The 45,057-nt window shown below is 42.9% G+C and carries 28 protein-coding genes and 1 CRISPR repeat array; of the genes, 21 read left to right on the plus strand and 7 right to left on the minus strand.

Features of this window, described 5'->3' with window-relative positions; translation table 11 throughout:
• Positions 1–7 precede the first annotated feature (7 nt).
• The 6 genes from cas5c (at position 8) to cas2 (ending at position 6,212) form a co-directional block, all read left to right on the plus strand.
• Entirely contained in the window at positions 8–748 is a 741-nt protein-coding gene (cas5c, locus tag CXF61_RS04870; protein ID WP_165597396.1) for a type I-C CRISPR-associated protein Cas5c, read from the plus strand.
• Complete coding sequence (gene cas8c / locus CXF61_RS04875) at positions 745–2,895, plus strand: type I-C CRISPR-associated protein Cas8c/Csd1 (RefSeq protein WP_165597373.1); 2,151 nt, start codon at positions 745–747, stop codon at positions 2,893–2,895. The genes cas5c and cas8c overlap by 4 nt, the downstream gene beginning before the upstream one ends.
• 48 nt (positions 2,896–2,943) lie before the next feature.
• Positions 2,944–3,840 carry a type I-C CRISPR-associated protein Cas7/Csd2 gene (gene cas7c / locus CXF61_RS04880; RefSeq protein ID WP_165597374.1) on the plus strand — a complete coding sequence of 299 codons (897 nt, stop codon included), beginning with the start codon at positions 2,944–2,946 and terminating at the stop codon, positions 3,838–3,840.
• Positions 3,841–3,923: 83 nt separating this feature from the next.
• Complete coding sequence (gene cas4 / locus CXF61_RS04885) at positions 3,924–4,559, plus strand: CRISPR-associated protein Cas4 (protein ID WP_165597375.1); 636 nt, start codon at positions 3,924–3,926, stop codon at positions 4,557–4,559.
• Between the two features lie 295 nt (positions 4,560–4,854).
• On the plus strand, positions 4,855–5,886 hold the full coding sequence (cas1c, locus tag CXF61_RS04890) for a type I-C CRISPR-associated endonuclease Cas1c (protein ID WP_165597376.1): 1,032 nt from the start codon (positions 4,855–4,857) through the stop codon (positions 5,884–5,886).
• A gap of 35 nt (positions 5,887–5,921) precedes the next feature.
• A complete protein-coding gene (gene cas2 / locus CXF61_RS04895; RefSeq protein ID WP_165597377.1) occupies positions 5,922–6,212 on the plus strand; it encodes a CRISPR-associated endonuclease Cas2 in 291 nt (96 codons plus the stop codon).
• A gap of 247 nt (positions 6,213–6,459) precedes the next feature.
• A CRISPR array of direct repeats spans positions 6,460–11,852; the repeat unit is 32 nt; unit sequence TTCGCGTCCATCACGGGCGCGTGGATTGAAAC.
• Between the two features lie 87 nt (positions 11,853–11,939).
• On the opposite strand, the gene CXF61_RS04900 is transcribed toward cas2, so the two are convergent.
• A complete protein-coding gene (locus CXF61_RS04900; protein ID WP_165597378.1) occupies positions 11,940–12,848 on the minus strand; it encodes a competence protein CoiA family protein in 909 nt (302 codons plus the stop codon).
• A 188-nt stretch (positions 12,849–13,036) separates the two neighbouring features.
• On the opposite strand from CXF61_RS04900, the gene CXF61_RS04905 reads away from it, so the two are divergent.
• The 6 genes from CXF61_RS04905 (at position 13,037) to CXF61_RS04930 (ending at position 22,136) form a co-directional block, all read left to right on the plus strand.
• Complete coding sequence (locus CXF61_RS04905; protein WP_165597379.1) at positions 13,037–13,645, plus strand: hypothetical protein; 609 nt, start codon at positions 13,037–13,039, stop codon at positions 13,643–13,645.
• A 32-nt stretch (positions 13,646–13,677) separates the two neighbouring features.
• Positions 13,678–14,892, plus strand: coding sequence for an IS256 family transposase (locus CXF61_RS04910; protein ID WP_165597380.1), 1,215 nt, complete (start codon positions 13,678–13,680; stop codon positions 14,890–14,892).
• The gene (locus CXF61_RS04915) at positions 14,893–15,390 is read left to right on the plus strand and encodes a hypothetical protein (RefSeq protein ID WP_165597381.1); all 498 of its coding nucleotides are present in this window, start codon (positions 14,893–14,895) and stop codon (positions 15,388–15,390) included.
• Between the two features lie 374 nt (positions 15,391–15,764).
• On the plus strand, positions 15,765–16,283 hold the full coding sequence (locus CXF61_RS04920) for a hypothetical protein (protein ID WP_165597382.1): 519 nt from the start codon (positions 15,765–15,767) through the stop codon (positions 16,281–16,283).
• Positions 16,280–18,802 carry a site-specific integrase gene (locus tag CXF61_RS04925; RefSeq protein WP_165597383.1) on the plus strand — a complete coding sequence of 841 codons (2,523 nt, stop codon included), beginning with the start codon at positions 16,280–16,282 and terminating at the stop codon, positions 18,800–18,802. The genes CXF61_RS04920 and CXF61_RS04925 overlap by 4 nt, the downstream gene beginning before the upstream one ends.
• On the plus strand, positions 18,789–22,136 hold the full coding sequence (locus tag CXF61_RS04930) for a tyrosine-type recombinase/integrase (protein ID WP_165597384.1): 3,348 nt from the start codon (positions 18,789–18,791) through the stop codon (positions 22,134–22,136). Before CXF61_RS04925 ends, CXF61_RS04930 begins: the two co-directional genes overlap by 14 nt.
• A gap of 35 nt (positions 22,137–22,171) precedes the next feature.
• Here the strand turns inward: CXF61_RS04930 and CXF61_RS04935 are convergent, their stop codons facing one another.
• A complete protein-coding gene (locus tag CXF61_RS04935) occupies positions 22,172–22,822 on the minus strand; it encodes an XRE family transcriptional regulator (RefSeq protein WP_165597385.1) in 651 nt (216 codons plus the stop codon).
• A 144-nt stretch (positions 22,823–22,966) separates the two neighbouring features.
• Between CXF61_RS04935 and CXF61_RS04940 the strand changes: the two genes are divergently transcribed.
• The 6 genes from CXF61_RS04940 (at position 22,967) to CXF61_RS04965 (ending at position 28,693) form a co-directional block, all read left to right on the plus strand.
• A complete protein-coding gene (locus tag CXF61_RS04940) occupies positions 22,967–23,314 on the plus strand; it encodes a hypothetical protein (protein ID WP_165597386.1) in 348 nt (115 codons plus the stop codon).
• Positions 23,307–24,200, plus strand: coding sequence for a DUF1376 domain-containing protein (locus CXF61_RS04945; protein ID WP_165597387.1), 894 nt, complete (start codon positions 23,307–23,309; stop codon positions 24,198–24,200). Before CXF61_RS04940 ends, CXF61_RS04945 begins: the two co-directional genes overlap by 8 nt.
• Positions 24,175–24,756, plus strand: coding sequence for a hypothetical protein (locus CXF61_RS04950; RefSeq protein WP_165597388.1), 582 nt, complete (start codon positions 24,175–24,177; stop codon positions 24,754–24,756). Before CXF61_RS04945 ends, CXF61_RS04950 begins: the two co-directional genes overlap by 26 nt.
• Before the next feature lie 559 nt (positions 24,757–25,315).
• On the plus strand, positions 25,316–25,840 hold the full coding sequence (locus CXF61_RS04955; RefSeq protein ID WP_227526602.1) for a spore coat protein U domain-containing protein: 525 nt from the start codon (positions 25,316–25,318) through the stop codon (positions 25,838–25,840).
• A gap of 5 nt (positions 25,841–25,845) precedes the next feature.
• A complete protein-coding gene (locus tag CXF61_RS04960; RefSeq protein WP_193834183.1) occupies positions 25,846–26,616 on the plus strand; it encodes a fimbrial biogenesis chaperone in 771 nt (256 codons plus the stop codon).
• A 7-nt stretch (positions 26,617–26,623) separates the two neighbouring features.
• Positions 26,624–28,693, plus strand: a complete 2,070-nt coding sequence (locus tag CXF61_RS04965; protein ID WP_227526603.1) for a fimbria/pilus outer membrane usher protein — start codon at positions 26,624–26,626, stop codon at positions 28,691–28,693.
• A gap of 26 nt (positions 28,694–28,719) precedes the next feature.
• Here CXF61_RS04965 and CXF61_RS04970 read toward each other — a convergent pair whose 3' ends face one another.
• Positions 28,720–29,601 (minus strand): IS982 family transposase, encoded by an 882-nt coding sequence (locus tag CXF61_RS04970; protein WP_165597390.1) that lies wholly within the window; start codon positions 29,599–29,601, stop codon positions 28,720–28,722.
• A 131-nt stretch (positions 29,602–29,732) separates the two neighbouring features.
• Between CXF61_RS04970 and CXF61_RS04975 the strand changes: the two genes are divergently transcribed.
• Positions 29,733–30,095: a FimD/PapC C-terminal domain-containing protein gene (locus tag CXF61_RS04975; RefSeq protein ID WP_165597391.1), complete on the plus strand. Its 363-nt coding sequence runs from the start codon at positions 29,733–29,735 to the stop codon at positions 30,093–30,095.
• 119 nt (positions 30,096–30,214) lie between these two features.
• A complete protein-coding gene (locus CXF61_RS04980; RefSeq protein WP_193834184.1) occupies positions 30,215–31,132 on the plus strand; it encodes a Csu type fimbrial protein in 918 nt (305 codons plus the stop codon).
• A 346-nt stretch (positions 31,133–31,478) separates the two neighbouring features.
• Here the strand turns inward: CXF61_RS04980 and CXF61_RS04985 are convergent, their stop codons facing one another.
• The 3 genes from CXF61_RS04985 to CXF61_RS04995 form a co-directional block, all read right to left on the minus strand.
• Positions 31,479–32,648: a beta-barrel domain-containing protein gene (locus CXF61_RS04985; RefSeq protein WP_165597393.1), complete on the minus strand. Its 1,170-nt coding sequence runs from the start codon at positions 32,646–32,648 to the stop codon at positions 31,479–31,481.
• A gap of 31 nt (positions 32,649–32,679) precedes the next feature.
• Complete coding sequence (locus CXF61_RS04990) at positions 32,680–34,968, minus strand: type I secretion system permease/ATPase (RefSeq protein WP_165597394.1); 2,289 nt, start codon at positions 34,966–34,968, stop codon at positions 32,680–32,682.
• 65 nt (positions 34,969–35,033) lie between these two features.
• The gene (locus CXF61_RS04995) at positions 35,034–36,551 is read right to left on the minus strand and encodes a TolC family protein (RefSeq protein ID WP_227526604.1); all 1,518 of its coding nucleotides are present in this window, start codon (positions 36,549–36,551) and stop codon (positions 35,034–35,036) included.
• Positions 36,552–36,853: 302 nt separating this feature from the next.
• Between CXF61_RS04995 and CXF61_RS05000 the strand changes: the two genes are divergently transcribed.
• The gene (locus CXF61_RS05000) at positions 36,854–37,564 is read left to right on the plus strand and encodes a hypothetical protein (protein ID WP_165597395.1); all 711 of its coding nucleotides are present in this window, start codon (positions 36,854–36,856) and stop codon (positions 37,562–37,564) included.
• A gap of 75 nt (positions 37,565–37,639) precedes the next feature.
• Here the strand turns inward: CXF61_RS05000 and CXF61_RS05005 are convergent, their stop codons facing one another.
• Positions 37,640–45,043, minus strand: a complete 7,404-nt coding sequence (locus CXF61_RS05005) for an Ig-like domain-containing protein (protein ID WP_413775326.1) — start codon at positions 45,041–45,043, stop codon at positions 37,640–37,642.
• Positions 45,044–45,057: the final 14 nt, after the last annotated feature.

Here is a 45,057-nt window from a genome sequence, read left to right on the forward strand (position 1 = left end):
GTATATTATGGATAAACCAAAAAACTCAATCGAATTTTTACTCACCGGACGGCACGCCTTATTCACCGATCCTATCACTCGCATTGGTGGTGAAAAGACCAGCTACCACTTGCCTACTTATGAAGCCTTAAAAGGCGTCTGTAAAAGCATTTACTGGAAGCCTAGTATCATTTGGTATATCGATAAAGTACGGGTGATAAACCCGATTCGTACACAAACCAAAGGTATGAAGCCGATTAGATATCATAAAGACGGCAATGATTTGGCTTATTACACTTATCTTCATGACGTAGCTTATCAAGTACAAGCACATTTTGAATGGAATATGTACCGTCCAGAGCTTGAAGCGGATCGCATAGATGGCAAGCATTATAGTATTGCCAAGCGTATGGTCGATAAAGGCGGTCGGCAAGATATATTTTTAGGCGCGAGAGAATGTCAAGGCTATGTCGAACCTTGCGTGTTTGGTAGTGGTACAGGCGCTTATGATGATACTGATGAGCTGGGATACGGGCTGATGTTTCATAGTTTTGCTTATCCTGATGAGACTGGCATAGATGAATTGCACAGTCGCTTTTGGCACGCTGTGATGCGTTTTGGGGTTATAGAGTTCCCTAAGCCCACTGATGACTTGCAAGCTGACAGTAATAACAGTATGCCCAATCGATTTGTCCGCGCTATGAGCGCTAAGACCTTTACGCTTGATGAGAATATTGAGTCTGTCACCAGTACGGAGGAGTCGCTATGAGCTGGTTGCAACGACTATATCAAACCTATGAGCTGGCTAGCCAGAACGAAGAGATTCAAGCGCAAGAAAGCAGCTTAATGCCTTATTATCATGTCAATCAAAACGTGCAAATTATTGTTACTATCAACGATAAAGGCGACTTCGTTAATGTTGAGGTATGCCGAGACGGCAACGGTAAGGTTAAATCAAGCTACTTAGTTATTCCAGCGACCAATGATTCTGCTAACCGTACTTCGGGTGCTGTAGCGCACCCACTATCCGATAAGTTGCAATATGTTGGTAAAGACTTTCATGAGTATAGCGATGGCAGTAAAAAGGATTTATATCCTTTGTACGAGCAAGAGCTATCTACTTGGTGTCAGTCAGAATACGCTCATCCAAAAGCACAAGCTGTTCTCAATTATGTACAAAAGGGCACGCTAGTCCAAGATTTATTAGAGGCGAATGTTTTGATTGCTGACCCTGATGATACCAGCAAACTTGCCTACCCTGAACAAGCTAGCGATTATCCTGATAGCCTTTTGTCATCGTTGAATAAAAACAAAGGAGTCTTCGACCAAGGCGCAGCGTTTATTGCTTGGCGCGTCACTGCTACAGAACTGGGCAAACAAGCTGAACACGGTGTGCCTGAAACATGGCGAGATGAGAGCTTGTTTGAGTCATGGCAGCAGTTTTATGCCACCCTTGATAGCACTGATGGCTTTTGTTATATCACTGGTAAAGACAGTCCGCTGGCAAGCAAACATCCCAATCGCATCCTGCGTAGTGCCACCAATGCCAAGCTTATCTCTGCCAATGATTTAGACAGTTTTACCTTTTTGGGTCGCTTTACTGATAATAAAAAGTCTATTGAAGCGCATGGGCTACAAGGGGCGAATATCAGTGCCGTAGTCACTGAAAAAGCTCATGCTGCGCTATCATGGCTATTGTCTCGCCAAGGGCGCGAAGATGCCGGTCAAGCGGTCGTTGCTTGGGCAATCTCGGGTAAAGAAACCCCGCAGCCCACTCAAGAGATTGATGAAGATGAGCCTTTCAATGTTGAAGAAGTCGTTGAGTCAGCGGACTTAGAGGAAGAGGAAACCAATTCTTTTGCGATGTCTGAAGATGAAGAGTTTGATGAAATAGACGATGAATCGGAATATAGCGAAATAGATGAAACCACAGTAAATGAAAAGCCATCTAATAACCTTACTCATAGTAATAATCTAGGTCAGACCTTTGCTACGCACCTTAATAATACTATGCAAGGCTATCGTCAACAGCTCGATGCTCATGACCAAATCTCAATTATAACTTTAGATGCCGCTACCCCTGGGCGTATGGCGGTTACCTATTATCATGAAACCATGCCAAACGATTATATTGATGCCTTAGCGTGCTGGTATCAGCAGTTTTCTTGGTATGCCACTTATAAAGATAGCGATACCAATGAGCGTAAGCTGACTATCAAAGCGCCAATACCTAAGCTGATAGCACAAGTGGCTTATGGCTCTCGCCTATCAGATGCGCTTAAAAAGCAAGTCGTCTCGCAAGTATTACCTTGTATCGTGGAGGGAGAAGCAAGGCGATTCCCTTGGCAACTGGTAGATTTATGTATTAAACGTGCCTGTAATCCATTGGCATTAGAACATTGGGAATGGGAGCAAGCATTAGGTGTCGCCTGTGCTTTATACCGTGGATATCATTTGCGTCAATCAGACCATAAAAAAAGGAGCTATACCGTGGCATTACAAACAGACTATAACAGCCGAGATTATTTATATGGTCGCCTGTTAGCGGTTGCCGAAGATATTGAGAGCTTGGCGTTATATATCGCTGGCGAAAAGCGCAATACAACAGCACAGCGTTATATGCAGCAGTTTGCCAATCGACCCTTTACCACATGGCGCAATATTGAGCTGGCTCTCAAACCTTATGAGAACCGTCTAAAATCAAATCGTGCAGGTTATCTAGCCAATATGCAGGACTTACTCGACCAAATTATGAATCGCTTTGACGTTGAAGACTTCAATAACGATTCCGCCTTGTCAGGTGAGTTTTTGCTTGGTTATCACAGTCAAAAAATGCAAATAAAACTTGATAAACAGCAAGCAAAAAAGGCTCGTGAAGACAAGAAGCATTTAGAAGAGATTAACAAAACTGCTTAATTCAAACTTTTGAATATCTGCATTTAAAATTTAATAAAAGGATAAATCATGACCGCCTCTATTCAAACCCCGATCAGTACAAAAATTGACTTCGCCCTAATCATTGGGGTGCATAATGCCAATCCAAATGGTGATCCGCTAAATGGTAACCGTCCTCGCACTGACTTTGCAGGTAACGGTGAAATCACTGATGTTTGCTTAAAGCGTAAAATTCGTGACCGTCTGCAAGAGTCTGATGAGAATATCTTTGTACAGTCAGATGAGAAAAAAACTGATGGTATGACCAGTCTAAAAAACCGCGCTTATGATGAAGAAGTAGGCTTAGGTAAGAATGCGTTTGAAGCCAATAAAAAAGAAAATATCGAAGCCAAGCGCGATGAAACCGCGCAAAAAGCCTGTGATAAATGGTTCGATGTACGTGCTTTTGGTCAAGTATTCGCCTTTAAAGCAGATACTAAAGGCGCGGATGGCGTGTCTATTCCTATCCGAGGACCTGTCACTATCCAGTCAGCCTTTAGCTTGCAACCTGTGGACATTACTAGTACTCAAATTACTAAGAGTGTCAGCGGTGAGGGTGACGGCACGAAAAAAGGTAGTGATACTATGGGTATGAAGCACCGCGTTGATGAAGGTATTTATGTCACTTATGGTGCGATTACCCCGCAGTTAGCTGAGCGTACTGGCTTTAGTGATGAAGACGCTGAAAAGATAAAACAAATTTTACCCAAACTGTTTGAAGGCGACGCGTCATCAGCTCGTCCTGAAGGCAGTATGCAAGTCAAAAAGGTGATTTGGTGGCAGCATAACAGTAAGTCAGGTCAATATTCGTCTGCTAAAGTTCATCGTAGTTTAAAAGAGTTACTTGATGATAAAGGTGAGTTTGATGAAGACGTATTAAAGTCAGCGTTAGAAGGATTGGAGCCCGAAACTATTGAAGGATTTTAAGTTATTCTTAACTTTTGACACTTGGGCAAACTTTAATAAATAAGGTTTGCTTAAAATTTATACTTAATTCAGAGCCAGAAATCATGCAAATCCTCTACCTATCACGCTTGCAACACTATCTATTCTGCCCACGTCAGTTTGCGCTGATAGAGCTTGAGTGCGCGTGGGAAGAGAATATCTTTACCGCTGAAGGTCAGGTCATGCATGAAAAGGTTAACTCTGGTGGTCACGATACGCGCGGTAATATAAAGACCGTGCGTACCTTGCGATTAGGGCATGAGGCATTGGGACTAGAAGGTGTTGCTGATGTCGTCGAATATCATACCGATGATGATGGTCAGAAAACGCCCTTCCCGATTGAATACAAACGCGGTAAGCCCAAATCACACCGTGCTGATGAGGTGCAGCTATGCGCCCAAGCGTTGTGCTTGGAGGACATGCACGACTGTACTGTTCCTAAAGGCGCATTATTTTATGGTAAAACCCGTCGACGTCATGCGGTGACTTTCGATGATGAGCTACGGCAAATTACCTTAGACGCTATCAATGACTGTCGGCAAATTGTAGATAGTGGGCAAACGCCTAAACCAACCTATAGCACCAGTAAGTGTCGCAACTGTTCGCTTAAAGATATATGTCATCCAAAGATTTTTAATAAAAACGCTAAGGCTTGGTTAAGCAAAAGAATAGCGACCAGTTTAGAGGAAACGAATCACTGATTTATTGACGTATTATTATTGGCATACAGATATTAATCCTCTTTTTGAGGCTGCGCATCATTCTTAGGCTGTTGCGGACTTAATTGCTTGCCTTTATTACCTTGCGCTTGATCATAAGCTTTGTTAGTACCATCAGTGCCTTTATTAGGGTTTTACATATCAGCTTCGTTGTTGGAGGTGCTCATATTTTTTCCTTGATAATAGTTGAGGATTAGCTGATTTAACGTAGCACAATATAGAATCACATTCAAAATAAAACAGAATCAAATGCTTAAAACAATGATTAGGAAAACCTATGCGCCCTTTAAAGAACACCTTATTCGTCCAAACCCAAGGCGCATGGCTCAATAAGCAGGGCGAGAACGTGGTTATGAATATCGACTACGAGGTCAAGGGTCGCGTACCTATTCATAAACTGGACGCAATTGTCTGCTTTGGGCAGGTGTCGATATCACCAGCATTAATGGCTCATTGTACCGATAACGCTATTACTATTACCCATCTCAATCGTTATGGTAAGTTTCAAGCGCGTATTGAAGGCGCAGTCAGTGGCAATGTGCTGTTGCGCCGGGAGCAGTATCGTATCAGTGATGACCCTGAGCGAGTGCAGCCCATCTGTCACAGCGTCATCTTAGGTAAAGTGCATAATCAGCGCCAAGTTATTCGTCGCTACTTGCGAGATTATAAAAATCAGCTAGATGAGGCAACTATTAGTAAATTAGAATCAGCTCAAAAGCGTTTAGAGCATGGTCTAAATAAAATTCTAGCAACTCAAAATCTGCCTGATCTATTAGGTCGGGAAGGTGAGATGGCGAGCACTTATTTTAGTGTGTTTCCACATTTTATTCGCAACCCTGACTTTAGCTTTCCTAAACGCACTCGCAATCCGCCCACTGACGCGGTCAATGCCCTACTCTCTTTTACTTATACCTTGATGACTCATGATTGCCGTAGTGCGCTTGAGACCGTAGGACTCGATCCTGCTTGCGGGGTATTTCATCAGTTGCGCCCCGGACGCCCTTCTCTTGCACTAGATTTAGTTGAGGAGTTTCGTCCTATGGCTGACAGATTTGTATTGTCTTTAATTAATAAAAAGCAGTTAAGTAAGTCTGACTTTAAACAAGAAGCAAGTGGCGCTGTTTGGCTTAAGGATGATGCACGGCAAACCTTTTTTAAGGCATGGCATGACCGTAAACAGCAGACTATATATCATGAGTGGTTTGAAGAGACCGTACCGTTTGGTTTGCTCCCCCATTTACAGGCAACAATTATGGCGCGTCATATTCGAGGTGATATTGATGCTTATATTCCGTTCCTATGGAAGTAAGTCGCTTAAATAAGCAATAAAAAAAGGGTTCTATTATGATGGTATTGGTCACTTATGATATCAGTTCAGAGGGCACATCAAGTGCCAAACGTCTACGCCATATTGCCAAGCATTGTTTGAACTATGGGCAACGGGTACAATATTCAGTATTTGAAATCGAGGTCAATCCAGCTGAGTGGACGCGGCTTCGAGCCAAGCTTGAAGATATTATCGATCATAGCGTTGATAGTTTGCGCTATTATTATCTTGGTAAAAACTGGCAAAATAAAGTGGAACATATTGGGGCAAAACCTGTGCTAGACTTAAACGATGTATTGCTGTTTTAGTCGGCATAATAAGCGGCAAATTTAGTATTTGACTGTAAAAAGGTCAGTGCGAACCTATAGCATACATAAAATCTCTAGGAGACTCGCAATAGTCTCGCCATACTATTTAACAGATTGATTTTAATGACTTTATTTTATCACGATAAAACTTTGGTAAGCGAGATGCTTGCCAAATTCGCCTACAGTTTAGACGTTCGCAAATTCCGAGGTTTTTTCTTAACCTTATTAGCGACTTAGACTAGGGGCTTTCGCGTCCATCACGGGCGCGTGGATTGAAACTGTGGTCTAAATTCAACGGTAAAGCGGTTCTTAGTTCGCGTCCATCACGGGCGCGTGGATTGAAACTTTTATTTGATCTAGGTCGTTTGCGTACAACTGTTCGCGTCCATCACGGGCGCGTGGATTGAAACCAGTCACCACGTATCAGGCGCACATTACCTGCTTCGCGTCCATCACGGGCGCGTGGATTGAAACACTAATAGCACAAACAGCCGTTTTTTTATCAATTCGCGTCCATCACGGGCGCGTGGATTGAAACACTATTAATACGGTTTTTGCGCCCATGATAATTAGTTCGCGTCCATCACGGGCGCGTGGATTGAAACATCGAAGCTGTAGAGATGGCGCAAGACGCACTGTTCGCGTCCATCACGGGCGCGTGGATTGAAACATGTCATCAAACATCAATGACCATGTGGACGCTTCGCGTCCATCACGGGCGCGTGGATTGAAACTGCAATAGCGCGTTCTCAGCCTGTTGGTACTGTGTTCGCGTCCATCACGGGCGCGTGGATTGAAACAGACAGAATTGAACGACCCGACACAGGTAAATCCTTCGCGTCCATCACGGGCGCGTGGATTGAAACTTTTGTGCAATGGTTAAAGAGGACATGGCATGATTCGCGTCCATCACGGGCGCGTGGATTGAAACTTGAGGCTAAAGAACAAGATATGCACCAACACTTTCGCGTCCATCACGGGCGCGTGGATTGAAACGTCCAGTAATGCACAGTTAGGGCATCAATCAATTCGCGTCCATCACGGGCGCGTGGATTGAAACTGGACGCTGTTTTTTAATATAAGGCATTGGTTTTTCGCGTCCATCACGGGCGCGTGGATTGAAACCCAATCCATACTATCGGCAGTCTCTTTGGCAATTCGCGTCCATCACGGGCGCGTGGATTGAAACCATCCAGAGCGCAGTATTTTAATCAGCTCTATTTTCGCGTCCATCACGGGCGCGTGGATTGAAACATCGACACATACGCCACTATTAGCAGCGCATGTAGCTTCGCGTCCATCACGGGCGCGTGGATTGAAACGCTAGGTATATCGCAAACCCTGCCGCATCCCATGATTCGCGTCCATCACGGGCGCGTGGATTGAAACCAACCTCACTTTTTAATACCAGGTCATACGACTTTCGCGTCCATCACGGGCGCGTGGATTGAAACATAGGGTCTGCAAACGATGCTGCTGACCAGTTGCTTCGCGTCCATCACGGGCGCGTGGATTGAAACATTCACGGCGGTATCTAAAACAGGATGCAATAGATTCGCGTCCATCACGGGCGCGTGGATTGAAACAGGATCAGCTTTACCGCTATTGATAGTCTTAGTATTCGCGTCCATCACGGGCGCGTGGATTGAAACCCAATCCTCATAAGTGTCACCTTCGCCATCGTCATTCGCGTCCATCACGGGCGCGTGGATTGAAACGATAAATTGTCAGGACGTGATACCTTGCCAATAGCTTCGCGTCCATCACGGGCGCGTGGATTGAAACAATAACAATGGTAAGCCGTTGATTGTACCAACCTTCGCGTCCATCACGGGCGCGTGGATTGAAACAGATAATACACCCTATTAGGTGTGGCAATCGGGGTTCGCGTCCATCACGGGCGCGTGGATTGAAACCATCTAATCCTGACTACCCTATTATAGATAGTCGTTCGCGTCCATCACGGGCGCGTGGATTGAAACAAACTCAGACTTTTTATACGGATAAGGGGAACTTCGCGTCCATCACGGGCGCGTGGATTGAAACTACTTTTAAAGTAAAGCTACCCCAGTGGGAAATTCGCGTCCATCACGGGCGCGTGGATTGAAACACGATAGCTGTACCGACGACAGCAGACGTTGAGGTTTCGCGTCCATCACGGGCGCGTGGATTGAAACACTCAAAAGAGAGTCAGTTTGAGTCAGTGGTTATTCGCGTCCATCACGGGCGCGTGGATTGAAACCTATCTAGCACTTGGGATGGTGTGGCGCGTCATTCGCGTCCATCACGGGCGCGTGGATTGAAACTCGTCTGTAGTTTTGGACGCACTCAATACCACTTCGCGTCCATCACGGGCGCGTGGATTGAAACACCCCTGCTGACACGCTATTTAGCCCTGCTGTGATTCGCGTCCATCACGGGCGCGTGGATTGAAACAGTATATATATATCCCAGCTATGAAACTAACACCTTCGCGTCCATCACGGGCGCGTGGATTGAAACCAATTTGCAGGTAGTGTGGCAAGTCCGACGAATGATTCGCGTCCATCACGGGCGCGTGGATTGAAACCATTGGCGAGATGACCCACGCAAAGATGATAAGTTCGCGTCCATCACGGGCGCGTGGATTGAAACCCTTTAAAGCGTGACAGTGCGATTGAGCTGCTTTCGCGTCCATCACGGGCGCGTGGATTGAAACTTGCAACATATGAATGGCCAAGATAGATGGATTCTTCGCGTCCATCACGGGCGCGTGGATTGAAACTAAATAGAGGGTATTAATATGCAACATGAAACATTCGCGTCCATCACGGGCGCGTGGATTGAAACACCATGTTAGATTTAAACTCAGCATAAGCGGCTGTTTTCGCGTCCATCACGGGCGCGTGGATTGAAACTATAGCAATTTAGCGAAAAATCCTTATTGCAGCTTTCGCGTCCATCACGGGCGCGTGGATTGAAACATACTAACCCCTGAGCCTGCCAGCTCAGGGGTTATTCGCGTCCATCACGGGCGCGTGGATTGAAACCGCAAGCAAGAAGGCATGGACGGCATACAGTCTTCGCGTCCATCACGGGCGCGTGGATTGAAACCTGCTCGTCGGTAAATTGCTCGTCGTCACCCTCGTTCGCGTCCATCACGGGCGCGTGGATTGAAACATCAATCATCAAAGCAAGCTCTGGCACCGGTTGTTCGCGTCCATCACGGGCGCGTGGATTGAAACATCTAATGCTGAGCTAGTCTATCGCCTTGAAAATTCGCGTCCATCACGGGCGCGTGGATTGAAACATCATTGGTTGCTGGATAATCGACAAACAAGCCATTCGCGTCCATCACGGGCGCGTGGATTGAAACATCTAATGCTGAGCTAGTCTATCGCCTTGAAAATTCGCGTCCATCACGGGCGCGTGGATTGAAACAAGTTTGTGTAATCTCGGTCAAACTCTCCTTTAAGTTCGCGTCCATCACGGGCGCGTGGATTGAAACGCTATCGCTCAGTCAAACAAAATACAAGGCCGCTTCGCGTCCATCACGGGCGCGTGGATTGAAACTGTTGGGTCGTCATACGTCGTCACTACTTTATTTCGCGTCCATCACGGGCGCGTGGATTGAAACCTAAAGGTTGTAACAATAACGCGCTACGCGATGTTCGCGTCCATCACGGGCGCGTGGATTGAAACGGTTATCTGTAGAAACTGTCCTTGCCAAATCCAATTCGCGTCCATCACGGGCGCGTGGATTGAAACATATCATGAGCGCGCCAAGACTTGATGATTGATTTCGCGTCCATCACGGGCGCGTGGATTGAAACACTGCCGTCAATCGCAAACAACCCACTCAATGCTTCGCGTCCATCACGGGCGCGTGGATTGAAACATAGTGTGCAACATTACTTCCACACGTTGTGTATTCGCGTCCATCACGGGCGCGTGGATTGAAACCCTAGTGATAAGCGCATTGTTGTTATGAATGCTATTCGCGTCCATCACGGGCGCGTGGATTGAAACAAATCCATTTCACCGTTCGGCTGCTCTTTGAGCTTCGCGTCCATCACGGGCGCGTGGATTGAAACTGAATCTGCCTTGCACATAAAAACCGCAATTTATTCGCGTCCATCACGGGCGCGTGGATTGAAACTGTTACGTCAGTTTGAACGCTTGCCGCTAATATTCGCGTCCATCACGGGCGCGTGGATTGAAACGATTGTGATAGCGTTGTCACTGTTTAGATCAAAGTTCGCGTCCATCACGGGCGCGTGGATTGAAACCTCAAGCTCTATTATTGCATCATCAACCGTCCAATTCGCGTCCATCACGGGCGCGTGGATTGAAACCTGTCTGCTGTGCTGTCTTTGCACTGTAACCCGCTTTCGCGTCCATCACGGGCGCGTGGATTGAAACATTATTGGCGAGATAAGCTCGGCTATAAAGCGTGTTCGCGTCCATCACGGGCGCGTGGATTGAAACCAAGTCCAGTAAAGCGCGTATCCCATACAAAGTTCGCGTCCATCACGGGCGCGTGGATTGAAACTTACTTGGACCTGATGTCTTTTCTGCCGCTGCCAATTCGCGTCCATCACGGGCGCGTGGATTGAAACACCAACGCCTCACGAGTCGAGCGCATTTCATCTTCGCGTCCATCACGGGCGCGTGGATTGAAACTTGATATATGGCACCAAGGAAGTTTGGGATGATTCGCGTCCATCACGGGCGCGTGGATTGAAACCAATAAATAGCACTGAGAATAAAATGACTAAAGTTCGCGTCCATCACGGGCGCGTGGATTGAAACACTAACGTATGATTCGGACAGCACAATAAGACTTTCGCGTCCATCACGGGCGCGTGGATTGAAACTGATGTATCATTTATCCAAGTGCCCCATGTTCTTCGCGTCCATCACGGGCGCGTGGATTGAAACAAAAAAGCAAAGCCTGAGCCGACTATTGAGGATTTCGCGTCCATCACGGGCGCGTGGATTGAAACTAACTGCGATGGTGGCACACAAGAGCTACTTGATATTCGCGTCCATCACGGGCGCGTGGATTGAAACTTAGAACTGATGAAAGGTATAACGCAGTTAATACTTCGCGTCCATCACGGGCGCGTGGATTGAAACAGCTAAAGCCTGGCGACTGACTGCATTGCTTATTCGCGTCCATCACGGGCGCGTGGATTGAAACACCTCCCTAAAATCCGTGTGGCTGATCTCATGCTTCGCGTCCATCACGGGCGCGTGGATTGAAACTTCTAGCGATAGTCCTAACTGCTTGGCGATTGGTTCGCGTCCATCACGGGCGCGTGGATTGAAACAGCTAAAGCCTGGCGACTGACTGCATTGCTTATTCGCGTCCATCACGGGCGCGTGGATTGAAACCATTATGCAATAGCCCTCTAATCATAATTGATTTTCGCGTCCATCACGGGCGCGTGGATTGAAACATCATCCAAGCGACCCGTAACCGGCTTTGCTATTTCGCGTCCATCACGGGCGCGTGGATTGAAACATGTTGGACGCATTAGACTCAATGCCATAACACTCTTCGCGTCCATCACGGGCGCGTGGATTGAAACATGTTGGACGCATTAGACTCAATGCCATAACACTCTTCGCGTCCATCACGGGCGCGTGGATTGAAACGAAACCAGTATCCCTTATAAAAAAATGGACAGCTTCGCACCTATCACGGTTGCATGCATTGAGCTATCTACAAAACACCTATTACTCTTAAAACTTAGGCGTACTATCCATTGCTTTTAAGCGTTGTAGAACGGTATGAGCAAAAGGATTATAATACTTCCAAGCTTTAAAATTTGGCGTATATCTACCTCCGCCCTCTTTACTCCAACGTTTAAGTAAAGCAGCTATGTCTGGATTAAAGTTAACTGCTTTTACTGAAATACCGCCATCATTAAACACCCAAGTATCTACCCATACCTTATTAATAGTAAAACGGTACTTAACATAGTTTTTTTCTGGCATAGATTGCTGCTCGTTCTGATAGCTATTAATTTGTTCACTATTAATGCACGATATATCAGGTGTGCTTAGCCAATCTAGAGATGATGTTTTGGGTTCTATAGCTTCAGGGTATAACCATTTCTTATTATGCACTTGCTCTAGGATGAACTGCCTTGCTTCTTCACTAGGAATATCTATGCTTTGACTTAACAGCTCTCGTAAATCAATTTCTACTGTTTTAAAACTTAGCTGTTTGATAAAGTCTAGCTTTTCTTTGTCCACAAACGATGTTACAGCAACTTCAATAAGTAGCATATCATTGTCAATACTAGCGACCAAGTCAGGGCGAATTGGGCCAATTGCTTGTTCCTCAACCAAACGATCAAATTGCCAAGTCTTAGCTTCCATCTCATCGTTATTTGGTAACGGTGGCAGCACTATAGATTGTTCTTCCATAATGACTTGTTTGGCGAATTTGTGTAGGATACTCTCAGGACTAATATTGCAGCTTTCCTTGTTGCTAGAGTGAGCGAAATGATGCTCGTTCTTCTCTCCTTTTCTAGCGACAACAGGTTCATTGCATTCGAAGCAAAAGCAGTGACAGGCCAATCCTTTTTCAACCTGTTTAATATTGACCAATTGATCTAATTCGTTTACGGCGACATTCATTAACATGATTACTATCCTCTTAGGGTTTGCTAGGTGGTGAGGTTAGGTTAGTTTTAAGCGCTATTACTGATAACCCACTTAGCACCTACTTCACACCTCTGCTACCCCTCTATTCCACGGATAAATTAATTAATAACAATCACTTAGAAGCTTATAAATTTTTGAGTAATTTGTTAAATAAAAGAAAGGAGAGAGTGAGATCACTCAAGTTTCTGCAAATAATTATCGAGTACCAATTAAAAAGTGACGCATCAAATATAACGATTCCGGTTCCTATACTGCGCAAGACACTATATGCAAAAGTGACAGAAACTAAGCTTGAAGACGTTGATGAGAAATTAGCGCAAAAGATCAAAAAAGATGATTTACAAAATAAGCTTAGGGAAGTAATAGATGCACACGAGACAGGGAAGAAGTATTTTTCAGACTTGGGCTTATTACCTATAGTAGGTGAGACGTCGAGTGATAAGAATGAGGCCAAGCAATTTTGGATTGAATTGATAGAAACAAGTCCATCTGCAGGTACAATCCAAATCAGTGTCGATAAAACTAATAGTACTAAAACGGATAGTAGAGCCCTTAGAAATAATGATACTAAACTTTATTTAAGAGGCAATAATAATAGAAATGGTTTAGAAAAATGTAATGAGTTAGTCATTGAATATCGGCGCGAAACAAGTAAGAATGTTCAAGGTTCATACTTTTCAAAGTTGTTTTTCACAAACAATGAAATGAAGGTAAAAACAGTTAAGGGTATTGGTTTTATTATTATGTTGATGGAGCCTTTCCCAAACTTTGTGTAACTGCTTATAATCCACTAACAGGAGAATAAGCAATGACTACTCAATCTGACATTAAAAAACTGGCCGAGCAAATGGCTGGTAGCATGAACAGCTTCGATGACATCAAAGACTTTCAGAGGCAGCTCATGCAATCTTTTATCGATACTGCCTTAGAGGCTGAGATGGAAGACCATCTCGGCTACCCCAAGCATGAGAAAGCAGATAAACCAAACAAGCGCAACGGACACACTAAAAAGACCGTCCGCAGTGATACAGGCGATCTTGAGATCTCTACCCCAAGAGACCGTGATAGCAGCTTTGAGCCTGTACTCGTTAGTAAGCATCAAACCCGTATCTCAGGTCTCGATGATAAAATCATATTCCTTTACGCCAAGGGTCAAACCACCACTGAGATCGTAGAGAGCATTAAAGAGCTCTACGATGTCGACATCTCAAGCTCTCTTGTCTCAAGAGTCACCGATAACATATTAGAGGACATCACCGCTTGGCAGAACCGGCCGCTGAGCAGTGTTTATCCTATCGTCTATCTAGACTGCATCGTCGTCAAAGTACGTCAAGACAAGCAGATCATCAACAAAGCCATTTACTCAGCCCTAGGCGTTAACCTTAACGGTAAAAAAGAGCTGCTTGGTATGTGGTTATCAGAGAATGAAGGCGCTAAGTTCTGGCTAGGTGTTCTTACCGAGCTTCAAAACCGTGGGGTACAAGACATCTTAATCGCTTGTGTTGACGGTCTAAAGGGCTTCCCTGATGCCATTAACACCGTCTATCCAAAGGCACAGGTTCAGCTGTGTATCGTACACATGGTGCGCTATTCAATGAAGTTTGTACCATGGACGGATAAAAAGGCCGTAGCGGCTGATTTAAAAGCCATCTACGGTGCTGATACGCTTGAGATAGCAGAGGCTAACCTTGAACACTTTGATGAGACTTGGGGCACAGAGTACCCGCATGTGGTCAAGTCTTGGCGCAATAACTGGGAGGGCTTAACGGTGTTCTTTGAGTATCCGAAAGACATCAGAAAAGTGATTTATACCACCAATGCTATTGAGTCTTTAAACAGCGTGATTCGGACGGCAGTGAATAAGCGTAAGGTGTTCCCATCTGATCAGGCAGCATTCAAAGTGGTGTACTTAGCCACCCAGCAGGCGTCTAAAAAGTGGTCGATGCCGATCCGTAACTGGACGTCTGCTCTGAATCGTTTTATGATTATGTTTGATGACCGTATCAGTAAGCATTTAATCTAAATGGCAGTTACACAGAATCTGGGATGGTCTCTGTTGATGCTAAGCTTTTTGGCAAACATATTGTTTGCCGTTGTTTTTATTTGGCTCTTTATTGATGTTCTTACCTCTGACAGCGCCAAACCATCTTTTATTAATGTCTTGCTAATGTTCGGTTTCTTAGCTTATGCCTATTTTACATATAGGTTTGTCTATAAACCGCTGCATTCACTACCTAGTACGAGAATTGTGAAGGCTCCAGATTTTCTAATCAGTACCAATCAATTTAATGCTGAATTAGAGCTATTCAGACCAACGGACTACAATATAGCTCGTATCACTGAATACACTTCGACCTGCCCAATTTGCGACTCTAAAGTTGAACTTGATTATGGTAAACCAGATCGCAGTTATTACATGGTTGGACGTTGTCGAGGAGATCCGCATGCTCATGTATATAGCTTTGATAGAATGCTTATGAAGGGATACTTTTTAGGGCATGGGGGATATTTTGATCATTAATATTTAAAACGATAGTTATCTTCATAATCTACTAAAAACTTATCAAGACGCAATCCAAGCCACGCTCTTTGCTCTACCTTTTTATCTTGGCTTTGCCATACCTCCAGTCCATTCTTCTAAACTATGTTTTTACTGGCCAACGCACTTGCTAACTCTAGCTCATTTCTAAAGTGATTTAGATAGTTATCGTAATCTCCCACCCAATAATAATAAAAATAGGATAAGGCGTCACGAACTGTCGTGTATTTTGTGATTTTGCTATAAACCTAAGCGAAGTGACTTTTAATTGTTAGCCAGTACTCGTAAGCTATGAGTAAAGGTCAATAAATGAGGCGTATTGACCACATTGGACTATCATCTTAGTGGAGTATTTTATGAAGGCATCAAAATCATTATCAGTTGCCAAGCTGCAGACAATACCGGTACTCATATTTCAAGGCATCCTTGATCTATTTAATATTTATACCTGTCATATCAGACCGTTTATTACTGAAGCATTTAAGCTTGAGCAAAGCGCTGTATGGACTAAAACTACATTGTTCATCAAAGAAGACAAAAAATGGTTTTTAGTCAATAATTTTGAACTTTTTCACCTTATCAAAAGCCATGATGTTAATTTTAGTGTGCTAAGACAGGACGTACCTGTGAGATACATTTCAAAGAATCAGTTTGAATTTGATCTCTGTTTTTATGAGCTAATCGAGCTCATCGCTCAGCATAACAATAAGCTAGATATTAAGCTCATTTACACACATTTAAAAAATATTTTAGATAGACAGATGAACCAACAGTTATTTGGCAAAAACATCTTTGCCATTACCACATTTTGCCGACTTATCAATATCACTGAGCAGACCTATCATGCAAGGCGTTCTAAGGAAGTATCATCATGACTCAAAATAATGACACCTCTCCCAGTCAGAAACAATGGCTGTCTGCTAAGACTATTAATTACTTAAAAAGTGATGAAAGATTTGTTTACCCAGAAGCAGTGGTAGAGGCTATCTCCACCATCGTTATTGCAGTGCATGAAGATTATGAGCGCGCTGATAACTCTATTGAATACTTATTAGAGACGATTGTGCCACTACTACAAAATGAGCCAGTTGCCGATCAATATATGCAGATTAATCGGACGGATTTGGCACAGAAACCGCTAATTTTTCAATTGCTTATTTTAATGCAAGATATTGTCAGTCGTCAGCGGCTCGATCACTCATCGCGGCTGTTTTGGCTGGCCATAGCAATGCACACTGCCGCGCTGCTCATGGTGCCCGATAGAAAAACCGATACCAAAAATATACTTATGCAATTTAAGATGGCACAGTTTTCATCGACTCCTAGGCGTGTCTGGCTGTGGCAGGCTCTTTCTGATATCGAACATATTGACATGAGCTTCGAGTATATATTATCAGTATTTAATAGCCTATTAGAGCAACAAAAAAGTGCACTTGAATTGCTAAATAATAAACAAGCTACTCATACCGAAGAAAAGAAAGTAGCAAAAGATAAATCTGATGAAAATGCCAAACTTAAAGAGAAAATAAAAAAGTATAAGTCTGATGCAAAAGCAAAACTGAGCCAAATAGAGAAAATAACGACCGCCTATCAACATGCGCACGCATTACAGAAGTCAAAACCTAAGCGTAAGAAGCCACCTAAGAATATTAAAATTAAAGCTATCAACTTAGCAGACAATACATCGACATTTCCCTTAGACTCTACTGCAACGAGCCATAACTGGAATACTACGCCCAGTAATGATGAATGGGGTAGCACACGTGATGATATAGAACACAGTGCTACCACCGTAGATCTCGCATTTTTAGACCCTAATACCGAAACCTATGAAGGGTTAACTACCAGCTTTGAAGAGCGCATTGACCACTTTGAGGCGCCCTACTTTAGCTATGGTGAATATCCAGACCCATTCATCAAAAAGTCCATACCGCTACAAACTATCGACTTATCGCTACAGCAAAACTATATGTCTCAGCGCGATCTTGCGCTCAACTCCAACACGCGATTACTCTCCCTTGCCGGCTACCAAGCACTATTTGCTGCGCTAAACCAAGATGCAAGCACATTACCGGAATCAGAGACTCATAAAACTTGTGCGGGTATTTTACTGTTATCTGTGATTACCGGACTGCCAGTTAAGTCCTTACTGATACCCGGCTATATTGGTCATCCTGGTATTTTTAGCCTTAATGATAAAAGAGTTTACATCAAACACAGCCTTGGTATTACCGAAAGGTCCACCAGCCCAACACTGGGAGAAGAGAATTATGAAAACCATTCCGATACTATCAAAATCCCACTGCCATTGTGGCTAATAGATAGTCTGCTTGCTTGCGAGTTGCCTGTAAAGGAAGATTTTACCTCATATCTTGCCAACCTACGTAACCATCTTGGACTGCCCTATCTGTCCGTCAATCGTGTAGAGACCGCACTACATGTCGTGCTCTCTCGTTATACGCCTGATTGTCATGCGCACATTGCCGATATCATTTGCCGCACGCCAGCGCCACATGCTCCAGCGATGTACTACAGCAGCCACACCAGTGAGATGATCATTGCTCACTATAAATCAGCGCTAAGCGTATTTAGCAGCTTAAGTAGTTTTGATTTAACTTATATCACTCCTTGGCATAAATATACCGTAGGCTCAGGGTTTGCGCTCAAACTTGAGAGCGTTCACGCCATCATGAAGGAGATGAGAGTCTGGGCAGACCAAAGTATAAATGAAGAGGATCACTTCAATCGAACCAGTATTTTTGTCTGGTTTGTATTCTGTCTTCTAACTGGAGTGCGACCAAATAATGGCCTTGGTAAAACGTATAATATCGATCTCGAGATGGGTTGGCTGATCATCAACGACAAGCCAGTTAAAAAAGTCAAAAGTGATCGTCTAATACCGCTATGCCCTACCCTTGTACGTTATTTAATAGACTATAGAGATTATTTAATTGACTATCAGGCTAAGCATCAAAAAAAGCATGACATCAGCGCCACCATTGACGATATCCGTTTAGGTAACGATGAGGCGTTATTGAAGCTTTTATCTGAGAGGGTTCATACCTTAAAAGACATTAAGCGCGGTGATGCTTATCATATGACCAAACACATCATTGATGCTAACCCCTATTGGACACGCCACTTTGTCCGTACTCAACTTGAAAAGCTTGGCGTTTCCTTATCGCTAATTAACACGGTTATTGGTCATGAAAAAGCTCGTCAAGAAGTGTTGGGGCGCTTCTCATCGAGTAGTAAAGCAGATATTAAGCGTGTAGCATCCGCGTTTGAGCAGATCGCTGAACAGCTAGGGCTAACCGACTTAAAAATCAACCACTACCCTAATTCAAATCATGTAGGCATAAGCCCCGCAGAGGTAGACCATGCTAATAGATAAGTTACGTTTACCAAGAATTATTGATGACTTAGCTAAGTTTGATGGTAGAAAAAAGCGCTACGTGCCTTACCCGTCCATACTCAAAGACAGTGACGCGATAAGGAAACGTGAGATACAGCTACTTGCCGATTTACAGACCAAGTGGGATTCCTTGAAAAAAGTCTATCCTGGCAATATCAAATTTATAAAGTCTTTTAATAAACATTACCGACAAGTGCTTTGGTCAAGTGATCGCACCTTTTTGGCTTTACAGAGCCCTACTAGTTATGCTGATGAATTATGGTTGCCACAGAGCCAAGTGATAGGTCAGTTTCAACGTGGCTTTAATGAGCTGCTACGACCCTTATCTAACGAAGGTTTCGATAAGTTTCAAACTATCGTTCAGGATGAGGTTGCTCAAGCCTATAAGTCAACCAAGACACTAAAACAAGCATGGCAAACAGTTAGTCAGTTTATAGATTATCAAAACCAACATTATATGCTTGCTGAGTACAGTTATCCTAAGATCATCGCGCCGCAACCCACAAAAGTTAATCCACTGATTATAAATGCAGCTTGGGTCAAAAATGGTAAGTCGCTAGTCAAAATTATTCGCGCAGTGCAGAATCACTGGAGCCAAACAACCGATTACAGCCAAGAGCAGATCTTAGGTTGGCTGGTATTCTCAGGTATTGTATACGGTGGCATCAATGAAGTGCAGATGCTTCAAGGGTGGCTTGCCTCTTTAATTAACAAGGAGTATCAGCCGTTTATCAATGAAAGAATAGTGGTCTCGCCGCGCTTCATCCAAAAGCGCTATGGTAATGAGCGTGAAGAGAGTAGTGACGAGCTTTATAACACCAAACAAATCGTTGTGAATGTGGTCAGTCAATGCTGGCTGATGCGTTACCATCAAAAGAGCAGTCAAGAAGAGATAAAACATACGCTTGCCAATCTTTCTAAAGATAAGATTGGGCAATACCTGACAAGCACTCTATCGGAGGTGACCGAGCCTTTAAATATTAAACCACCACCCTTATCACGATTTTTATATTACGCCAGTTATTATTGGGAGATGCTAGATGGCGCTGATATTGATAATGCCTCGGTAGGAGTCATGCGAGGCATACACAACACTGCCGGACTAATGACTAAAGATTTTGATCGTTTTTTGCATCAAGACTATAAGTATAAAGAAACCCCTTACGATCTAGAGCAGATTTTAACGCTATCTATCAATGCAAACCCTAATTCTAGAAAGGAAACACTAAGCAGTTCCTCTAAAAGAGCAAAAGTGAGGAAATCTGATTTAATCATAAATCTCACTAAAGATTTTAAACTGGACGAAGAGCAAAAAAAGAAAAGACCAAGCCATACGCCGCTTACTCTTATTGAAAGAATGCAAAAGCGCTGTGAACAATATACCGACATGAGCGAGACTATTTTATTACAATGGGCACTAAGTTTACTTTGCCGAGAAAAACCACCTGCTAACCAAACCGTTTTGAAATACATTAGAACCATAGGCTATGAATGGCTATACTTCACAATGGCACAGCCGCTCCATATCTGGTCAGAGGAAGAATTTGAGGTCCATTACGATGATATCTTAGAATATAAAGCAGTCGTACGCGGTAACACCGATCTTGTTTATTCTGCTTCTTTGCTTCAGCGTATACATGATTTTGCTAAGGATAAGTATGACCTGCCTCCAGTAACTATTCAACAGTCCAAAAACGGTCGGCGGGTACGTGCGGAGCTGATATCACCTCAAGCTTATCAAGCCATTATTGTGCAGATATTAGGGTCTGTAGATATATTGGAGCGGGAAATGTTCGCGCTGTTATTTATATTGGTCTATCGTACTGGCATGCGCAAAAAAGAGCTGCTGGGACTTAAGTATAACGATATCGAAGGTCTAAAAGCAGCTGCACCTTCATTGGTAATCAGACCTAATAGCTACCGCTCAACCAAAACTCAAAGCAGCATTCGCCGCGTTCCCCTATTTGCCCTTCTAAAGCCTGACGAGTTAAATCTTTTTATCAATTTTGTACAAAGTAATATCGGCAACAACTCTAATAAGTTTATTTTTACGCTATCCTCTGATCACCGTCCTATAGATGATCACGTACCGCTTCAATTACTCAAATGCATATTACAGGACATCTCGGTAGACGATAACGTTGCACAGCATACTTTTCATGGATTTAGGCATACGGCGGTGAGTAATCTATCATTGGTGCTATTGGGTCATCCAGATCTAGTAGGAGCATTAACTGATTATGATAACAGCGATGTATTACGTATCAAACAGGGCTTACTCGGTGAGCATACCGATGTACAAGATCGCTGGTACGCTTTGTCCGGCATGATGGGACATCTGTCACCGCAGCGTAGCTTTGAGTATTACAATCATTTTGCTACCCTGATGGCCACTTATGCTTTAAGCGTCTCTGATATAAAACTACCTAAACAAACACTATTTAATATTACCAAATTTACTAAACTTACTGTAAGAATGATCAATGATAACGGCGACATTAATGATAACGGTATGGTCAGTATGCCCAGTATCCGTAAGCTTTTATTTAAAAGTATTATAGAAGGCAAACGCAAGTCACCGCGATTTACAGTCGAAAACCCTGATAAGTATTTTTTATTAAACCCGGAGCCATTAGCCACTGATGAGCTGTTTGGTCGTTACGGTTTAAACCGAATACAACTATTATTACAGACCTCTGATGAAAAAACCTCCTTAAATAAAGCCGCACAGCTGGCAAATATTTCTATGCACGATGCAGAGATTTTAATAAAACGTGCAAGAGAGGTTGCCGCCATCACCACCAAACGCGGTAAGCCCCGCTTTGTAAAACCAACAGATTTAGAGACTACTGCTTTAAGTCCGCTAAGTATTCAATACCAAAGTGATCTGAGATTGCTATCACCCCTATTAAGCAACGCTTATCGGCTACGAGAAAAATCAGAGCCTGACTGGACTTGGTTCCTTGGTATATGCCGTCAGAAACTGTCTAATAGCAGAGCCTCCATATCATTTGTAAGAAAAGAGAAAAAAGAATTAGTGCGTTTTTTACGTATCGCTAAAGAACTGCTACCTTTGAAGCATTGGCTTATGAGCGGTAATAAAGCTGTACTAGAGAACACCAAAACAGATGATGATTACCAAGATATCAAGCAGCATTCTAATGACTCAGTAAACACTACCTACATTGGCATTGCTAGCCGAGATAATAGAAGTCAGATGAATGAATGGCAGTTCTCGCCGCTACTACGATTTTTTGTACACATGATGCTCATCACTGATGAAACTCTGCCTATTGTTAATAATGAGTCTTAGAAAGTTTGCTGACTATAATTATCAAGTAAAATAGATTATCTCAATTTAATTCTATGCTCTGTAGCGACCCCATGTATTTTAAACTCAGTAAACCGGCTATCAGTAGTTGGATAGTCGGGGTTGAGCGCTATCAGCTGCGTATACTCCTGCCCCCACGTTTCATCAAAGCCGCAGTCTCGCCATTTGCGTAGCATCACTTGATCGGCATCGTCGGTTGCAATCACATAGTCGCCTGGCGCGGGAGTCAAACTTGGATTGAGGAGAATCAAGTTTTTTGGCTGAAATACAGGTTGCATGCTGTCGTCTTCTATAATAATCCAATAAGCATTTCCGTCGCTTCTTTTTACTGATGGCTCAAATTCATCAGTAGTAACTTGTTCGCCCTTCAACACTTTTTCTATTTGTTCGTAATGATATATAGGGTACATACATAACTGATTTATATCTGGTGGTATAGCACATTCCTTGCTTTCAGCAACCATCTTTCCCTTACCCGTAGATAACCATTCCGCGTTCACACCTGTACATATCGCCATTTCAACCAACTTGGTTGAGCTATTGTTTCTACCGTTTTCTAAATCTGAGATGGCTCCTTGTTTTGCATCAATGGCTTTAGCCAGATCCAATTGCGTCATCCCTGCGTATTTCCGTGCTTTTTTTAGTCTCTCACCTATTGTGTCTATCATGAACTGTCTCTTTAAGATACTTTTGGGTTCATTATGGTAAAAATTAATAACGTTTTAGCGTTGTTAAAATAACGTAATAACGTTATTATGGTTGTTGTTTAATCTAGCTTTATCTATTTACAGTCAAACCATATTGGAGGTCTCATGTATCCATTATCTAAAGAACAACTTGAACAGTCACGCAGCATTCAGGCTCAAATACTGCAAAGCGCTGCAAAGCATAAACGAGGTCAGCTAGCCAAAGGCTTAGGGGTTGATACCACCACCGTCGGTCGCTGGTTAGATAGCAGTCATAAAGACAGTAGACTCATACAATTTGCCGCCATTTTGGCGATGTGCAACTTAAAAGTAGTACCTATCAATATGCGCTGCTATGACAGTCAAAAAATAGATATCTTATTTCACATTGCTAAAGACAGTTTTAACCGCTTAGAAGCCGTAGATGACTTTTTTATGACGCCAATGACTGGTCAAGGAGAACATAATGAGTAAATCAGATGATGTGGGTATTTGGCTACCCGTTTATATTGGCGATATGCTCGCCATGACAACGCGCTTTAGTACAGAGCAGGTAGGTGCTTTGTATTTACTTATGATGGATTATTGGAAGAATGGCGAGGTACCACATGATAACAAAGTCATTGCTGCAATCACTCGATTATCTACCAATAAATCTAAAACGTTTATTAAATTGCTTTTGAGTATTCAGCTCTTTGAAAGCAATGGTGAGCTATTATTCAGCTCGTATCTCGATGAGAAAAAAGAAACAGCGACCAACAATCGAAAGATGAAGTCTGAACGGGGTAAGAAGGGTTCTGACGCTCGTTGGGGCAAAAATCAAAAAAGTGATAGTGATAACATTACGGATGATCCAAGCAATGCACAAGCATCATCTAAAACATGCTTAAGCAATACTAACGATATACTTGAGCAATGCCCGTCATCATCATCTTCATCCAATAAACCTTCTCTCTCTCAGTCAAATAATAACCGTTCAAATATTGATCCTATTAAAGACTGGGCAGCACCTACACTCAATCAGACAAACACTTTACTTAAAAACGCATCGTCATCAGCACCAGTATTAGATTCAAAAGCTTATGCCAATCATGTTAAGAGTTTCAAGACGTACTACACAGAGCAAGAGCTAAAAAATAATCCCATTTTAACGGATGACAGACGATGTGATGTCCTTATCGCATGGATTAATAATGACCGTCAGTACCAATCTAAAAACAGCAAAAGCAAAGGAGAGCATTATGAATCAGCCTCAAAAACCAATCAAAAAAATGCACCTAGCAACGCATTTAACCATGCTGCCCACTACGTTGAGCAAGGCCAACAAGACGTTGATGCCTACTTCGACCGCATGGCATGATGATTATGCCCAGGAAATGCGGCAACTGACCAAAGAACTGGTGCGACTGTTTGGTGAGTGGCAGCTAAACTTTGGTAATAAAGCAAAAGCTGAGGACTACCCTACACAAAAAGCCATATTATGGGCAAAGGTCATAATGCATTTGCAGCCAACGGCCAAACAGTGGCAACAAGCTAAGCAGCGCTCTATACTTGAAGAATGGCCACCAAGCTCAGCACGTGACTTACTGGCTTTAGCAGATACCAATGGGAAAAGCTATCCAAACAGTCGCCAAGCTTATCTTGATGCGGCTCAGCGAAAGTATGTTCATGCTGTGGTTTATGAGACGGCTAGACGGGTTGGGTTTTCGGACATGAGAAGTAAAGCAGAGGCTATTACCTATCCCTGCTGGCAGCAAATATATCCAAAGGTATGTCAGGAACACAATAACGGCGCGACATTTGTATTACCTCAATCACGACAAATTGCCCATAAACACATACCTATGTCTAGTGATAGCCCTATGGCGGCAACCGTTGATACATTTTTAAGAGAGTTTGGGCGTCAAAGTATGTAATGCTATATATGAATAAGCTTCAATAAACATAACTGGCTTAGTAGTCTGTTATAAGTAGTTCCATTATAGCGGTCTATTTTGAGTAGTCTATTAATAGCTTATAAGGTATAAACATCTGGTTCCTTTGGGGTATACCCATAAAGAACCAAAAGTTAACTATATAATAAAAACGGAAAGTAATAATCCACTTTTAAACTTTCAATTCAAATCATTAGAGTGTGTTGAACATTCACAGATGAGCCTTATCACTGCCAAGGTTGAATTTCCGACAGCCTTTATTAATTAAAGGCTAGGCTTGAGATACAACAGTAAAATGATTAGGGCAAACACATGGTTTGTGTTACAATATGTTGGTAAAGTTAATGAATAGTTTCATATATGTGAATATTATGTTAATGGCTAAGATTTGGTTATTCTCAGATAAGTAGATCATTTCAGTGGTCCCCAAATTACCAAAAGCTATGACTTTAGCCTTATGTACGGTGAGGTTCAGTATTTATCTAGTTCAAGAACTTCACATGATCAAAATACTGATAAATTTAAAACTTGGAGCTTTACTATGACTATGCAATTTAAAAAATCCTTAATGACCGCTACATTAGTTACTATTGGTGGTTTCGCTGCTATATCTAGTGCCAATGCTGAAAGTCCTGTCACAAGTAGTTTTGGCGTTAGTATGGACGTTGAATCAATATGTACTATAGATGCCGCTCCTGTAGACGTTGTACTTGCAGCAACTGAAGCAGGTAAAGCGACTACAGCTGTAACAGCAACCACTGACCTTATCTTAAATTGCTCTAAAGGTTCTGTGGCTGTTATTGGTCTAACACCTGCATCAACTGGTAACCTCGACGGTACTGGCACTATGCTTGGAGGAGATGATACACTTGAAGAAGTGGCATATAAATTAACTTCTGGTTCAGCTAGCGGCACTGCTTGGGGCACTACTGATACAGTCTCTACAGCAGCATTCGAAAATTATGCGACCGCTATTACTACTCCTATCTATCTAACAGTAACTGATGCCGCCGACGTTACACCTGGCGCTTACTCAGATACTATTAATGTTTCTGTAGCTTATTAATTCCCATGTTAAGTCTCTGGTTACGCCGTGTGGCGAGACCTGCTGTGATCTCTAGTTTGCTACTGTCTTGTAGCGGTGCAATGGCGAGTGGCCTACAGGTCTCTCCCATCTCTTTAAACTTACAAGCTAGAGAAAACGCCAGTGGCCTGACCCTTAGTAACTCAAGTGACGAAGTGATAAACGCGCAAGTGCGCGTTTATCAGTGGTCACAGGATGAAAAAGGCGATCAGCTCACACCCTCACGAGGATTATTGGCCAGTCCGCCAATGATTAAGCTCAGCCCTAATGACAAACAACTGGTTCGAATTATCCGTGCCAAGGCGCCGCCGCAAGGCGTAGCAGCGGTAGAGGATAGCTATCGAATTTTCGTTAATGAGCTACCTATTAAATCTGCTAAGAAAAAGAGTGGTCTGCAATTTGCGATGAGCTACTCTTTACCTGTATTTGTACAGCCCGTTGGTGTTAATAAAACTGAGCCAAAATTGCAATGGCGCTATAGCGTGCAACCAGATGGTGAGCAAATAACATTACATGTCAGCAATAGCGGTAATGGTCATGCCAAGTTGATTGGTCTGAGCGTTATAGATGCTGCAGGCAATAGCGTGAATCTACATCAAGGTTTGCTAGGTTATGTTTTGCCAGATGCTACTATGAACTGGACACTGAAAATACCGCCCTCTGCCCTGCTAACAGGGACAACAACCGGTAAATTCAAGGTATCGATCAATGGAATTCAGACGATGCAGGACGTCACATTGGACAATTCCACTCGCTAAAGTTGTTTTGTTACAGTGTATAACGGTATCGGTCAGTCACGCTATCGAACCGAATGAGAGGGTCTCTTCTGCGACCGCTTCTACAGATACTACTTCTACAATCATCGAGAATATCAGACAGGCTCAGCTCGGCTTAGACAGTGACAGCACTGAATATTATGAAGCTGAGCTTGATCTGTATCTAGAAGTCACTCTTAATCAAACCAGCTCTGGTTTGGTGCATTTCGTCTACCGCGAAGACCAACTTTGGGCCAACGCTGATGCGCTGCAACAGCTTGGCTTCGTAGTGCCGCCTGATAGCACCGAACTCATACCGTTGAATAGCCTGCCTGACCTCCAGATTGATTACAATGCACGGCGGCAAACGCTGAAGCTTATTGCACCTCTAAACTTACTCGATCTAGACACTACCGTGCGTAATACGCGCAGTAATCAGCGCCTGCAACCTACTGCATCGCCAGGCATGTTATTGAATTATGATATTTACGGTAGTCAAACTCAGGGTAGTGCGAAAAACCTCAGTGCTTTTACAGAGCTGCGTGCGTTTAGTGATCTCGGTGTACTAAGTTCTACGGCATTGACTACAGCCACTCACTCTGCTGGCAATAATGACAAAGATTGGGACGGGCGCACTGTGCGTCTGGATACCAATTGGAGCAAATCATTTCCTGATAAGCTGCTTACGGTTCGTGCTGGTGACATCCTCACAGGCGCGCTGTCATGGACGCGCTCTACGCGCTTAGGTGGCCTACAAATCGGTACCAATTTTGATCTGCAGCCTTATATGGCAACTACCCCATTGCCTTCGTTTTTTGGTTCTGCCACTTTGCCCTCAGCGGTAGAGCTATATGTGAATGGTCTTAAACAATACAGTGGGGATGTACCAACCGGACCATTTGAGCTGCAGACCGCTCCTAGCTTCAGTGGCGTAGGTAATGCCCAGTTGGTAGTTACCGATGCATTAGGGCAGAGCACTACGCTTGAGTTCTCTTTATATGACGCCCATCGTTTGCTACAGCCGGGGCTTTCCGACTGGTCAGTAGAGTTGGGTGCTGTGCGCAAAAACTATGGTAACAAGTCCTTTGATTATGGTGATGATATTGCTGCCAGTGGCTCTTGGCGTTATGGGGTGAGTAAACGCTTTACTGCAGAAACCCATGCCGAAGTAACCGAAGATCTAAGTAATGCCGGAGTCGGCGGTACTTGGTTATTAGGCCGCGCAGGCGGTGTTTTATTTGCGTCACTAGCAGGTAGCAAAAGCCAAGGTGAAAGCGGTTCGCAATACAGCACAAGCTACTCATGGAATAACAGTCGCTTTAATATTAGCGCCCGCGCTACAGGCACGAAAGGGACTTACCGTGACGTAGGTAGTCAATACGGATCTGCACCCGCTCGCCGCAGTGAGCAGATATCTACAGGTTATAGCACTCAATCCTTAGGTAGCTTTGGCATAAGCTATAACCAAGTGTCACTTGCTGATGAGGAAAGCACACAGTTCGCTAGCGCTTATTGGAGTAAATCCTTTGGCCAACGTTTAAGATTGAGGGCTAATCTTAATCAAGACCTCAATGACTCTGCTAATAGCAGAGCCTCTATCGGCGCTTCATTCTCGTTAGGTCGTAATATTTCGATGAATAGCAGTGTTCAGCACACAGACGAGCGTGATGTATTCGTGGCCGATATTTCACAATCTGCGCCAAATTCAGGCGGTATTAATTGGCGCGCACAAGCACGGCACAGTGTAGACAATAACTTAGATAGTAATTCTAATAGGAGTGATAGTAACGATGGATTGGCAGAATTAAGTTACCTTGGTCGCTACGGCCGAATACAAGCGGGTGTCAGCGTCAACGATGACAGTTATTCTACTTATGCCAGTGGCACAGGCTCACTAGTAATGATGGGGGGAGGACTCTTTCCGACTCGTCGAATAAACAGTGGTTTTGCGGTTGTCTCTACTGACGGTATTGCTGATGTGCCCGTACTACTACAAAACAGTCTAATCGGTACTACCAATAGTCGTGGCTTATTGCTGGTCTCGCCACTAAATGCTTATCAAAACCCCAGTTCGGGATAAGCCACATTGTAACTCATTGATACTATTTACAATGTGGCTACCTGTCCCTGCTGAGGCATGTTTTTGATGGTGGGCTTATAGGGAAACCAGCAATAAGCAATTAAACCTGACAGCAAGTTTGTGATAAACCCCGTGACACTACGATGGCGTGAGTGTTCGATTTGGCACAAGTTTTTAAGCTCCCCAAACACCGTTTCAACCAAAGAGCGATGATTGAGTAGTGCCTCATCCATAGGCTCAAGTAATTGGGGTTTCATATTACGCCGAAGTTTGGTTATCAACGTGGTATCATTGTGTTTTGTGAGCCACTCGTTTAGGGCTTTACTGATATAGCCTCTATCCCCAAACACCTTGCCAAACACAGGCGTTGCCATATCCTTAACAGGCACTCTGTCATCCGTATTACCCGCAGTGACTTTAACAGATACAAGCTCGCCCTTATGATTGATAATGGCATGCAGCTTAAAGCCGTAAAACCAGCCCATACTACCTTTACCTCTTTGCGCCATACTCTCAAAGACTTTGTGACGGTAGATACGCTTGTTATGACAAACTGCTATCTTGGTTGAATCAATATAGCTGATACCCGTACAGTCGCCCATCATGCTTTGCAAGTAGCTGCACAGTGGCATGATACTGCGCGGCACAAGCTCTATAAATCGCGAGTAGCTCGGCAGATTTGGAAACGCCCGTTTCATCATGCCAAGCATGTGATGGTAGTAAAACGCCTTAAACTGTCGATACCGCAGTTGATGAAACAGTACCAAGACAGTCATAATCTCTGCTACACTTATCTGGCATGCTCTTAACCTTTGGTGTCCCGTTGCGATTAAATGAGCGTCAAACTCAGGTTTGAATTGCTGATAAAAGTCGTCAATATGGCAGTATAGTTCGGTTAGGTTGTCCATGTAAGAAGTCCTTGTTGTGAAGTTTGTCTTGGTAAACTCACTTTAGCAACTTCGGACTTCTTTTTTTATCTTTTTTTTGAGCCCTTATCCCGAACTGGGGTTATCAAAGTAATAAAGTTAGCATAGACCCTATGGATTTGCCTGCTGATTTGCGGATTGATCAAGTCAATATTGAAGCCACGCCAACTGACCGCGCTGGTACCTTAGTCACATTTGCTATTACACCAGTGCGCTCGGCGTCCGTTATTATTATAGACAGTAGTCAGCAACCACTACCATTAGGTAGTCAAGTACGCTTACTTACCAACAAAGATATACCAGAAGCTATCATCGGTTTCGATGGTGAAGTATATCTAGATACGCTGGATGAGCATAATGTGCTAGAGATAACTAACCCCTCTGGTGACATCTGCACTATCGGTTTTGACTATCATAAGCAGGGTGATGAGATCCCACTAATTGGTCCTCTCGTCTGTTCAAAGGTACAAACATAATGCAACGATTACAAATAAAGATATCTCCATGGCGTTACAGTATATTGTTGTCACCTATCATACTGTGGTTCACGGCAGTAAGCTCGCATGCAACATTAAATGTTAGTTGTCAGGCCAACATGAATACTGGAGTTATAAATATTAGCAATACTATTACAACTGCTAATGCTGAGAGTGCAAATATCACTGGCAATTTGGAATACAGCTGTACCAATACTGGCGACACTGCTGGATATGTTTCTGTTTGCCTTGCGGCTAATGGTGGCAACACACCTAACGCTGTAAACCCGCGTTATATGAACACAGCATCTAATACTCATAAATTGGCGTTCGATATGACACTGCCAAATGGTAAGACTTGGGGAACTCGCACTTTTGGTTTTGGAGAGGAATACAGCTCAGGCGCAATATATATTCCAGCCAGATCTACTGAGTTAGGGCAGAGTAATATTTCAGACCGAGTTGTTATCAGTACGTCTCTAATCCCGAATAATGGCAATGCTTTAGCCATACCAGGAACTTATACCAATAACTTTAATGGCGATTTGACATTTAAAGCCGCAGAACAATCAGGCTCAACTGACTGCTTAGAGGGAGCTCAAGATAATAGCAATCCATTCTCGTTTACAGTCCAAGCTACTGTCATTCCCAGCTGCGAAATCACTGCCAAACCGACTGACATCAATTTAAATAACATTGCGGCAAGCGCGATTAATACCAGAGGTAGCACTAGTATTGGTGTAAACTGCACTAATGGTGCTCCCTACACCATTGGCTTGACACCTTCCAACGGCAACGAAAATGGTAAAGGCGACATGACTAGTACTAGTCCTAATAGCGATGTGATACCTTATCAATTACAATCTGTTGCTGGAACAGCATGGGGCAATACCCTTACTGCTGAAAGCGTGGGAAATGGTGTGGCTTATAATGGTACCGGAGTAAATCAATCACATACTGTGTATGCTATCGTACCTAGCGCTGACGTCAAGCCAGATCACTACTCTGACATAGTAACTATTAGTGTGAATTATTGATAAAGCCTGTTACTTTATCAGTGATTAAATCCTTATTTGCGTTATGTGGAGAACTGTACCAAAAGTTGGTTGGTAGTTGTAGTAGGTAATCAGTACCAAACTACTAGCGTCATTATTAAAAAAAATTTTGCTAAGCAAACATCTGATGTGCTCCAGACTTAGTCAATACCGTTATTTAAGAAACTATTCCCATAAGATCATTTTATGTTACTTAGTTTACCTCTACGGTTTCTTCAGCATAGCTCAAACTGCTCACGTCTAAAGAGCTTATCTTTTTCTGGGCGAATGTAAGCACACATTGAAAGTCTGACACTACGTGTTGGATGTATCTCATCCATAATAAAACCTAACGCTCACCTAAGCCTTCAGAGAAGGTTTTGGTCAATGGCTTAGTCAGATAGGACAGTACTGAACGCTGTTGCGCCTTTATATCAACTGAAGCAGTCATGCCAGGCTTGATTACAATCTCATCACCACGACCTGCAAACTCAGCCCCTGTTATTCTTATTTGCGCGCGGTAGTAAGGCTCTTCTCCTTTTGGTGTCTGCTCCATAAGCGTATCGGGACTGATATACACCACCGTTCCATTCATCGCACCAAATATTGAATAGTCATAAGCATCAAGTTTGACCGTTGCTTCCTGCTGCTCTTTTACATAAGCGATATCTATAGGACTAATTTTGGCCTCGACAATCAAATCACTACTGGTCGGTAGTATCTCCATAATAACTTCACCAGGTTTCACAACGCCGCCAATAGTGGTAATTAAGATATTATTAACCTTACCTTCTGTAGGAGCAAATAGTTTTTTTTCTTCTAATACCTGATTATAATCTCGTAGCTGCTCTAACTCTACATTTAGCTCTTCTTGCGCTTTGGTCATCTCCGCTTGTGCCTCTTCGAAGTACTTATTACGCTTATTAGTGATTTGTGCTTGGATATCTGCTACTTGCCGGCGCAGCTTAATTACATCCGCTTGGCTGACATCACCGTATGCTAGTAGCGGCTCATTCATGCTCAGTTCTTGATTGGCAAGTACCATCATCTTCTGTAAGGAGCTGACATCTTGATCGATAGCTTGACGACGACGGTTATAGAGTTGCTTTTGGTTTTCAACGTACTTTGTATAAGCTTTAATTTCATCAGGAAACACTAATTCACGCTCAAATATTTCGGCCTCTAGCCTTGCTAGACGAGCTTTGAGCGCAGCAATTTTGGAGTCAGAGTTAGAAACGGCTGCTTGTGCTCGCTCCTCTTCTAAGGTGACAATTAGCTGCCCTTTTTTGACTTCCTCACCCTCTTTGACCAAAAGCTCAGTCAAGACACCACCATCCAAGGCTTGAATATCTTGGGTGCGAGCGCTTGCTATAACGGTTGCTGTTGCCCGCGTAACTTGATCAATTTGGGCAAAATAAGCCCAAACTACTAAGGCAATAATACCAAAGAGTGCGCCCCAAATAATGATACGAGTACGCCCAACTTTAGGGTCTTGAGCTTTATACTGATATTGATTCATGGTCTCAACCTAAATTATGATAGTGATGGCATTACTCATCAGTTTTTAACTCAATACTTGAGGGTTTTTGGCTAATAACACGCACTTGTGGCTTACTGACTTTCGCTGACATTTTATTAGTTTTTTGTGGCGCTTCATTGGCTTTTAGCTGCTCAAGCACTCGATCTTTAGGTCCATCCATGACAATTTTTTGATTATCCATAATAATAATACGATCAACCAATTGGAGTAAGGGCATTTTATGAGTGGAAACAATGAGCGTGTGATCTTTACCAAATTCTTTTTTGAGCACCTCAATACATTTTAGCTCTTGGCGATTATCCATCGACGCGGTTGGCTCATCCATCAGTAATATCGAAGGCTTAGTCAATATCAGACGAGTAAAAGCGACTAGCTGCTTTTGACCACCAGATAAGCCTTTGCCGCCCTCACTAATCGGTAAGTCTAAGCCACTTGAATGACTAGCGACTAGCTTAATCAAGCCGGTTTGCACTAGGGCATCACGCATTACGTCATCACTAGGAGCTGGTAGCCCAATTAATAAGTTTTCTCGTAAGGTTCCCTCAAATAAGCGGTGATCTTGCTGCAGATAACCGACTTGCTCACTTAGAGATGCACGACTAATCTGTTGAATGTCTAGCCCATCTAGTAGTATACGACCTTGCGATGGCGCGTATAGCCCTGACAACACCTTGAGTAAAGTCGACTTGCCTGAACCAATCGGCCCTAACACTGCAATGCGCTCGCCAGCATTGATTTTGAGCGTATTAATAGATAAGGCAGGTTGATCATTATTCTGATAATTAAAGCTAACTTTATCTAGAACGAAGTTACCCATAATGCGACTGGGTGATAAAGGGTGGCTGACGCCATGGTTGTCTTGCTCCAAGGAGAATAACTGTTCGATATTAAGCTTGGCAGCCTTGGCATGAGAATGCTGTACAAGTAGATTAGGAATACTCATAATCGGGGCTAGAATACGACCGCCTAGGATAGAACACGCAATCAAGCCGCCCATAGTCATGTCACCAGACATCACCACAAACGAGCCGACAATCACAATTCCCACATAACTGGTTTGTTGAATCATCTGCGATAAATAACTCAAATTGTCATTGGCGTGCTTCATATCGAGATCATTTTTGGTGGTGATATTCATCACATCGAGCCAGCGTGATAAAAACTTCCAATTACCAGCGCCAGCTTTGATAGTCTCAACCCCCTCTACCGTCTCAACCAAAATACCAGTCTTACGATAAGAGGCCTGCGCCCCAACAGCGGCGATACTATCGATCTTTTTGCGAGCGCCGATACCTAACAAAATGGCGATAATGGCCGCTACGATAGGAACTAAAGCGACCAAAGGATTACCGATCACCACAATCAAAGTCACAAAGATAACGGCCATCGGAATATCGACTAAACCAAATAAAGTACTTGCGGTATAAAACCCACGAACTTGCTCGTAACCGCGTAATTGCGCGGCCATCGAACCCACCGATCCTGGCATCTGATCGATACGAACATTCAATAAGCGTTGGAATACTTCACGCGATAGATATTGATCAAGATTGACTACTACCTTGTCCATAATCTTTGAGCGCGCAAACTTCATAAAAGTTTCGAACAAAATGACCAAGCCCACCCCACTAGCTAGGATTATAAGCGTATATTCGCTACGAGTAGGAATGACGCGGTCATAGACCTGCATCGAAAATAACGATACCGCTAGTGCTAGCATGTTGATCAAGAAGGAAGCAACTACAGCTTCAACAACGATGCCGCGATAATTTTTCAAATCTTTTTTGAGGAGTTGATCAAAAGAGACTTGCTTACGTTTACTAGGCTCATCCTCTAGGCGAATACGTAGCAAGTGTAAAAAATCATCACTGCTATAGGCAGTGGTATTATCGGACTGCTGAAAGCGCCATAACCCTTGTGGATTTTGTTGACGAATAATGCCCCAACCTTCAGTAGGATGTAATGCAAGCAGCGGTAAAAAGGCAGCGTCCGGAGCCAGTAGCACTTCTGGCAATTGCTCTATATCGAGCTGCTGTAGCACATTAATAATACCCGCAATCGTTCGTAAATCCTCACGCTTTCGATTGATAACCCCATGTAAACGCACGCTATCAACAGGATAGCCTTGTTGCGTCAATAAAGTATGCAGCGCGGCCGATAGCTGAGAGGCTAGCACGAATGAAGCGTTCTCTATTTCTATAAGTTCGGATTGAGCAGGCAGATTAGACATATCAATAGTATCAGGCGGTAGATGACTATCAGGCGTTTGATTATTCGAGGCAGGTAGAGAAGAGCTCATAACGATGGTATCTCATTAGTTAACTATTTATAAACGCTCAGATTATGCAATGAACAGCTATTATTTTATTCCATAGCGTCATTCAATATGATTTCTGACTGAGTCTGTCTAAAACGCTGATCATACAAAATAGCTTCATCGTAGTTGCTGTCATCGCTATCACTAACTTCTACGGAAGAGTAAGTTTGAAAACCGTTTTGACTGTCTATCGATGTCATAGTCTGCTCCTCTGTAGGGACGACACTATTATTAATTGCCACTAGAGTCGGCGTAGTCATAATGGATTTAGAATTACCGGCATCTGGTTTGACTAACCAGCTTTTGACAGAGTCTATTGGTCTAAAGAGAGGTTCTGATTGACGGCTTTGATCAAACTGTTGCCAAGACATCATACCAAAATCAACCTGCAACTTATAATAAGAGGCAATAATAGAAGCTCTCGTCTCAACCAACTGTATCTGATATTGAGAGTGCTCACGTACGGCATTCAATACCTCAAGCCAAGACTTACGTCCCGCGATAAACTGCCGACGATAAGAACTAACAACAATTTGGGCGCCGGCGACTGCCGCAATTAATGAGCGTTCTTGATCTTTGGCACTAGCAAACTGTTGGTATTGGGTCTGTATGGTTTCGAGCACCAGTCTTCTTGATGCCTCTTTTGATTGCACCAAACTCTGTACGCGAGACTCCGAAGCTTTAGCTAACGCTAGATTAGACAGACCCGCCCCTGGATCGTAACTTAGACCGACTGAAAACTCACCTTCATTATCATTAGACTCACTATCATGATAGTAATCGTATTCATATTGGGCGTAAAAAGTAGGATAGCGTGCAGACTGTAGGGCCATAACTCCCTGCTTTGCCGCTTCAACCTGATAATGCTCTTTGACCACCGTAGGATTATAAAAGCTAGCTTGATCAAAGGCCATTCTCTCAAAAGCTTGCGAATAACCTTTGGCTTGATTGACAAGTTCGGCCAAGTTAGGCGCTGGCAAATCAGTTTCTGATAGTCTAAGACCAGTAATTTGCTGCAAGCGGGCGATAGCAATACGCTGCTGCTCAACCGCAGATTGATAGGCATTTTGTTCCTGCAAAATACGATTGGTCACCAAATCTAATTCAATACGAGCAGAAACTCCCTGTGAAACTCGGCGCTGCATCATGGCTTCAAACTCGGTCAACAATTTTAAACTATCAAAATAAACCCCTTGCTTGGTCAGCGCAGTCATATAACTTTGCCAAGCTTCTATCGTGGTTTTTGCTACTTGGTTCTGCCGCTCATAAGTGTATTCTTTTGCCGCTTTATCATCGAAAATAGCCTGATTGACATTGGCGGTGAGCTTACCTCCTGTCCATAACGACTGTCTAATCTGTAGCTGTGAGACCATACCGTCATCGCGATCATAGCCTGATGATACTGTAGGAGAAGGTAACAGATTCAGTTTCGCAGCTCTAATACTCTCAGTAGTAGCTTGCTGTTCAGCGCGAGCTGAACCTACCAAAGGATGGCTTTGAATCGCTTGATCGATAAGCTGATTCATATTGGTATCGGCGCTGCTAGCGCTAGCTAAGCTAGACATTAATCCAGACAACGTTAGACATAACATACCAACTGACAGCCGCTGCCAGTTACGTTTAGTCAGCACTACTATAGTGAGAGCTGGTCTTATGGCTGGAAAATGTGAATAAATAGTCATTCTGATATGCTGAATCCTGCGGTAGGTAAATTAAAGAGATATAAATCGCGCATCATGGCATTACCCTCATCTTATAGGACATTTTTATATAGGTAATAATAATTATAACCGATATAGTACTAGAACAATTATTATAGTGATAACCAGTCATTACTCCCTTAAAGCTACCTTAAGGATCAAAATATATGCCTAAATCTTTACCACCAACTAAACCGGTAAGACCTAGAGACAAGTCGATGTTAGCTATTGTCTTGGCAGTACTGCTACATATTGTAGTTGCCATTGTAATCTACTTTACAGTGTTTGATAAAGAGCGGCCCATCACTGTACCGACTGTTATTGCCGATAATGAACAGTCAGTATCGGCAGCTATGGTGGCAGATGAAAAGCTATCTACTGCCAACCCAAAGGATTTGATAGACCAAATAAAATCTTCAAAAAGCGTTAATAGTCATAAAAAAAACTCTGCGTCCATCAGTACTAATAATATCTCAGCTAATGAAAGTACTACATCGAAGCAAAAACCCGAAGTCATAACTAATAGCAGAGATACAGTAGCGCCAACAGTAATTTTATCAAAAAACGACAATATCATAACTGACGTAGAGTCCACCACTAATAAAACACCAGCCCAGGCTGAATATAAACTCAAACAAACCCAAGAGTATCAACAGCTAGATAAAGACATTGATCAAGATAATGAACAACTCTCTAAACTCATTGATGAGGTAAAAAAACGCAATCAGAGTCAAATTCAACAGCATCACCTACCTAATAAAGCAAGTGAGACTCCAAGCGATAATACACCTAGGATTCAGCACGATTATCCTATTACACCTATTAATACACTAACAGCAGTGACAGATAGCAAGAATAACGTGCAGACAGATCAATAATTTCAATGCCAAAAGCCATAACTAATTATGGCTTTTTTGCTTATCTCAAAGTCAGTTATAACACTAAAACAGCGCTTATATCACAGTGATATCGGTATCGACATATAAAGTCACTGCTGGGTTTACTGTGCTTTGATACTGATCGTAACCTGCTTGATTGGAGCTTTGCTGTTTTGTAAAATCATTAGTAGTTAATGACACTGAATCATTATTATCCCCATTGATAAATAGCGTGTTGCTGCTATCGGTCATATTGATCACATCACTGGTAGCTAGGTTAATTAATGACTGAGCGCCAGCGCCCAGCTCAATCACTTCCATGTTATCAATCACGCTACTATCAAAGCTGCTAAAGTCGATACTGGTATCCACTAGTAGAGTATCAAGACCAACCCCGCCATCCATTAATGTATTGTCTGCTGCAAATACTAACGTATCATCTCCAGCACCGCCTCGTAGCGTATCTGCGCCAGCATTACCGCTTAGGAAGTCATTACCTGCACCGCCCTCTAGCACATCTTTGCCTGAGCCACCGATTAAGGTGTCATTACCAGCGCCGCCTTTATAGTTGACCGCGCTACCTTGACCTGACGCATCGAGAATATCATCTTCTATACCACCCTCAAATACAGAGGTAAATTCAATATCGACTAGCACTGGTTTAGTCACAGGAGTAGATACGTTACTCATACTTCCAGTAGAGTCAACTGTACTGAGCGTAAAGTTGAGATTACCATCAAGTGGTACTGAAGATTGAATCTGCAGATCATTGATTTGCTCAGGCTTGATTCCCGTTATGGTATAGCTATTACCATTCCAAGTGATATCAAGAACAGCGTTAGGATCGCTCTTGACTCTAAAGCGTAGCACATCATCGGTTAATGCTGTGCCATTGTCTGTGATAACTATAGTCACGGTTTCACTACCATCTACGTCTATCATACTAGCATTTAGATTCAGTAGTGCCCACTTACCTTGAGAGCCTAATACCGTAGTGGGATTGAAAGTTACACCATCAGCGATAGGTGTGACCACAAGATCGATAATCAATGGCTCGCTGACGCTACCACTATTATTGATAACTTTTATCTCAATATCTTCTATAGTGCCACTAATATTTTCAGGAGGCTTGATGAATATATTACTGGTCTCGCCATTAACAGCTGCCCCTAAATTAGAGGTGTTTATTGACCATAAGTTATTGCCATCACTATCTATATCTCCGTTATTATTAGCGATTACTTTGACTCCGCTATTATTGGTGTAGTACACCACATAGCCATCAGGAATATTATCCAGACTAATAGCAGCTGCCGTATCGCCTTCATCGATATTAGTAATTTTATAATTGATAGCAATGAAGCTATCCTCATCGCCAGTCGCTACCGCGCTAGAGCCATTAGTACTACTGGTTATTTTAAGATTATCAGGCTGCTTTGATACACTGACATTATAAGTATGCTCATAGGTTAGCGTACCGCTATCATGTCCTGAGATATCACTGACTTCTTTGTGCGCAGTATATACCTTAATATTGGCTGTACCATCTGCGTTTTCAGCAGGGGTATATTTAATCGTGATATTATCTGGTGGATTTATACCATTTACAGAATCATCACTATCCGCCACATTTAAGACATAATAAGTGCCAGCAGGGATATTACCAACAGCATTAGCTAGTAATGTGACTTTCTGTAATACATTACCACTAGCGTCTGTCAATACTCCAGCAGGTCCAGTACCTGTTACTAGCTGATTCTCATTAAGTTGGATATATAGCTTGCCATCGATCAGCTGTACATAATCACCATCTGCTTTATTCTTTAAGTCAATATTAATATTAACAGTAGTATCTTCAGCGGTCTGCACGATGGTGTTTTTGCCAGCTTCATCCATTGGATCAGTTAATGGCTTTATCGTGACCTTAACATCATTTATTGTAGTTACATCCTCACGCCCATCACTATCCAAAGCGGTAAATATCACATCAAAAGTAATATCCTGATTGGCTCCAGATACGTTGGTACTAAAGTTGAGCGGTGGTGTCACTGTAATGGTGTCAAGCGCCTGTTCTGGAGTGAGGTTACTGGCTTCTTTAACTTCAATAAGATATATTCCATTGACTTGCTGTATGCTAACATCACCACTACTGCTCTGTACCGCAGTACCTGCTGGTAGATCACTGATAAAGAAAGTATAGGCGATTACGGGTTTTGAGAGACCAGAGACCAAGGTGGCGTTTAATATATTGCCCAATACTATACTGGTATCCTCGTTTGACTGTGATGGTGCGGTTGGCTCTTTGCCAAAATTATTAATCAACGTAGCCGTATTAGTAGGGTCATTACTTTCATCAGTAGGTCTAGTCAGAACGATATTAATGGTTTGAGTAGCGCGCGCTTCCCCACCATCACGACCGTCTCCATTGATATCTTGGGTGACGCCAGTTACCTTAATCGCGAACGTACCTTCAGGAATGTTAGGGCTGGTTTTATTAAGCTCCAATACCAGCTGGTAGGTCGCTGAACTGGTAGCAATAGCTGTATTTGGTATATCAACATACCATATACTATCTGACAGTATACCCCCTACTACAATCAGTCCTTCAGGGACATCTGTGACCTCTAAACGGGTAAAGCTCTCTGAACCATCTTTATCTGGTGAATTCATAGCGACGGTCACCGATAAAGTATCATCCATCCCGCTGTTATTAATGGTATTGTCTGTTGAGCTCAGGGTGATGATTGGCTGGTCAGTGACTGCTTGGAAAGTTACATTGACTAGTTGGCCGTTAATAACTGGTGAAGTAGTATTAATAACTGATCCATCAGCTAGTGTTGTACTATCGGTATACGTATAGCTAAACGGAATATCGATAGAATTATCACTATGCAACTTATCATTATCATATTTAAAATCCACTTTTTGGCTGGCATTAATAGTAATATTTTGACCAGCAGTAAGTGTCACACCAGCACCATCTAGCTGTAACAGCAAATCATTCGCTAATAAGAAATCAGCAGAGATGATGATCGTCTCTAACGCCTCATAACCTGACGCTTTGTTAGCGATATTCACCGTATCATTGCTCTCAAAAGCAGCTTTGAAATTTATGGTAGTCCACAAATCTTCAGTGGCAATGATTTGCGGATTATTCATTTTACTATCGGCGGCATCTGGTTTTATTAAGATAGAGACTGGTTTGGTACCATGACTAGCACTGTTTCCTGATCCTGTCTCTGTAGTTGTACCCGTAATAGTAAAATTAACGTCACCAGCAAAGTTATTGGGTACTTTTAATTGAGCCGTGTTATCTTTTAGGGCTTCTAGAGTGACTGACCATACTCGTCCTGTACCACTACCTCCCAAGAAGGTAACGCCCGCACCTGACAAGTCAAAACCTGCAGGCAATCCTTTAACGCTATAAACAACCTGTTCCGCTGTTGGCGAGCCATTATCATAAGGATTTATATTACTAACATTAGCGAATAGACTCGACATTGCGATAGTGCTGGTACCATTTGCCGTCGCCTCATCAGTGACATAAGTATAATTTTTGCCATTATCAGTCATCACTTTTAGGCTATCGTTGGAGATAGTATCAGCCTTACCATTAACTTTTACAGATAGGGTCAGCTGCGCACTTGGCGCACTAATGTCACCATCGATTTCTGTACTAGTTGAGGATACTTTTAGTGCTACAGTACCACTATAATTCTCAGCTGGGACGAGATATAGATTCTTTACAGCATTCGTATAGTCATTGATGGTTACAGAGCCACTTGTGATAGAGACTTCGGTTATTGTCGTACCATTATCAATATATAGCTTCGCTCCTACTGGAATATCACTGATAGTCACATTATAAGTCTCAGAACCATCATTATCCCGTGAGCTTGGGGTAATCTTTAATGGAATACCCGCAGCAGGATTGATATCAGTACTCATATTGGCAGCAGTATCACGCTTATTACCACCGACTATTGCTTGATCCTCATTACCAATAGCAGGAGAAACCGCTAATGTCGTTGGATCAGCTACTCCTTTGACTACAAAGGTTAGATAGCTCTCACCACTAACTACTGGCGTAGTACTGGCTCCTGTATCTTCATCATAGTCGATAGTTTTTGCTTGGACTTTTACGACTGTACTAGCGCCACTCGCTAAGTTGTAATCACTATAGTTCAATGGTGGCTTGACAGTGACGCTGTTTAGATAAGCCGCTGGAATATCCACCCCTGAACCATTATCGGTCAGGTTTATGACTACGCTATTTTTGGTATAACTAAAGACAGCACCCACTACTGACGTAAACACACCACCTACGCCATCTACCTTATTGCCAAAGCTTAAGTGAGCATAAGTCTCTTCTGAATCTTTAGGGTCAGCGGTATGAGACTCTTGACCAAAGTTGACGGTATCATCTTGATTTGACCAACCCGTTTGTAATCTAAAGCTACCGTTGGTACCAAGATTAAATGATGCGTCCTCATTAGCCTTAGCTGTATAGGTATGATTTGGATTAATAGTCAAATCATCTATCGCATCACTATCAGTACGTCCTCCAACCACTTCGGCAACTGGAGTCACGGTTACTTTTTTAGCGGGTAGCGTCGTTGTAGTTTCTACGTTAACACCGCCATCATCATCGATGTCTTTGCTGGTTACTTTGAACACAAAACTCGCATCTTTTGAGGACTGCGCTGGCGGCTTAATAGATAATCCCCCTAAGAAGGTATTGAGGTTAGTCACACTAGAAGTATCTATACTAATCGTGGTACCGCCTGCTGCCCCTACTGTGCTGCCGCTAGTATTGGTATAGGTCCACCCTTCTAACAATGTAAACTCAATCTTTGTGATAGTCTCAGGGTTAGTGCTGTTAGTACCTGATTTATCATCAAGCACTCTGAAGCCAAAGGTATCAAGGGTAACCGCTGTATCTTCTGTTGTACTAATCGCGTTAGAGGTTATCGCGACTTGACCCGCTACTGGCGTAACCGTTAGGTTGACATTCACTGTACCAATCAGCTCTATAGAGGCATCTTTCTGAATACCAGTAAGAGTTGAGTTAAGATCAGAGTCAGCATCATGATCTTGAGTGTATAGCGATACGGTAATACCGCTCATATCTTTTGAATCATACTCTGCTGACTTAATACTGATTTTTGGCATAGTACCGCCTGCGGCAACTAGACTAGTCCCAGTAATAGCACCACTACCGTTTTGGGTAGCGCCGATTAATAATTGACCAGTAGCATCAACCGTATAGAGCGTTGCTGTACTGCTGCCCGCAGGCGTAAACTCAACGATTGCGCCAGGGTTTAAGCCTTTTAGTACAAAGCCATAAGTCTCTTTATTACCAGTACCGCCTACTAAGTCACCAAAGGTAGTTGTTATCGGCAGTGCAACAAATTCATTTTCTGTACGAGTAACGGTCAAAGTCCTATCAACGACCCCTGCACCTGACTGGTAGCTAAAACTGCTAGCATCGTCGCCGCTTGCGTTGTTAGTAGCGCTATCTGTCACCGCTTGAACATCGACATTAACTTTGACCGTAGTAGTAGCCCCTGCAATGGCGTTGCCTCCTGTAGTCACTATAGTTCCATTACTATCTACCTTAATCACACTACCACTATTATCCACCTCAAATTCTGTGGCGGACATATTGATAGAGATGTTCGTAGCATTGTCTCTAGGCGGAGTTAACTCTAGTCCCTCAAACTCAGCCTTAGTCATCGTAATAGTTGGTGTACCAGGGTTACTAATGATTTTACCTTCGGTCACAAAGTCACTTATTAGTACGGTGATATTGTTACCTGTTGAGGTAAAGCTGGTACTACCATAACTCAATACTGCGCCATTAGGAACGCCACTTAAGGTAATTAAGCCAATACGTTCTGGATTATCAGTAAAGTTGCTAGTCCCATCGAGGTCAGTCTTGTCCGTGATCGTAGGTGCTTTTAGTCCTAGCGCGACTTTTGTATCCTCAGGCGTTGAGACGCTAACTGCCGTGAGACCAGGTCCATCCGATACTGGATCGACGGTAATATTGAGCTTCTCCTCACCATTGAATCGATTAGGATTGGTGCTAGCTAAGCCGTTTGATACTTGTACTGTGATCTCAGGAACTTTGCCACTGAAGTTAGCCACTGGGGTGAAAGTATAGCTGCCATCACTATTAATAACGATGCTACCTATCTTAACCGTATCTATAGTGACATCTTTGGCTGTGTTACTGCCTGTGGCCACGGTTACTAGATAGGACGTACCATTGATAGAATAAGACTCTACCGTTAATTTTTCGCCAAAATCAATATCGTTTGTATCATTGCTAAACAGATTAGCGGCAAGTAAATTATCTTCTTGAATACGGGCTGTATCATTGACCAAAATCGGATTGTCATTAGTACCAGTAATAGTGACCTCAACATAGCGTACGCTACTGCTGCTAAGCTCATTACCATTAGCAACGGTCGTGATACCCTTACCATCATTGACTTGTACGGCATAACGAATAGTAACGCTTTGTCCTACAGGAATAAAATCAAGTGCGGTACTGGACGCATTAATATTCCAATTACCTGAGCTATTATCAGTTTTAGTTACAGAAAATATGTTCTCTAATGCTGTCTTTTGCGCATTAGTCAAGGAAGTCAAAGTATTACCACTACCATAACTGAACTGATTCTGAGCTTTTACATAATTAAGGGTTAAGATATCAGTCGTATCTACATCAGTGAAGTTGATCATCCCTGATTGAGTAATAGATATCTTATCCGTCTGCTCTACAATCTGTTTGGAATCGATAACACCAGCAGCGGTAGCACCATTAGTAATAACAGGTCTATCGTTAGTACCTGTTATGGTGATAGTAAGACTTGAAGTTGAGGTCTGACCATCTTGATCGGTAATAGTATAGGTAAAGACTTCCGTTACTTCCTGATCTTTAGCAAGCGCTTGTACGTTTGCACTGGCATTGTTCAAGGTATAACTATATGAGCCATCAGCATTTTTGGTAACGCTACCATAATTGGCAGTTTCACTACCCCAAGTAAGGTCTTGAGTTGGCGTATTGCCTAGATTATCGTTAGTTAATACGTTACCAGTTACGTTATATGATCCTAGATCTTCTGTAAGGGTTTTGGAATCAGGATTGGCATTAGGATTTAGATTCGGATAATCCAAAGTAATGGTTGCTTGATTGGATTTTAGACCACCAGTGTCAGATACCACATATTTGACAGGTGTTGGATCAGAATTAAAGTTGCTAACAGGAGTAAAGGTGACAGCACCTGTCGTAACATTAACCGTCCAAGTGCCCTCACCTTTGACTACTAAACTTGTAACCTCATTACCTAAAGAATCAATAAGCTTAACTGTTTTTGGATCAATATTACTTTCAAGATCCGCGTCATTGCTAATAACGTTAATGGTAGTTGGCTGTCCACTTATACCATTGCTATTGTCATTCACTGCAATAGGCGCATCATTGA

The sequence above is a fragment of the Psychrobacter sp. 4Dc genome, from assembly GCF_002836715.1.
In the GTDB taxonomy this organism is placed as follows: domain Bacteria; phylum Pseudomonadota; class Gammaproteobacteria; order Pseudomonadales; family Moraxellaceae; genus Psychrobacter.

Coding starts and splice junctions, on each gene's coding strand:
- cas5c (WP_165597396.1), top strand. CDS start 8: ATGGATAAACCAAAAAACTCAATCGAATTTTTACTCACCGGACGGCAC.
- cas8c (WP_165597373.1), top strand. CDS start 745: ATGAGCTGGTTGCAACGACTATATCAAACCTATGAGCTGGCTAGCCAG.
- cas7c (WP_165597374.1), top strand. CDS start 2,944: ATGACCGCCTCTATTCAAACCCCGATCAGTACAAAAATTGACTTCGCC.
- cas4 (WP_165597375.1), top strand. CDS start 3,924: ATGCAAATCCTCTACCTATCACGCTTGCAACACTATCTATTCTGCCCA.
- cas1c (WP_165597376.1), top strand. CDS start 4,855: ATGCGCCCTTTAAAGAACACCTTATTCGTCCAAACCCAAGGCGCATGG.
- cas2 (WP_165597377.1), top strand. CDS start 5,922: ATGATGGTATTGGTCACTTATGATATCAGTTCAGAGGGCACATCAAGT.
- CXF61_RS04900 (WP_165597378.1), bottom strand. CDS start 12,848: ATGTTAATGAATGTCGCCGTAAACGAATTAGATCAATTGGTCAATATT.
- CXF61_RS04910 (WP_165597380.1), top strand. CDS start 13,678: ATGACTACTCAATCTGACATTAAAAAACTGGCCGAGCAAATGGCTGGT.
- CXF61_RS04915 (WP_165597381.1), top strand. CDS start 14,893: ATGGCAGTTACACAGAATCTGGGATGGTCTCTGTTGATGCTAAGCTTT.
- CXF61_RS04920 (WP_165597382.1), top strand. CDS start 15,765: ATGAAGGCATCAAAATCATTATCAGTTGCCAAGCTGCAGACAATACCG.
- CXF61_RS04925 (WP_165597383.1), top strand. CDS start 16,280: ATGACTCAAAATAATGACACCTCTCCCAGTCAGAAACAATGGCTGTCT.
- CXF61_RS04930 (WP_165597384.1), top strand. CDS start 18,789: ATGCTAATAGATAAGTTACGTTTACCAAGAATTATTGATGACTTAGCT.
- CXF61_RS04935 (WP_165597385.1), bottom strand. CDS start 22,822: ATGATAGACACAATAGGTGAGAGACTAAAAAAAGCACGGAAATACGCA.
- CXF61_RS04940 (WP_165597386.1), top strand. CDS start 22,967: ATGTATCCATTATCTAAAGAACAACTTGAACAGTCACGCAGCATTCAG.
- CXF61_RS04945 (WP_165597387.1), top strand. CDS start 23,307: ATGAGTAAATCAGATGATGTGGGTATTTGGCTACCCGTTTATATTGGC.
- CXF61_RS04950 (WP_165597388.1), top strand. CDS start 24,175: ATGCCTACTTCGACCGCATGGCATGATGATTATGCCCAGGAAATGCGG.
- CXF61_RS04955 (WP_227526602.1), top strand. CDS start 25,316: ATGACTATGCAATTTAAAAAATCCTTAATGACCGCTACATTAGTTACT.
- CXF61_RS04960 (WP_193834183.1), top strand. CDS start 25,846: ATGTTAAGTCTCTGGTTACGCCGTGTGGCGAGACCTGCTGTGATCTCT.
- CXF61_RS04970 (WP_165597390.1), bottom strand. CDS start 29,601: ATGGACAACCTAACCGAACTATACTGCCATATTGACGACTTTTATCAG.
- CXF61_RS04975 (WP_165597391.1), top strand. CDS start 29,733: ATGGATTTGCCTGCTGATTTGCGGATTGATCAAGTCAATATTGAAGCC.
- CXF61_RS04980 (WP_193834184.1), top strand. CDS start 30,215: ATGAATACTGGAGTTATAAATATTAGCAATACTATTACAACTGCTAAT.
- CXF61_RS04985 (WP_165597393.1), bottom strand. CDS start 32,648: ATGAATCAATATCAGTATAAAGCTCAAGACCCTAAAGTTGGGCGTACT.
- CXF61_RS04990 (WP_165597394.1), bottom strand. CDS start 34,968: ATGAGCTCTTCTCTACCTGCCTCGAATAATCAAACGCCTGATAGTCAT.
- CXF61_RS04995 (WP_227526604.1), bottom strand. CDS start 36,551: ATGTCTAGCTTAGCTAGCGCTAGCAGCGCCGATACCAATATGAATCAG.
- CXF61_RS05000 (WP_165597395.1), top strand. CDS start 36,854: ATGCCTAAATCTTTACCACCAACTAAACCGGTAAGACCTAGAGACAAG.